At 41.1% G+C, this 57671-nt stretch carries 42 protein-coding genes, 1 other RNA gene and 1 pseudogene (2 of these 44 cut by a window edge); 27 read left to right on the top strand and 17 right to left on the bottom strand.

Translation table 11 applies throughout. The annotated features are described in order from the left end of the window. A pseudogene (locus BV214_RS04665) lies at positions 1–629 on the bottom strand (IS1634 family transposase) (it extends 876 nt beyond the left edge of the window). 176 nt (positions 630–805) lie between these two features. Here BV214_RS04665 and BV214_RS04660 point away from each other — a divergent pair. The 3 genes from BV214_RS04660 to BV214_RS04650 all read left to right on the top strand — a co-directional run bounded on the left by BV214_RS04660 (position 806) and on the right by BV214_RS04650 (position 3550). Beyond that, positions 806–1084, top strand: coding sequence for a hypothetical protein (locus tag BV214_RS04660; protein ID WP_086476317.1), 279 nt, complete (start codon positions 806–808; stop codon positions 1082–1084). Between the two features lie 310 nt (positions 1085–1394). After that, complete coding sequence (locus tag BV214_RS04655) at positions 1395–2498, top strand: endonuclease/exonuclease/phosphatase family protein (protein WP_217868587.1); 1104 nt, start codon at positions 1395–1397, stop codon at positions 2496–2498. A 380-nt stretch (positions 2499–2878) separates the two neighbouring features. Continuing rightward, positions 2879–3550, top strand: coding sequence for a C40 family peptidase (locus BV214_RS04650; RefSeq protein ID WP_086476316.1), 672 nt, complete (start codon positions 2879–2881; stop codon positions 3548–3550). Positions 3551–3916: 366 nt separating this feature from the next. On the opposite strand, the gene ssrA is transcribed toward BV214_RS04650, so the two are convergent. Further along, positions 3917–4313: a transfer-messenger RNA gene (gene ssrA, locus BV214_RS04645) on the bottom strand. 361 nt (positions 4314–4674) lie between these two features. Here ssrA and BV214_RS04635 point away from each other — a divergent pair. Next, complete coding sequence (locus BV214_RS04635; protein ID WP_086476314.1) at positions 4675–5889, top strand: NAD(P)-dependent oxidoreductase; 1215 nt, start codon at positions 4675–4677, stop codon at positions 5887–5889. A gap of 424 nt (positions 5890–6313) precedes the next feature. On the opposite strand, the gene BV214_RS04630 is transcribed toward BV214_RS04635, so the two are convergent. The 3 genes from BV214_RS04630 to kdsA form a co-directional block, all read right to left on the bottom strand. Then, positions 6314–7888 (bottom strand): FAD-binding oxidoreductase, encoded by a 1575-nt coding sequence (locus BV214_RS04630; protein ID WP_086476313.1) that lies wholly within the window; start codon positions 7886–7888, stop codon positions 6314–6316. Between the two features lie 11 nt (positions 7889–7899). After that, positions 7900–8259, bottom strand: a complete 360-nt coding sequence (locus BV214_RS04625) for a hypothetical protein (protein ID WP_086476312.1) — start codon at positions 8257–8259, stop codon at positions 7900–7902. A 253-nt stretch (positions 8260–8512) separates the two neighbouring features. Next, positions 8513–9334: a 3-deoxy-8-phosphooctulonate synthase gene (gene kdsA, locus BV214_RS04620; protein ID WP_086476311.1), complete on the bottom strand. Its 822-nt coding sequence runs from the start codon at positions 9332–9334 to the stop codon at positions 8513–8515. 175 nt (positions 9335–9509) lie between these two features. Here kdsA and BV214_RS04615 point away from each other — a divergent pair, with 175 nt between their 5' ends. Beyond that, on the top strand, positions 9510–9998 hold the full coding sequence (locus tag BV214_RS04615) for a DinB family protein (protein WP_176328452.1): 489 nt from the start codon (positions 9510–9512) through the stop codon (positions 9996–9998). 222 nt (positions 9999–10220) lie between these two features. Beyond that, positions 10221–12020, top strand: a complete 1800-nt coding sequence (gene typA / locus BV214_RS04610; RefSeq protein ID WP_086476309.1) for a translational GTPase TypA — start codon at positions 10221–10223, stop codon at positions 12018–12020. 91 nt (positions 12021–12111) lie between these two features. On the opposite strand, the gene ppgK is transcribed toward typA, so the two are convergent. Together ppgK and BV214_RS04600 are read right to left on the bottom strand one after the other, a co-directional pair. Next, on the bottom strand, positions 12112–12864 hold the full coding sequence (ppgK, locus tag BV214_RS04605; protein WP_086476308.1) for a polyphosphate--glucose phosphotransferase: 753 nt from the start codon (positions 12862–12864) through the stop codon (positions 12112–12114). A gap of 67 nt (positions 12865–12931) precedes the next feature. Beyond that, positions 12932–13747, bottom strand: coding sequence for an NUDIX hydrolase (locus BV214_RS04600; protein ID WP_086476307.1), 816 nt, complete (start codon positions 13745–13747; stop codon positions 12932–12934). A gap of 374 nt (positions 13748–14121) precedes the next feature. Between BV214_RS04600 and BV214_RS04595 the strand changes: the two genes are divergently transcribed. Further along, a complete protein-coding gene (locus BV214_RS04595; RefSeq protein WP_086476306.1) occupies positions 14122–17160 on the top strand; it encodes a ThuA domain-containing protein in 3039 nt (1012 codons plus the stop codon). Between the two features lie 201 nt (positions 17161–17361). Here BV214_RS04595 and BV214_RS04590 read toward each other — a convergent pair whose 3' ends face one another. From BV214_RS04590 to BV214_RS04575, 4 genes are all read right to left on the bottom strand, one after another. Then, a complete protein-coding gene (locus BV214_RS04590; protein ID WP_086476305.1) occupies positions 17362–18123 on the bottom strand; it encodes a LytR/AlgR family response regulator transcription factor in 762 nt (253 codons plus the stop codon). Further along, on the bottom strand, positions 18120–19157 hold the full coding sequence (locus BV214_RS04585; protein WP_086476304.1) for a sensor histidine kinase: 1038 nt from the start codon (positions 19155–19157) through the stop codon (positions 18120–18122). Before BV214_RS04585 ends, BV214_RS04590 begins: the two co-directional genes overlap by 4 nt. Before the next feature lie 211 nt (positions 19158–19368). After that, the gene (locus tag BV214_RS04580; RefSeq protein ID WP_140157718.1) at positions 19369–20082 is read right to left on the bottom strand and encodes a hypothetical protein; all 714 of its coding nucleotides are present in this window, start codon (positions 20080–20082) and stop codon (positions 19369–19371) included. A gap of 545 nt (positions 20083–20627) precedes the next feature. After that, positions 20628–21311, bottom strand: coding sequence for a cell division ATP-binding protein FtsE (locus BV214_RS04575; RefSeq protein ID WP_086476368.1), 684 nt, complete (start codon positions 21309–21311; stop codon positions 20628–20630). 146 nt (positions 21312–21457) lie between these two features. Between BV214_RS04575 and BV214_RS04570 the strand changes: the two genes are divergently transcribed. The 5 genes from BV214_RS04570 (at position 21458) to BV214_RS04550 (ending at position 28473) form a co-directional block, all read left to right on the top strand. Continuing rightward, positions 21458–24478, top strand: a complete 3021-nt coding sequence (locus BV214_RS04570; protein ID WP_086476302.1) for a tetratricopeptide repeat protein — start codon at positions 21458–21460, stop codon at positions 24476–24478. A gap of 25 nt (positions 24479–24503) precedes the next feature. After that, complete coding sequence (locus tag BV214_RS04565) at positions 24504–26258, top strand: TonB-dependent receptor (RefSeq protein ID WP_086476301.1); 1755 nt, start codon at positions 24504–24506, stop codon at positions 26256–26258. Between the two features lie 305 nt (positions 26259–26563). Continuing rightward, on the top strand, positions 26564–26926 hold the full coding sequence (locus tag BV214_RS04560) for a hypothetical protein (protein ID WP_140157717.1): 363 nt from the start codon (positions 26564–26566) through the stop codon (positions 26924–26926). Positions 26927–27238: 312 nt separating this feature from the next. Beyond that, the gene (locus BV214_RS04555; RefSeq protein WP_086476299.1) at positions 27239–27430 is read left to right on the top strand and encodes a cold-shock protein; all 192 of its coding nucleotides are present in this window, start codon (positions 27239–27241) and stop codon (positions 27428–27430) included. Positions 27431–27864: 434 nt separating this feature from the next. Next, complete coding sequence (locus BV214_RS04550; protein WP_086476298.1) at positions 27865–28473, top strand: YkgJ family cysteine cluster protein; 609 nt, start codon at positions 27865–27867, stop codon at positions 28471–28473. Positions 28474–28575: 102 nt separating this feature from the next. On the opposite strand, the gene BV214_RS04545 is transcribed toward BV214_RS04550, so the two are convergent. Next, a complete protein-coding gene (locus tag BV214_RS04545; protein ID WP_086476297.1) occupies positions 28576–30213 on the bottom strand; it encodes an ABC-F family ATP-binding cassette domain-containing protein in 1638 nt (545 codons plus the stop codon). Between the two features lie 275 nt (positions 30214–30488). On the opposite strand from BV214_RS04545, the gene BV214_RS04540 reads away from it, so the two are divergent. The 5 genes from BV214_RS04540 to BV214_RS04520 all read left to right on the top strand — a co-directional run bounded on the left by BV214_RS04540 (position 30489) and on the right by BV214_RS04520 (position 34295). Next, positions 30489–31358 (top strand): BKACE family enzyme, encoded by an 870-nt coding sequence (locus tag BV214_RS04540; RefSeq protein ID WP_086476296.1) that lies wholly within the window; start codon positions 30489–30491, stop codon positions 31356–31358. A gap of 11 nt (positions 31359–31369) precedes the next feature. Next, entirely contained in the window at positions 31370–32020 is a 651-nt protein-coding gene (locus BV214_RS04535) for a hypothetical protein (RefSeq protein WP_086476295.1), read from the top strand. Positions 32021–32529: 509 nt separating this feature from the next. After that, complete coding sequence (locus tag BV214_RS04530) at positions 32530–32958, top strand: SRPBCC family protein (protein ID WP_086476367.1); 429 nt, start codon at positions 32530–32532, stop codon at positions 32956–32958. Positions 32959–33068: 110 nt separating this feature from the next. Then, positions 33069–33569: a hypothetical protein gene (locus tag BV214_RS04525; RefSeq protein WP_140157716.1), complete on the top strand. Its 501-nt coding sequence runs from the start codon at positions 33069–33071 to the stop codon at positions 33567–33569. A 192-nt stretch (positions 33570–33761) separates the two neighbouring features. Continuing rightward, a complete protein-coding gene (locus BV214_RS04520) occupies positions 33762–34295 on the top strand; it encodes a GNAT family N-acetyltransferase (RefSeq protein WP_086476293.1) in 534 nt (177 codons plus the stop codon). An 11-nt stretch (positions 34296–34306) separates the two neighbouring features. Here BV214_RS04520 and BV214_RS04515 read toward each other — a convergent pair whose 3' ends face one another. Continuing rightward, positions 34307–35005, bottom strand: a complete 699-nt coding sequence (locus tag BV214_RS04515) for a hypothetical protein (RefSeq protein ID WP_086476292.1) — start codon at positions 35003–35005, stop codon at positions 34307–34309. Between the two features lie 208 nt (positions 35006–35213). On the opposite strand from BV214_RS04515, the gene BV214_RS04510 reads away from it, so the two are divergent. Beyond that, positions 35214–36833 (top strand): amidohydrolase, encoded by a 1620-nt coding sequence (locus BV214_RS04510; RefSeq protein WP_086476291.1) that lies wholly within the window; start codon positions 35214–35216, stop codon positions 36831–36833. A 25-nt stretch (positions 36834–36858) separates the two neighbouring features. On the opposite strand, the gene BV214_RS04505 is transcribed toward BV214_RS04510, so the two are convergent. Together BV214_RS04505 and BV214_RS04500 are read right to left on the bottom strand one after the other, a co-directional pair. Beyond that, positions 36859–39108, bottom strand: a complete 2250-nt coding sequence (locus tag BV214_RS04505; protein WP_086476290.1) for an FUSC family protein — start codon at positions 39106–39108, stop codon at positions 36859–36861. A 163-nt stretch (positions 39109–39271) separates the two neighbouring features. After that, positions 39272–39811, bottom strand: coding sequence for a DUF2911 domain-containing protein (locus BV214_RS04500; protein WP_086476289.1), 540 nt, complete (start codon positions 39809–39811; stop codon positions 39272–39274). A 240-nt stretch (positions 39812–40051) separates the two neighbouring features. On the opposite strand from BV214_RS04500, the gene asnB reads away from it, so the two are divergent. The 7 genes from asnB to BV214_RS04465 all read left to right on the top strand — a co-directional run bounded on the left by asnB (position 40052) and on the right by BV214_RS04465 (position 52250). Continuing rightward, complete coding sequence (asnB, locus tag BV214_RS04495; RefSeq protein WP_086476288.1) at positions 40052–41722, top strand: asparagine synthase B; 1671 nt, start codon at positions 40052–40054, stop codon at positions 41720–41722. A 554-nt stretch (positions 41723–42276) separates the two neighbouring features. Then, entirely contained in the window at positions 42277–44232 is a 1956-nt protein-coding gene (gene gyrB, locus BV214_RS04490) for a DNA topoisomerase (ATP-hydrolyzing) subunit B (RefSeq protein WP_086476287.1), read from the top strand. A gap of 73 nt (positions 44233–44305) precedes the next feature. Further along, positions 44306–45313: a DUF6588 family protein gene (locus tag BV214_RS04485; RefSeq protein ID WP_086476366.1), complete on the top strand. Its 1008-nt coding sequence runs from the start codon at positions 44306–44308 to the stop codon at positions 45311–45313. A 1407-nt stretch (positions 45314–46720) separates the two neighbouring features. Further along, on the top strand, positions 46721–47509 hold the full coding sequence (locus BV214_RS04480; RefSeq protein WP_140157715.1) for a hypothetical protein: 789 nt from the start codon (positions 46721–46723) through the stop codon (positions 47507–47509). Positions 47510–47884: 375 nt separating this feature from the next. Continuing rightward, entirely contained in the window at positions 47885–48268 is a 384-nt protein-coding gene (locus BV214_RS04475) for a (deoxy)nucleoside triphosphate pyrophosphohydrolase (RefSeq protein WP_086476285.1), read from the top strand. Further along, a complete protein-coding gene (locus BV214_RS04470; RefSeq protein WP_086476284.1) occupies positions 48268–51408 on the top strand; it encodes a DUF3427 domain-containing protein in 3141 nt (1046 codons plus the stop codon). Before BV214_RS04475 ends, BV214_RS04470 begins: the two co-directional genes overlap by 1 nt. Before the next feature lie 227 nt (positions 51409–51635). Next, positions 51636–52250 (top strand): HPP family protein, encoded by a 615-nt coding sequence (locus BV214_RS04465; protein ID WP_245806743.1) that lies wholly within the window; start codon positions 51636–51638, stop codon positions 52248–52250. Positions 52251–52511: 261 nt separating this feature from the next. On the opposite strand, the gene BV214_RS04460 is transcribed toward BV214_RS04465, so the two are convergent. Continuing rightward, positions 52512–52883, bottom strand: coding sequence for a hypothetical protein (locus tag BV214_RS04460; RefSeq protein WP_191089077.1), 372 nt, complete (start codon positions 52881–52883; stop codon positions 52512–52514). Between the two features lie 306 nt (positions 52884–53189). On the opposite strand from BV214_RS04460, the gene BV214_RS04455 reads away from it, so the two are divergent. Continuing rightward, on the top strand, positions 53190–54116 hold the full coding sequence (locus tag BV214_RS04455; RefSeq protein WP_086476283.1) for a malate dehydrogenase: 927 nt from the start codon (positions 53190–53192) through the stop codon (positions 54114–54116). Between the two features lie 173 nt (positions 54117–54289). Continuing rightward, a complete protein-coding gene (gene secDF, locus BV214_RS04450) occupies positions 54290–57247 on the top strand; it encodes a protein translocase subunit SecDF (RefSeq protein WP_086476282.1) in 2958 nt (985 codons plus the stop codon). A gap of 62 nt (positions 57248–57309) precedes the next feature. Here secDF and BV214_RS04445 read toward each other — a convergent pair whose 3' ends face one another. Then, positions 57310–57671 carry the end of an ATP-binding cassette domain-containing protein gene (locus BV214_RS04445; protein WP_086476281.1) on the bottom strand. Its footprint extends 871 nt past the window's final position, so 362 of the gene's 1233 nt are visible here — the last part of the coding sequence; the start codon falls outside the window, past its right edge — the gene reads right to left on this strand; the stop codon is at positions 57310–57312.

Here is a 57671-nt window from a genome sequence, read left to right as displayed (position 1 = left end):
AATACAATCTGTGGGTGCTGATGTTTACCATCTTTACAAAATCCAGCTTTTCTCAAATCATCTTCCTGGGAAGCTTCAAAGTATAATGTGGTTACATCATAAAAAACAACCGATAGTTTTCCGCCTAATAATTGCAGGGTATGATCAAGGCTAATGGTCTTAATTTGCTCCATTTGCTTGTCATGTAGTTTGTCTAAGTATCGGTAGATACTATATACACTCGTCTGGATGCCTTTGTACTTGAACAAGTAATCCGTAGTCTTGAGTTTGCTTACTGGATATACGATGCGGGTAATAACCAAGTCTCTAAAAAATTCATCCTCGATAGCATTAAATCCTATTTGGTCAAGGATCTTTCCCAGTAATAACTCAGGTCCAACCAAAGACATGCTTTCTAAGCTCGCTACAAAGGTATCGACAAACTGCAGCTCTTCTTCATGATAAAAAGGAAGAAGGGCCTGTGAACCCATGGTTTTTATCTTATGTTGCGCTTTATGGTAAAGAAATTCAATCTCATCAGCATCTTTGGAACTCCCCACGGTTTCATATAAAACATACTTGCCAGAGGATTTATCTACGATCTGAATACTCACTGATCCACTTGCATTACGCTTTCGTCGTACAAACATGACACTAAAGGTAGAAAAAGCACATGAAATAGGCGTGGGACACCCAAAACAAAAATAAAATTCAATGTTTACAGGGGTTCCCAAGCCTTACCTAGCAGAGGCGCACAAAACAGGAGGATGCAGAGGGCGATACGGCTGTGCAAATAAAGTTGCATAGTGATCATCCCAAAGTGATAATGGGGCTTGGAAATGAGAGTAAAAACAATTCCCTACAATTGACGGTGGTGAATGAAAATGCTTTCTGTTTGGCAAGTTTATGGAAGGGGTCTATTGTTTGTGGGGATAGTATCTATCCAAGCTATAGCCCTTCTAGTTGTTCTGGGGAAATAGTCGGGGAAGATTGTCAAAAATTAAGAATTGAGTTTGACTTTTGGGCAGATGCCAACCTACCTACGGTTTTGGACCTAGAATTATGTGCTGTGAATACCGGTACAAATACCGGTACGGTAACCTAACTGGAAGATTATAATGTAGAAGGAAGTGGTTATAACATTACTTTTTACAAAGGCGATGCAGGGACCTATGATGTGGAATCTGGGGAACTGAATCTTGTTCTTGGCTTTTCAGGATATGATATCGGAGGAGATGGGAAATACAGATTTACCATTAAAAAATAAGAAAACTGTACTGGGATGCGCCAAAAGCTGCATTTTGGCGCCTCTTAATGGATTTAATAGTAACAAATCCAAAAAATTATAGGTTGGTTAATTTTGGAAGGTAGGGGGAGTAGCTCCTCGTGCCTTTTTTATGGACAATATTTGTAAAATGATGAAACGAAATTTATTTAACTATATCCTAATTGCCTCACTTGTCTTCCTAGGATGTAACCCCAATACCAAGAACAATGAAGAAACGATGGTGAATTCTAAGATGGATTCCGTCTCCGAGGCTTCTTTTAATGGCGAGTTAAGGGTGCTTCAATTTAATATTTGGCAGGAGGGTAATGAAGTGCCAGGCGGGTTTGATGCAATTGTAGACGAAATCTTGAATACCAAAGCGGATTTAGTTGCCTTAAGTGAAGTGAGAAATTATAACGATCGGAGTCTTGCCAAGCGGTTGGTAGATGCCTTGGCAGAAAAAGGACAGGTGTATTACTCCCAACACAGCGAGGATTCGGGTATTATCTCTAGGTTTCCCATCCTTTTCCAAGAAGCGCTATATCCGCTAAAGGATGATAGAGGAACCATTACCAAGGCCTTGATTGATGTGGCCGGTACTTCCGTAGCATTTTATAGTGCTCATTTGGATTATACCCATTATGCATGTTACCTCCCAAGAGGATATGATGGCATTAACTGGGGCAAGTTGTCCGAACCCGTGTTGAACGTAGAAAAAATATTGGAACAGAACCTTGCCTCCCAACGGGATGAGGCCGTTGCCCTCTTTGTGGAAGATGCCATGAAGGAAAAAGAAAAAGGCAATTTGGTGATTTTGGGGGGCGATTTTAACGAGCCGTCCCATTTGGATTGGGGAGACGATACTAAGGATTTGTTCGATCACAATGGGGTGGTAGTTCCTTGGCAAAATAGTATCACTTTTTATAACAATGGATTGGTAGACGCTTATCGTGTAAAATATCCAAATCCCGTGACACACCCAGGGATTACCTGGCCTGCCAACAACACTCTGGTTGAAGTGGATAAATTGGCATGGACTCCCGAGGCCGATGATAGGGACCGAATAGATTATATATACTACTACCCCGATCAGGGGTTGGATCTTAAGGAGGTGTCTTTGCTAGGGCCGGTAGGCAGTATTGCTTATGGGAAAAGAGTCCCTACCAATCCTGGGGAAGATGTAATTAAGGAACCAAAAGGAATTTGGCCTTCGGATCATAAAGGGGTTTTGGCTGTATTCCAAGTTAAATGAGCAAGGAGAAGTGCTACTATGGAATGCTTTATTCGGCCTAAGTTGGGCTAAAAGAATCCAGGAGCAAAACTTCGTAAAGCGTATTTTTTTTCTTAAATTTAGGGATCCCTCCCTTTTTTATTAATCCAAACTTTAAGGTATATGCCCGCATGTACCAATAGGTTGCTGGGGTATTCCAAATAAAAAGTTGGATTTCTTGCTGCCAGCCTAATTGTTAGCGGTATGGTATTTCGGTATTTTACTTTTTAAGAACACCAAGGTACCTATAAGTACTGCGCTACCTTTTTGGGATATGCCTCCCAAAAATTCTGACAATAGGATTGGATGGATTCAAAACGGAACATACAATCCTTCTATACCCCATCTATAATTAAAACGATATGAAAAACTTAATCGAAATATTGTCTCAGGAAATAGGTGTCAAGGAAATTAAGGGAGCAAAGGCTAATACTCAAATTCTGAAGTATGCCAAGGACTGTGGATTTAAGGAGTACACTTCAGACGAAACGGCCTGGTGTAGTTTGTTCGCGAATTGGGTAGCCCTCCAAGCCGGATTGGAACGGTCCAAGAGGTTGGATGCCCGTTCCTGGTTAAATGTAGGCACCCCCATTGACAATCCGGAACCAGGGGATGTTGTGGTCTTTTGGAGGGAGTCTAGGAATTCATGGAAAGGGCATGTAGGATTTTATACGGGCTTTTCGCACGATAAGCAGCGAGTTTATTGCTTGGGGGGTAACCAAGGAAACCAGGTGTCTTTGAGTGCCTACCCCGCAGAGAGAATCCTTCAATTTAGACGGTTGCGCAGTGTTTCGGTTCCCAATTTCAGTAGTAGGAACATCAAAATAGGTGACAGCGGGGAGGATGTGGCAAAGCTGCAGGACGCTTTAAAACAGTTGGGGTATAATTGTGGTACTTCAGACGGTATTTTTGGTCCAATGACGGAGCGCTGCCTTAAGGATTTTCAGTCCAGCAACAAGGAACTTCAAAGGAATGGAGTGTTGGATAAGGCAACCAGGGAATATTTAGTTGAAATTATAAAAAATAGAAACTAGTAGTTTAATTTCTAGCCGCTATACCTAGCAAAAAGATACCGAAGATTTTCCTTTATTGTATTCCTCCCATTCAGGACAGGCTCTGTCGCGAGCTGATGCGTTGGCCTTCGAATCCCGAGGGGGAAACGAAACCGCCGTTAGTAGGTTCACGAATACCGATAAAAAAACAACATAAAAAGTAATGAGTAAAAAACCACCCGTAGGTGGTTTTTTGAAGTGGAGCCGGAGGATTGCATATCCCCAGTAGCTTCTGATCTGCAAGTACAACTGCCTGACTTAGAAAGTCAGGTGTCTAAAAACATAAAAACCCAATCAAGTAAACTTGTTGGGTTTTTATGTTTTGATCCACAACGCAGTTGTGGGTGATTGTGGAGCCGGAGGGATTCGAACCCTCGTCCAAACAAGCAATTAAAATGCTTTCTACATGCGTAGTTCCTACTTAATTTTCGATGTGCACCTGACTAGGAACCGCCTAATACACACTTAGCTTCTTAAGTTTTGGTGATAGTGCCGAAGCCTCACTACCCTTGTGTTGACTTTGCTGGTGCTTCTGAAAGGGACGCCGTCAACAAGGGCTTCCCAGAAACATCTCGCTTCCCTACCTTGTAGGGACGAGGCTAATCCTACTATGATTCAGATTAAGCGGCAAGAGCGTAATTATTTTCGCCAATTAAAAGTGTGGAAAATGAGATTTACGAGCTGTAGCCCAGCGCTCGGCATGCTTACATTCCAATTGGTCTCGCTGTCAAAACCAGTCGGCCCCTTCAATGAGATTCGTACGCCTTGGCGTACCTTTTTATCGGAACCCTGCACCAAATTAATGCATGGGTCGTTCCAATTCTCATGATTTTTATCAAAGAACAAATGACCGGTACCATTCCAATGGCCATTTGGGCGTTTCCCTTCGCTAGAATATACACAATCTTTAGCGACTTTGCAATCTATGCTCCGGGTCGGGCTTTCGGCAGTACAAGCCTGCTTTCGGCAGGCAGGGTACTCGCCTCTATCCCTAACGCGGCTGCAAATATAGTGCAAAAACTATTCCTAAAAAAATTTTGACCTCAGCACCTTAAATGTTATATTTACAACGAATCTCCTTTCAGGAGTTATAAAACTATGATTTGATGAAGTTTGGAATTATTAAAGAGCGAAAAAGTCCTCCCGATAGAAGGGCGGTTTTTTCTCCTGAAACCTGTAAAAAATTATTGGCCAAATATGAAGAGGCCCAACTTGTTGTAGAGCCATCGCCCCTTAGAGCGTTTACAGACGCAGAATATAAGGATGCCGGAATAGAGGTAGCCGATGCAATGGAAGAGTGCGACGTACTTTTAGGGGTAAAAGAAGTGCCCATCCAAAGTTTAATCCCCAATAAAAAATACATTTTCTTTTCCCATACCATTAAAAAACAACCCTATAATAGGGCCTTGTTACAAGCCATTCTGGCAAAGAACATTGAGCTGTACGATCACGAGGTGTTTACCGGTGATAAGGGACAGCGGTTGGTAGCCTTTGGGAAATATGCAGGCATTGTTGGTGCCTATAATGGCATTAGGGCGTATGGACTTAAATTTGACCTGTACCAGCTGCCAAAAGCAGAAACCCTAAAAGACCAAAAAGAGCTGATTGAAGCCTTGAATAGCATTGATCTTCCCAATATTAAAATCCTACTGACCGGTAGGGGAAGAGTTGGTAATGGAGCGGAAGAAATGCTGAAAGCCATGCAGCTTAAAAAGGTAAATGCCACGGATTTTCTCAGTAAGGAGTTTAATCAACCCGTCTATTGCCAAATAGATGCTTCAAAATATAACAAAAGAACGGATGGCAAGCTGGGGAGTAGGCTCGACTTCTTTGAGAATCCGACCGAGTATAAGTCCAATTTCTTTCGCTTTGCCAGGGTAACCGATTTGTATATAGCCGGACATTTTTATGATGAAGATGCCCCCTATCTCTATACCCGTGATGATGTGGCGAAAGACGACTTTAATATAAAAGTAGTAGCCGATATCAGCTGTGATATTGATGGCCCCATAGCTACTACCATACGGGCGAGTACCATTGAAGATCCTATTTATGGATACGATCCCAAAACCGGGGCCGAAGTCGATTTTAAGGATCCAAATGCCATCGCGGTGATGGCGGTAGATAACCTGCCATGCGAATTACCTAGGGATGCCACCGAGGGCTTTGGGAAGGCATTTCTCAAAAATATTATTCCCGCCTTTTTTAATGGGGACCAAGAAGGAATCCTAGAAAGGGCACGGATGACCAAAGATGGAAAACTCACCCAAAGGTATGCCTATCTCCAAGATTATGTGGAACCTGTGATCAGTAGTCAGTAATCGGTGAGCAGTGAGCAGTTTTTTTCAGTGATCAATTACTTCAGTAATCAGTAGTCAGGTGTCAGTAGTAGGTAAATAGGATTGGAATTTAGATACACTTTTTACCTATCACACACTGCAAGGAATTAGCAAAAGCTCCTCCCTTTAGACAATGGGAGGTGGTTTGCCTGAAGGAGCAAAGCGGAGGGATTTTTGATAGTATTTAATACAAAGTATGGAATAATGAGAGGGGCTCAGTTGCTAGTTGGCAGTATGTTGCGTCCCTGATAGAAATTGAACTTCTTATTAATCACTTTACCCTATAACTTCATAACCTCTTAACCAAATACCCATCTTGGTAGAATTGAATGGCCCTGCGATTTATCGCGGGGATTTGGGGGTTTATATAGGCAAGGGCTTTAGCCAAAGCTATAAAACTTTAAAGCTATACAATGGCACCATGGACTTTATCCAAGCCGCATTGTTGTAAGAATCCACTGTTAAAAACCTGCATGGTGGCAGGATCCAATAAACTGTTGCGGGCATCTATCCAAGCATCTACTTGTGAGCTGCCGTACATTTGTTTTAGTCGCGTCTCGTTTAAATTAAAATTGATCTTTCCCCAATGCAAGGTATAGGGAATCTGTTCCTGTTCCAATTTCTTCCATACCGCCTGGTAGTAGTCCCGTGCGGATTGACCGTCTACGCCGTCCATTTCCAAAACGCAGGTTTTTGGGAACTTGGTAAAGCCCAGTGTAGCCTTAGTACCGTTCACATAGCGTAGGGAAAGTCCGCCAGGAAAGGGCTTTTGCTTATTTACCTCCACCAACAGTTCTACTGCCCGTGGGGCATCGGCAATGTCTATGGCCATAGCTGCACTGGCCACCTTACCTCTAAATTTTGTGTAATTAAAAATTTCCCTAACGGTCCCAATACGGGGTGGCTCTGGTTTAAATGCCAATCCAAACATCAAATTCACCATCGCGGGAATGGCCAATCCAGACCCGGGTAGCTTATCCAATACCGTTGAAATAATCCCTAACAGGTCGTCCCCATAGGTGAAATCGTTTCCCCTTTGCAAGGGAGTGTGGGGGAGTTGAAAAGGTTTTTTAAACATATATTTTATAAAGGCCCCCTTGTCCGGATTGTTGGTTTCAAAATTGTGAATATTGAACAATACCTCAAAATGATACATTTCCCCATGCTGTCCCACACCCGGTAGGTTCAGCCCTGAGAAGTTTAAGGTGCTCATGGCTGTCTTAAGGGCGCTGTTATAGGGTAAATTCCCTATTCTATGTTCTGTAAGCAGAAACTGTGGTTCGGTCTCTATTAGTACCCCGTGGATAAATCCAAAACTGCCAAAGCTCACCAATGCCGCGTTAAACAGGGCGTCGTCCTGAACCAATTCCGCATCCAGCCAATTTACAAATTGTGGGGAGGCCACGGGATAGGAGGCTCGTTCTAACCAAATATGTTTGTTAGCCCCCGTAATTATATGAAGTCCTACTACAAAATCGGGCACCGCTCCCACATTAAAGGCAGCCCCATGGGTGCAGGTAGACAGGGCACCGGCTATGGTCTGTCCGTTGCTTGCCCCGGATGCCTTTATAGAGCGCTGTGGAACCTTTGAGGATAGGCGGGTGTTAATCTCGTGAATAATGGCGCCGCACTGTAAAAAGTAAAGGTCTTCAGGCTTTTTAGCATAGCTTGGGTTCACATAATTGGTAGAAATAGGGAAGGAAAAGTTTAGGCCGGCGGTATCTATCAATCCGCCTTCTGTAACTCCTACTTTTGTAAAGGACCAGCCGCTGCCCATGGCCCTAATTTTGTGATTTTTTGTAATCGCATTTTGAATCAACCATTGAAAATTCCTGGTCGTGGCCAAGTAGCGATCTCTATAGGTAGCGGCAGGGGGATTCCAAAGCTTAAAGGAGGTATTTGGTACTAGGTTATGGGTGAAATTCTGGTGCTTGTTGGACCATTGTTGTATGGGAAGTGGATCTATTCCTGTAGGAGTCATTTTGTGGGTGTTTAGTTATCCATATTACCATCACCATCGGTGGGTCTTGCGCATCCATAAGTGACGGTACGGTGATTTACGATGCCCAGTGTGATGGAGCTTAGTAGGAAGTCCGTAAAAGATGTCTTGACTACCACCCAGGAAAGGGCCCCTTCTCGGCAGGGGCAAGGGTTGCCAGCTACCTCGGGATTGGCATCGACCCTTTTTTGCTTTAAACCCCAGTAGTAGCTCCAGCTCGATTCTTTTCTGCATTCCAAGTTTTCCACGCTATCCTGGTAGGGACTTGCCTCTACCCGGGTGCTAACACAGGACGTGCTAATCACCATACTTAGAACCATAAAAATAATACAAGGGATATGGATAGTCTTCATAAGCTTCCGTTGTTAAAGTCGCATGCACCTTTTATTGGGGATTGCAATAGTCAGCTAGGCACCATGGTCTCTTTAAGTTAAGGAATTTAGATTATTCTGGAGTGCTGGTTGTATGGATGGATGGGGAAACCGTATAAATGGTAGAAATGTAGGGGGAGAGGGGTGAAAATTAATAGCCCTATTGCCATTATTATAGGCAATAGGGCTATGAGATAAGTCCTAGGCTTGTAGTCTAATAATAAGCCAAGGAAATTTATTTCAATTCGTTCACTGTTTTCCGAAGGGCCACTAGGTTGGTCAGCAACTTTTCCAAATGATCCAAGTGCAACATATTAGCACCATCACTCTTGGCAGAAGCGGGATCAAAATGGGTTTCCATAAAAATTCCGTCTACCCCAGTAGCAATTCCAGCTCTAGAAATGGTTTCTATCATATCTGGTCTTCCCCCAGTTACCCCTGAAGCCTGATTGGGCTGTTGTAGGGAGTGGGTTACATCCAATACCACGGGTGCAAATTGTTTCATGGTGGGTATGCCGCGGAAGTCTACAATCATGTCCTGATACCCAAACATGGTACCCCTATCGGTCACCATAACCTGACTATTGTTACTGTCCAGTACCTTTTGTGCGGCATGCTTCATGCTTTCCGGACTCATAAACTGTCCCTTTTTAAGGTTGATGGTCTTTCCAGTCTCAGCGGCGGCAACCACCAAATCTGTCTGTCGTACCAAAAAAGCGGGAATCTGAAGAATGTCTACATATTCTGCTGCCATATGGGCATCGGATACTTCATGGATATCCGTAATGGTGGGCACTTTAAAGGTTTCGGAAACTTTTCTAAGAATCTTTAATGCCTTCTCATCGCCTATGCCCGTAAAAGAATCTACCCTACTACGGTTAGCTTTCTTAAAACTCCCCTTAAAAACATAGGGTATTTTTAGTTTATCGGTAATGCTCACCACCTGCTCTGCAATTCGCATGGCCATATCTTCCCCTTCAATGGCACAGGGGCCGCAGAGAAGGAAAAAATTATTGCTTTGGTGGTGTTTTATTTGTGGTATTAACGCTAAATCCATCAGTTATTATTTTGTTGCAAAGATAGGGATTTGATTGCGTTATTTATTCCAAATTCGCCCGGATCGCATTGGAGTGAGAAATGCAGTGGTCTCCTAGGTCTTTTTTAATCCCCATAGGGGCTTTAATCTCACCTAAAAATCGTAAATTAATAGGATAACCTTAAATTATATAATCATGGAAATACATAAATTATTGGTTCCGGAATTAAAACACGAAGTCGCTTTAACAGAAAAGTTCCTAAAGCGTATCCCAAAGGATAAGTTGGACTGGCGACCACACGAAAAATCCATGACGCTTAAACAATTGGGGAGCCATTTGGCGGAAATTCCGAGTTGGGTTATTGGTACCATGGACCAGGATGAAATGTCAATGGATAACTATGTGCCGCCTATTAACGATTCTGTGGACGATATGGTCAATACGCTTAGGGCCACTACCGAAAAGGCCATAGACTCCCTCCGAGTGCCTAATGAAGAATATGATAAGAATTGGAAAATGCTTCAAGGCGGACAAACGGTGATGGAAATGCCCAAGTATCAGGTGTTGAGGGGGATGGTGCTCAACCAAATTCCACACCACAGAGCGCAATTGGGGGTGTACCTCAGATTATTGGGGCAATCCGTTCCTGCAACCTATGGGCCTTCCGCAGATGAACAAGATTAAAAAAGAGTGGTTGTTTTTAAATATTTGGCACACAGTGATTTGTGTTGATTTTTGCGCGAAAAATCTTAATCTAACGCCTCGCTTGAAAATAACAGGAGAAAGCCGCTTAAACATATTCAGTATCAATCAGATAAGAAAAATAAACCTTTTCTAGTCAGCGGAAAAAAAATGCGTATCTTTGCGCCCGCATTTAATAGAATTAAGTGCAAATAAAAATCATTTATGTCAGCAACAAAAAACATAGCTATTATTGCCCACGTAGACCACGGTAAAACCACCTTGGTAGACAAGATTATGCACCATTGCCAATTGTTCAGGGAAAACCAGATCACTGGCGATCTAATACTAGATAACAACGATCTGGAACGTGAAAGAGGGATAACCATTACCTCTAAAAACGTTGCAGTAAACTACAAAGGGACCAAGATCAATATCATTGATACCCCTGGTCACGCCGATTTTGGTGGTGAAGTAGAGCGTGTATTGAATATGGCCGATGGGGTGCTCCTATTAGTGGATGCCTTTGAAGGCCCAATGCCACAGACAAGATTTGTGCTTCAAAAAGCGATAGACTTAGGGCTTAAGCCTTGTGTAGTAGTAAATAAAGTGGATAAGGAGAACTGTACTCCTGATGAAGTTCATGAAAAAGTATTCGACCTAATGTTCGAACTAGGTGCCGAGGAATGGCAGTTAGATTTTCCAACGGTATATGGTTCTGCAAAGAACAATTGGATGAGTACGGATTGGCAGAAGCCAACTGAAAATTTAGAGCCCTTATTGGATATGGTTATAGAGCATATTCCAACTTTTAAGGCCGAAGAAGGAAATACCCAAATGTTGATCACTTCATTGGATTACTCTTCCTTTACCGGGAGGGTTGCCATCGGTAGGCTGCAAAGAGGTGGTTTAAAAGAAGGTCAGCAAGTATCCTTGGTAAAAAGGGACGGAACCATAGTGAAGTCTAAAATAAAGGAGTTATTTACCTTTGAAGGTGTTGGTAGATTAAGAGTGAAGGAAGTAGCTGTTGGGGATATCTGTGCTATCGTAGGCCTAGAAGGTTTCGATATTGGAGATACCGTTGCCGATATAGAAAATCCGGAGAAATTAACTACTATTTCCATTGATGAACCTACTATGAGTATGTTGTTCACCATTAATGATAGTCCCTTCTTTGGAAAAGATGGAAAATATGTTACTTCTAGGCATATCAATGATCGTTTACAACGTGAATTGGAGAAGAACTTAGCACTACGGGTAAATGCAACCGACAGTGCAGATAAGTTCTTGGTTTTTGGTAGAGGGGTATTGCACCTTTCAGTTCTTATAGAAACTATGAGAAGAGAAGGTTATGAGCTTCAAATTGGCCAGCCACAGGTAATTATCAAGGAAATAGATGGAGTTAAATGTGAGCCTATTGAGCAGCTTACGATAGATCTTCCAGAAGGGGTTTCCGGGAAAGCAGTAGAAATGGTATCTATCCGAAAAGGGGAGATGACCAGTATGGAAGCAAGAGGCGACCGTATGCTCTGTGAGTTTATCATTCCATCCCGTGGTATTATTGGCTTAAGAAACCAATTGCTTACCGCTACCGCTGGAGAGGCTATTGTAACGCACCGTTTCTTGGAATATCAACCAATGAAGGGCGAAATTCCACAGAGACAGAATGGATCATTGGTTTCCATGGAGACCGGTAAAGCCATTCCTTACTCTATTGATAAATTACAGGAAAGAGGTAAATTCTTTGTAGATCCAGGTGAAGATATTTACGAAGGTCAGGTGATTGGGGAAAACTCCAGACAAGATGATATGACGGTTAATATCACCAAATCTAAAAAGCACTCTAACGTTCGTTCCGCAGGAGCAGACGATAAGGCAAAGATTGTACCTGCTATTAAGTTTTCTTTGGAAGAGGCTTTAGAATATATCCAGAAGGACGAATATGTAGAGGTTACTCCTAACCATTTGCGTATTAGGAAAATATACTTAACCGAGAATGAGCGTAAGCGTAATAAGATCGACTAAGTAGATAATACTATTCAAAAGTAAAAATCCCCAAAACCATGGTTTTGGGGATTTTTTTATCTCAATGGGATTGGATGCTAAAGCACCACTCCTAAAGTTTAAACTGTTCTTTCTCATAGGCTGCGGCTGCAGCTCCTATAATTCCTGCGTGGTTTCGTAAAAGGGAGGGAACTACAGGGGTGCTTATGGTGATGTACTCCTTAAATTGATCCCAATCTTTGGAGGTGCCTCCGCCCAAAATAATTAGGTCTGGGGAGATAATTAAATCCACGTATTCTAGAAAGGTATTAAAGCGCTTGCCCCATTTTTTATAGCTGAGGTTTTCGCGTTCCTTGGCCGAGGCTGCTGCCCACAATTCTATTTTTTCATATTTCTTATAAGGTATCTGGCCCAATTCGAAGTTGGGGATTAGCTTTCCATTTAAAAAAGCCCCACTCCCTAGTCCAGTGCCTATAGTGATCATTACCACCAAACCTTCTTTTCCTTTGCCTACTCCGTAATTAAGGGCGGCGTAACCAGCAGCGTCCGCATCGTTTACCACGGTTACTGGTAAGCCCGTAGCCTCGCTAAAGAGTTCGTCTACTTTTGTTCCCTGCCATTTTGGGTGCAGGTTTCCGGGGGTTTTGCACACCCCTTTTTTTATTACCGTTGGAAAACCACAACCTATGGGACCTTCATAATTGAAGTGGGAAACAATTTTTGCAACCACCTTTGCCATTGCCTTGGGTTTGCGCGATTTTGGGGTGGGGATCCTAAACCGTTCCGAAACCATTTCACCCGTTTCCATATTCACCAAAGCTCCTTTTATGCCTGAGCCACCGACATCTATTCCGAGGATTTCCATGTATTTGTCTATTGTGTTTTGGGCAAAATAACAAAAAAAATGAATTATAACACTATCGAGCTTCTTCTCAGTGTATGGATTCGCTTTCTTTTAAATGATCCAAAATGAGTTTGTCAACTTCACTCAGCTTATTCCTATCTTCATAGGTGAACCAAAACACTTCCCAATTTGCGGGATTGGGAGCAATAATTCCAGTGTAGTCAGTGGTATAACAGTTCTTTCGTTCCAAGATTATTGGCTTGGGAAAGGATGTCTGTGCTTCAAAAACACCTAAATAGGTAAGACTGGGAATAATCAACTCTATACCCAAAAGTTCTCGCATATGGCTTTGCAATACCTTGGCATCCGAGGTTCTTTTAACTTTGTAGCCTCCTGGAATACTAAAGGCATCAGTTTTTTTATTGTAGAGCACCAATACCCTAAAATCTACAATGCATAGCCAACTAACTAGATCCAAGATCTCCGGTGTGGGTTCTATGTAATAATCTATGGAGTTTAAGGAGTGGTCCCTGTCTATTAGATTTAAAAAATTATCGATAAACCTCCCTAGCCCGGTCAACGTATCTAGCTTATTGTTTCTTCCCAAGGCACTGGAAATGGTCTCGTCCCTATTGCCAAATTTATAACCACCTTTTTTTACCCAGGCCAGGTTTAAGAGGTGTTGCATGGCCACATTCCCCAATTGGTCTATGGAGACTGCCATTTTCAATAGGTACTCCCCAATGCCCACCAATCCTTTATTAAACAGGGAGTGCAAAAGACCGTAAACAAAGCCAAAGGGAACCGTAATAATGAACAGCAAAATGGAAATTAAAAATAAAAGAATCCCTATGAGGGGGTTAACGCTTTTATCTGGGGAATGGTGTTGTTTTTTGATGATCATCGGTTGCTGGTTTTTTGGTTTGTTGATGTCTTTTAAGAGAGGTGCCTTAGATTTATTCAATTTTTCTTACCAAGCTGTCTATAGTGGCTTTAGTCTAATTATTATTCATAATAATAGTGGGACCCATGGTAGATGTGTTGCCTAGGGAGATTTTTGTCTTCCCAGTAGGTATGCCCAGATGCGATTTTTAAAATAAGAAAGTCTAAGCTTCAAAGAATTGAAATTAATATTATATTTGGTGGGTTTCATAAAAAACACAGTCTTTGCTGTAGTTACAGAAGGGTTTTCCCTAAAATTTCAGTTAAGATACCAAATCTGTTTTAGAACTACAGAAATATCACAATCACCTAAATATTCAACTAAATACCATTTAAATGAAAAACTATTTTGCCTTATTTCTTTCTATTACCGTGCTGCTATTTATGGGGTGCGACAGTAAAAAACGCGAGGGAGCACCCAAAGTCTTGGTGTTTTCCAAAACCATGGGATTTAAGCATTCCTCCATTCCAGCTGGAATCGCGGCCATTCAAAAATTGGGCGAAGAAAACCAGTTTGAGGTGGATACCACAAAAAACGCAGCAATATTTACCGATGAGGGGCTAAAGAAATATTCGGCCATTATTTTTTTAAGTACTACCGGTAATATTTTAGATGCCAAACAGGAAGCGGCATTTGAAAGGTATATACAGGCGGGTGGCGGATTTGTAGGTGTGCATGCTGCCACTGATACCGAGTACGATTGGAACTGGTACGGGAAATTAGTAGGGGCCTATTTCCATAGTCATCCTCCGGGAGCGCCAGAGGCCGATTTTATTATAAAAGACCCCCAGTTTATGGCAACCAATATGTTTACAGATACCGTTTGGCGCCGATCGGATGAGCTATATAACTTTAAGAAGATCAATCCGGATATCCAGGTGGTGATGACGGTAGATGAGGGTAGTTACGAAGGGGGGCAAAATGGGGATTTCCACCCTATGAGCTGGTACCATGAATACGATGGAGGGAGAGCTTTTTATACTGCACTAGGGCATACAGAAGAGAGCTTTTCTGAAGATCTTTTTCTTAAACATCTTTTGGGTGGTATTAACTATGCCATAGGGAAAAATGAAAAGCTCAATTACGACAAGGTTACTTCCCAGTACCCCCCAGATGCTGATCGTTTTAGGAAGGTGCCTTTACATGTAGGCGAATTTTTTGAGCCTACGGAAATGGCCATTCTTCCCAATATGGATGTATTGGTATCCCAGAGAAGGGGAGAGGTAATGTTGTACAAACATGCCACTGGAGAATTAAGTCAGGTAGGTTTTTTGGATGTGTATCATAAAACATTGGAAACCCCAGGAGTAAATGCCGAAGAAGGGTTGATGGGCCTGCAAAAGGATCCCGATTTTGCCAATAACCGTTGGATTTATCTTTTTTATAGTCCTGCCGGGGATCACTGGGTAAATAGGCTATCGCGATTTAAATTTGAAAACGATGTACTTCAGATGGATACCGAGCAGATTATCTTGGAAGTGGAGAGTCAACGAGAAATTTGCTGTCATACCGGAGGGTCCATCGCCTTTGGTCCCGATAATTTATTATACCTGTCCACAGGAGATAATAGTACTCCCTTTAATGAAAAAGGCGTAAAATATATAAATAGCGGATTTGCTCCCTTGAACGATCTTCCGGGAAAAGAGCAGTACGACGCTCAGCGTTCCTCTGGGAATACCAATGACCTGCGCGGTAAGATATTGCGAATAAAAGTGAATGAAGATGGGAGCTATAGTATCCCAGAAGGAAACCTGTTTCCTGAGGGAACTCCTAAAACTCGTCCAGAGATTTATACCATGGGGCATAGAAATCCCTATAGAATCTCTGTAGATCCCAAGAAGGGGTATGTGTATTGGGGCGATGTGGGTCCAGATGCGCAAAAGGACAGTTTGCAGACTAGGGGACCTAGAGGTTATGACGAGATGAATCAGGCTAGGGAAGCAGGGAACTTTGGATGGCCTTTTTTTATAGCCGATAATCAGCCGTATCGCAGTTACGACTATGCGACTGGGGAAAATGGGGAGTTTTTCGACCCCGAAAAGCCCATCAATAATTCTAGGAACAATACCGGACTTAAAGAGCTTCCCAAGGCCATGCCCGCCTTTGCTTATTATCCCTATGTAGTCTCCCAAGAGTTTCCACAAATGGGAACCGGAGGAAGAAACGCCATGGCCGGACCGGTGTATTACTCGGATATTTACAACGGGGAAAATGCCTTGCCCGAATACTATGATGGAAAGGTGTTTGTGTACGATTGGATTCGAGGCTGGATGAAAGCCGTTAGCCTGTTCCCCAACGGAGAGTTCAATAAAATGGAGCCCTTTGCAGATCAGATTAAATTAAACAACCTTATAGATATGGAGGTGGCACCGGATGGGAGAATTTACCTGTTGGAATACGGAAGCGGCTGGTTCTCTAAGAACGACAATTCTGCCCTGAGTTATATTGAATACAACGGAGGGAACAGACCGCCCTTGGTAGAAAATATGGAGGTAGACAAGACCTCTGGAGCACTTCCCTTAAAAATTGTTGCCAAAGTAGAAGCTATGGACCGCGAGCAGGATGAAATGACCTACTTATGGAATTTAGGTAATGGGGAAACCAAGGAGACTAGCGAACCCCAAATCACTTATGAGTATACGGAAGCAGGAGACTACTTTGTTTCCGTAGAAGTGAGGGATAGTAAGGGAGCTGCTGCCAAAAGTAATGCCGTCTCCGTAGTGGCAGGTAACTCTAGGCCTGTGGTCGCTATAGCATTAACAAATGGGGATCCTTCCTTCTTTACGCCAGGTGTTCCGGTAAACTATACCGTTTCTGTAAGCGATCCGGATGGATCGGAGATATTGGAAGACAATATATTTGTCTCCGTAGATTATTTGGAGAGTATGGATGAAGTGTCGCTATCCTTGGGCCACCAAGAAGTGTCTGCCGCGGTAACCGGAAAAGCACTAACCCAATCTATGGATTGTAGAACCTGTCATAAGGAACTAGGGAAATCTATTGGTCCCGCCTATACCGACATTGCTGCCAAATATAAGTCGGATAAAAATGCGGCTTCCTACCTCCAAGGAGTTATAATTTCTGGTGGTGGCGGAGTTTGGGGAGAGGTGACCATGCCGGCACATCCCAATATGTCCCAAGACGAAGCGCGACAAATTACCGCCTATATTCAGTCGTTGGCTGATACTGGCCAAAAGCAAAAATCGCTACCTACTTCTGGAACCATTAGACCTTCTAATGAAGATAAGGGAAAGGTGATGGTGATTTCGGCCTCGTATACGGATCAGGGGAATAATAACGTTAAACCGCTTACAGGCACTAATTCGGTAATGTTGAAAAGTAATTCTGATTCTGCCGATGCAGCGCAAGATTAATTCTATTAAGTAAAAGGCTGGCTAAAATTAGTTTTATCCTTAAGTCAATTACCAATACTGGACAACTCAATGGCAACATTGCCGAACAAAGTGGTGGTTGAATTAATAAGTTAATCAGCATTTATTCTTTAAACAGTTCCGGCCCAATAATACTTAAAAATCTATTGGGCCGGTTGTGTTTTGTGGATGCTCTTTGGAGAATTACTGGTTCATCCAGTTTTTAAACTCGGGTGCTTTGGCTCTACTAACAACTATCCTTTCTTCGGAAGGAGGGGTAACGCTTAGGATGAGCTTACCATTAAAGTATTGCTTAATGCCTGTTATGGCGTCCTTTTTTACAATAAACTGCCTGTTAGCCCTATAGAAAATAGAGGGGTCTAGATCGTTTTCCATATCCTCCAAATTTTGCTCCATGGTATAGGTCTGATTCTCATCTGTCACGGCTTTAACAATGCCGGTTTCTATATATAAATAGGCAATGTTTTCGGTTTTTACGGGAACCAGTTGGTCCCTGTAATGGACCAGATACATAGATTTATAGGTGGTCTTGTTGGTGCTTATCAAGTTTAATAAACCTTCCACTTGCTCGGCATAAAGTCCCTTTTCCTTAAATTGGCCTTTGTATTGTGCCAGGCTATCTGCCAGCTCATCCTCGTCTATAGGTTTTAATAGATAGTCTATGCTGTTTAGTTTAAAAGCCTGTAGTGCATATTGATCATAGGCAGTAGTGAAAATAATGGGAGTATCTATTTTTACGGAGTCGAAGATCTCAAAAGAAAGACCATCGGCTAAATGGATATCCATAAATATAAGTTCCGCCTCCTTATTTTTGGAGAAATACGCTACGGATTCCTTCACAGAATCCAAAACGGCCAAAATCTCTATGGAGTCTTCTATGTTTTTTAGAATATAAGCAAGGTGTTCGCTTGCTGCAACCTCGTCTTCTACAATTACAACCTTCATGTCATTTTATTCAATGGGAGTTTAACACGGAAAAATTCATTGTTCCTATCAATCACTATTTGCTGCTTTCTTATCATATAATAGCGTTTGTACAAGTTAAGGAGTCCGCTTCCCGTTCCTTCGGCCAGCGAAGACCTTGCTCTCACCTTGTTTTCTACAAACAGCGAATCATTGTCCGAATATATATGCACCTTTAACGGATTGGAGGTAGAGATCTCATTGTGTTTTACCGCATTTTCTACCAGTAATTGAAGGGCTAAAGGAGGAATTCTTCGCTCCAAGTAGGTCTCATCAATATTGATCTCTATGAGAAAACGGTTGCGATACCGTGTTTTAATTAAATAGGTATAGCTCTCTAAAAATTTAAGCTCCTCTTTTAATAATACCAGATTCCGATCTCCGCTCTGTAAAATATATCGGTACATAAAGGATAGCTTCTTTACAAAAAGGGAAGCCTCCTTGTTATCTCGAATAAGATAATTGAGCGAATTTAAGGAATTAAATAGAAAATGTGGGTTGATCTGATTCTTTAGCGCGGTGAGTTCATTCTCTAGGTTCTGTTGTTTTAAATGTTCGTTTTCCAAGATACTTTGCCGCTGAATAATTTGAAGGCGGAGGATGCGGGAAATAAAGAGGATAATGATATGGACTACAATAAAGATAGAAGTCACAAAGCCCGGTTCCCTTTCGGAAATGGTCTTGTCTACAAAATAGGGATTTATTTTGTTGAACAAGGCGGTGGTAACTAGTAGAATGGCCAAATTCCCTATGAAGCGAAGCCCTAGATCAATAAATCTGCTTTCTTTTGGAATTCTATAGATCCAATTGGTATTGTACTGAAGGGCCACCCATGAAAACAGGAAGAAAAAAATCAGTTTTAAAATAAAATCCTTGAACAGGTCTTGGGTATATAGCTCCTCCGTAAACCAAACCGATTTAAATAGGCTTAAGGTTAAGGGGAGTGTTACCAATATAGCGATTAGTGTCGCTATCTTTAATATCTCCTGTAATTTTACCTGTTTTACACCCTGCATTTTATTATAGTATTAATAACTCCTTTTAACTTCAAAGGTCAGAAATTGGTTTGGTCTATGCTATTTTTAGGAGGAAATTAGAGGGGCTTTTGTGGAAACGGTTATGTTCTTGTCTAAGAATAGGCCGTATCAGCTCATCTAAAAAAATGATAGGCCCCTAGCAAAAATGCCAAAGGCCTACCCCAACCAACTAACCAAAAAACTACCTTAATTACTTAGCGTACGGATTAAATCCTTTGGGTAGGTAATCCATTACTTCTTTGCTAAGTTCAATTTCTTCTTCCTCTTTTTCGATGACTAAATCGTTGAGGTCTAACTCCATTCCTGCATAAGCGTTAAAGCCAATAGGAAGGTATTTCGCGGTGTTAAACCCTAGTTCAATGTCTTCTTCTACTTCCACTACCTCAAGATCTGTCAAATTTAGCTCCTTACCAGCATGGGCGTTAAAGCCAATGGGTAGGTATTCTGCAGTGTTAAAATCTAGTTCAATTTCTTCTTGCACTTCTACTACCTCAAGATCGGCCAAGTTTAATTCTTTACTCGCATAAGCGTTAAAGCCAATGGGTAGGTATTCTGCAGTGTTGAAATCTAGTTCAATTTCTTCTTCCACTTCTACTACCTTAAGTTCGGCTAGGTCCAAATCATTACTAGCGTAAGCGTTAAAGCCAATGGGTAGGTATTCTGCGGTATTAAAATCGAGCTCAATTTTCTCCTGAGCTTCTACTACCTTAATCTCTTCTGGACGTAGGTTTGCTGCTCTATTATCGTCTAATAACACGTCCTCAAAAAGACAGGAAGCCTCATTTATATTGAGGAATTGGCCACTGTAATCAGTGGATAATATACATTCACTGGTATCGTTAAAGGAGAGTAGCAATACAGATATCATTCCTACTCCTAATACTGTACTTAATCTTTTCTTCAAACTCATATGCTGTTTAATACTCTTTTTTGTTTTGTTATGCACTCTTTTCTGTATGAATCTTTAATTTTTACAAGTACAAAGATAGCAACCAAATAGACTGTTTTAGGGAGGTTTTGGGTGAAGCGTACAAATTGGCAAGTGAACCGTACTAGACCGAAGGTGAATTGTATAGATGGTTGCCGGTCAAGGGGTTGTGAATGTTTTGTTAAGTGTTTTTTATGGGGAAAAGTAAGGGGTTTATACTGAATTAGAGCAGATATGGGAGGGCGTATCTTATGGGATTTAAGGGGTGTTTATTACGGGGGAAAGTAATGAAAGAACATAGTTTAAGTGGATTTGCCCCAAGAAACAGTGCATAAAACCTATTCAATGCATAGCTTATAGTGGTTAAAAGCACTTCATTCCTTGTATTTAGCGTCCTTTATATATAGTACCCAGCCTAGCCCTGATCTGTTTTTTGGGGAGGCAATGGCTATAATAGCAGCAGCAATCCACTTATAAATAATAGGATTTTCTAGGGATTTGGCAGGGAAGGGGGGGATCTGTTAAACCGCCCGTTGGATTACCTCAAACACCTTGTTGCCATCACATTTAAGCGTTTTGGAGGGGTATTTTAAGATCAAAGCATAGTCATGGGTGGCCATTAAAATGGTTCTTCCGGTCTTGTTTATTTCCTGCAAAACCTTCATCACCTCTACGCTGGTCTGTGGGTCCAAATTACCGGTAGGCTCATCGGCTAAAATAAGTTCGGGGTCGTTTAATAGGGCCCGGGCAATGGCAATACGTTGTTGCTCTCCCCCAGATAGCTCATGAGGAAATTTAAAACCTTTGGTCTTCATGCCCACCTTGTCTAGAACCTCTTCTACCTTGGCGTCCATTTCGCTTTGGTCTTTCCACCCGGTAGCCTTCAGCACAAACAATAGGTTGTTGTTAACCGTACGGTCTGGTAAAAGTTTAAAATCTTGGAATACTACGCCCAGTTTTCGCCTTAGGTATGGAATATCTCGCTCCCTTAGGGTGGTTAAGTCAAAATCTACAATAGTCCCGCTCCCTTGCTTTAGCGGGAGGTCTCCGTAAAGCGTTTTCATAAAACTACTTTTACCGCTTCCGGTCTTCCCAATTAGATATACAAATTCACCTTTGTTAATTTCTAGGCTAATGTCGTTCAATACTAAGTTTTCTCCCTGAAAAACGGCTACGTCCTTCAGTTTCAATATACTCTCACCCATAGTCATAAATGTTGATATAAAAGTAATAAGTTCCTTTGGAATAAGGCCTAAACAACTTGAAAATTGTTTTTCTTTATCATATACTTGAGGATATATTTAATCGTTATCTATGCAAGGACGGTAACTCTTAACGATCAGAGAACATTATGCTAAGAAAAAAAACCGCTGTACTACTTTGCTTTGCCGGCTCCCTATTTTACGGGTACTCCCAAGAGTCGCAAATTTATACCCATGACCAAAGAACCTATCAGGAGGCTTTGGCGCTGTATCATAACAAGCAATATCAGGCAGCACAGACAATTTTTGAATCGGTAAAACGCACTACCAGAGACGAAGAAATAGAGGCCAATAGTGCGTATTATGCGGCCAATGCAGCCATTCGGCTAAATCAGTTGGGGGCGGAAAAGTTGATGGAAGATTTTGTGGAAAATCATCCAACCTCTACCAAACGCAATGCTGCCTTTATGGAGGTGGCCGATTATTTTTTTGAGACAGGAAAATACCCCCATGCCATTACATGGTATGCCAAGGTAGACCAGGAGGGGCTTTCCCGTAGGGAAAAAGAACGTTTCAACTTTAATTATGGCTATGCCCTATACTCTTCAAAAAAGCCAAAAGAGGCCGAAAAGTATTTGGATAGGGTAACCACCTCCCGAACCTATGGCTCCCAAGCCAAATATTATTTGGGATATATCGCCTATCAGCAAGACGATTATGAGGGCGCCAACCTGCGTTTCGATCAAATTACGGATCAAAATCTCATAGATGAGAAGCTGTCCTACTATCAGGCAGATATGAACTTTAAACTGGGTAGGTTTGAAGAGGCAATCGCTTTGGCCAAAAAACAATTGTCCAAATCGGACCGAACCGAAGTTTCGGAACTCAATAAAATTATAGGAGAGAGTTATTTCAACCTCAATCAGTACGAAAACGCCATTCCCTACCTAGCCCAATACAAGGGAAAGCAGGGAAAGTGGAGCAATACGGACTACTATTTGCTAGGGTATTCTTATTATAAGCAGGGCGATTATGCCAATGCCATACAGCAATTCAATAGGATTGTAAGCGGTAAAAATGAGGTTGCCCAGAATGCGTATTACCATTTGGCAGAGTGTTATTTAAACTTAGGAAAGAAGCAAGAGGCCTTAAATGCCTTTAGAAACGCTTCTCAGATGGACTATAATGCCCAAATACAAAAGGATGCTTACCTCAATTATGCGCGCTTAAGTTACGAGGTGGGGAATGCCTATGAACCGGTACCAAAAGTGCTTACCACTTATTTGCAGAAATACCCAAATGATGCCCATAAGGATGAAATTCAAGATCTCTTGGTAGATTCCTATATCACGTCAAAGAACTTTGAAGGGGCGCTGGTGCTTTTAGAGAGTAATCGAAACTATGCAAGCAAGGAAACCTATCAGAAGGTGGCTTTTTATAGAGGGGTAGAGTTGTTTTTGGAAGCCAACTACGAAGGGGCTTCGGAGGCCTTTAGAAAGTCTTTGAATAATGCGGAGAACCAGGTGTTTAGAGCTAAGGCTAGCTACTGGAAGGCCGAGGCCGATTACGCCATGAACCAATTTAACGATGCGGTGGCTGGCTATTTGGCATTTAAACAGAATGCTGCGTCTAGGACTACTCCAGAATATGCGGAGGTAGACTACAACCTGGCCTATGCCTATTTTAAACTACGGAATTTTGAAGGGGCTATTTCGGCCTTCAATACCTATGTAGAGGCTAATGGCGCCGATGTGGAAAAATTGAACGACGCCTATTTGCGTTTGGGGGATAGCTATTTTGTGAGTAGAAAGTACTGGCCCGCCATAGAGACCTATAACAAAGCGATTGCTAGGAATATTCCAGAGCGGGATTATGCTGCATATCAAAAAGCAATGAGTTACGGATTTGTAGATAGGAGGGAAACCAAAATAGAGGAACTAAACAATTTTGTTTCCAATTACCCCAATTCTACTTTAAGGGATGATGCGCTGTTTGAGCTGGCAAATTCTTATGTAAGTGCCAATGACACCAATAAAGGACTGCAGTTGTACGATAGGTTGATAAGGGAATACAAGGGAAGTTCCCTAGTGCCGCAGGCCTTAATGAGACAGGGATTGGTGCATTATAACGCCAGTAGGGGCGAGCAGGCTTTGGAGAAGTTTAAGTTGGTAGTGCGCGATTTTCCAAATTCCCAGGAAGCGTTACAAGCAGTAACCACTGCTAAATTGATCTATGTAGATCTGGGTAGGGTGAACGAATACGCCCAGTGGGTAGATAATCTCGATTTTGTAGAGGTAACCGATGCCGAATTGGATAATGCTACCTTCGAATCTGCCGACAAACAACAATTGGAAGGTAAGCTGGATGCCGCCATTAAAGGGTACGAGGGATACTTAAATCAATTTCCCAATGGCTTAAATGCCTTAAGGGCCAATTTTAACCTGGCACAGCTGTACTTTGGGAAGGGACTAAAAGACAAGGCCCTGGCTCATTTTAAGAAAGTTGCAGAAGGCAAGAACGAATATGCAGAGCAGGCCCTTACTCGGGTTTGTGAGATATATGTGGGCAAAAACAACTATGTGGCTGCCATTCCATATTTGGAAAAATTAGAAGCTACTGCACAGATTCAACAGAACCTTACCTTTGCTCGTTCCAACCTTATGAAGGGATATTTTGAGCAGTCTAACTACAATAAAACCATGGAATATGCTGGGAAGGTGTTGGCTACTTCAAAAATAGACGACCGTATTAAGAGCGATGCCCATATCATGATTGCCAGATCGGCCATTAAGACCAACAATGAAAGTAGGGCAAAGACCGCCTATGCCGAGGTACGGAAAATAGCCAGGGGCGGTTTGGCTGCGGAAGCGCTCTATTACGACGCTTATTTTAAAAATAAGGAAGGTAACTATGAGGCTTCAAACGCGGCAGCTCAAAATTTGGCCAAGGATTATCCTGGGTACAAGGAATGGAGTGCCAAGGGGTTAATTGTCATGGCCAAGAACTTCTACGCCTTGGAAGACGCTTTCCAGGCTACCTATATTCTGGAAAGTGTAATCGCAAACTTTGGAGACTATCCTGCCTTGGTAGAAGAAGCTAAAACGGAATTGGCCCTTATAAAAGCAAAGGAAGCTGAAAGTAATTCCTCAATTAAGTCCGAAGGGAACTAGAAGATTTCCATAAAAAGAACACAACATGCATACATCTATAAAAATAAGTCTGCTGGTATTGGTTGGTTTTTACCAAGCAGTACAAGCACAGGAAGAAGGTAAAAAGGATATAGGGACAGAGACGGTAACGGTGGTAAAGGCTTATGCCCCCACCATTTCCGACGCCTTTAAGATTAAATCGGTCCCCGTATTGAACGACTCGTTGGTTTTACAAAAAAAGCCAATCTCCTATAGCATCTTTTCGGTGCCGGTTGCCTCTACGTTTACCCCTGCCAAGGGAAAGGCTACGGGGATAGAGAAAACGGCTCCGGCCAAATTATTTAATTCATCGGCTTCCATTGGTCTGGGGAATTATAACAATGCATTGGTAGATTTCTATACCAGTAGGGCGTTGAGTAGGGACCAAAGGTTCGATGTTTCATTAAATCACCGTTCGTCTAGGGGAGATATTCCCAGTTCTGCCTTGGATAATGAGTACTACAATACTAAATTGAATGGTAAATATTCCAAGTACGATCGTTACCTAAGCTGGGGCGCCCATCTAGGCTTGCAGCATCAAATGTATAATTGGTACGGGATACCCAACGGCTATTATACGGAGGAGTTGGTAAGCGGTATAGATGAGAAACAACACTATTTTGACGTGCACGCGGGTGCCCATATAGAGGTAGAGGATTCCTTCTTTAAAGGGGCAAACCTGATGGTGAGACGCTTCTGGGACGCAACTAATTCTGGGGAGAACAGAGCTGTTCTAAAACCTATTTTGGAAGCGCCCTTGGGGGAGGAAATGCTTACCATTAAAACCCAAGTAGACTATTTAGGGGGGACTTTTAAAAATGCTCCGGTGAGTAATGAAACCAATACTCCTGAAACAAAATACGCCTTTTTACAAATGGGGGTAAATCCAAATCTGAAGATTGAATCGGAAGAATTGACCCTTAACCTAGGGGCTACTTTTGTCTATGGGATGGATTTGGAGAATAATGGTAATAATTTTTACATATACCCCAAATTTACCGGTTCCTATAAGATGATGGACGACCTGGCCATTATCTATGGTGGAATTGAGGGAGGGCTCAATCAAAATTCCTTTTACGGTTTTGTAGAGGAGAATCCCTATGTTTCCCCAACACTGGAAATACAGCCTACAGACCAACAATACGATGGCTATATTGGGGTGAAGGGACAATTATTGCCCAACCTAAGTTATAACCTAAAAGGTTCCTATATGGCCGAGAATAGAAAGCCATTGTTTCTACTGAATCCAGAAAACACGAGTAGGAACGATAAGAAAGGATATTATTATGGAAATAGTTTTCAGGTATTTTACGACGATGTTAGAACCTTGGGAATATTTGGGGAGCTAAATGTGGAAGTAGATCGCAATTTCATAATTGGTATTAATGCAGAGGTGTTTGATTATGATACCGAAACAGGGAATCCTGCATGGAACCTACCTAACTTAACCAGTTCTTTATTTTTAGACTACCAACTAGGGGAGCAGTGGTTTATGGGAGCCAATTTGTTTTTTGTAGGGGAGCGAGACGATTTATATACCGTGGCAACACCGGGTACTTTGCCAGAGAATTTTACAATGACGCCCATTACCTTAAAAAGTTATTTTGATGCCAATGCCCATGTGGGATACCGGATTAATCAGCAGTTCTCCGTATTTGCCAAAGCGCATAATATTGCCAATCAGAACTATATGAGATGGAACAATTATAAGGTACAAGGCTTTCAGTTTTTGGCAGGAGCCACTTATAAATTCGATCTTTAGCTTACTATATTTAATATAGGTTAAGGAAGCAATTTCTTTAATTACCAATTAATAAGGGGGTATCTGGGAAAACCATATATCCCCTATTTTTTTATTGGGTTCTGATAAAGGATAAAATTGCTATGCCCCATTCACCACAGAGAGGGGGCCTTTAGTCCCAAAAACGGGAAAAGCCCCGTATGGTTCGGAGGAAACCTTTTATTTTGACATAAATTCAAGTGTAATTTTAATAATTAAAAAAAATGAAGAATTGTAACCATTTATTTTATGTCGGTTTGTTTCTTTTGATGACCAATACATCGCTTATGGCATCAAACCTTAAGACTTCTGCAAATAGCCTATTTCAGGCCGAATTGGTAGCTGTAGTTCCTAATTCCTTTATAGGTCAATGGGATTATACCGCAGCGGATGCCCCCTATGAATATAGGAGTGGTGTGTTGTTTATTACCAAAGAAAAAGAGGGGTATGGGGTAAAGGTGAAGCTTGGGTACAATACCCTAAGAGCCACCGAAGTAGTATTGGAAAAGAATACCATGAAATTTTCTATTTGGGTGGAAGGCGAAAAGATTGAAGTTTCTTTAGAGATGAAGGGCGATGAATTGATTGGGGAAGCCATCTCTTCCCAGGGGCCCTTGGCATTGAAAGGCACAAGAAGGTCTGCAAAATAGTGGATCCCAATCCCAAAGGGAAGTAGCGGGGTAGGGAGTATAATAAGTCTCTTTTTGAGGTGTTTATAATGGATACGAGTACTTCGGTAGCAGCTGTTGAGGCTGTTTCTGTGAGAGGTGTATTCCTGGAAAATTCATGAGAGTTAGAAGTTTAGAGCCATGCAGCAGTAGAAATATGTGGCTAAGTTAGGTATACTGCGGTGTAAACTGTTCATTTTAGGAGGGTTAAAAAATGTTGAATACAATTGTTTGTGTTTCAAACTTTTGGAGCTATATTTGATTAACATTTTTTTAACCAATTAAATTTTAGTAATGAATAGAGGAACAGTAAAATTTTTCAATGATGCCAAAGGATTCGGGTTTATCACCGAAGAAGGCTCTGAAAAAGAACATTTTGTACACGTCTCCGGTTTAATCGACGAGATTCGCGAAGGCGATGTTGTTGAATTTGAACTTAAGGAAGGAAAAAAAGGATTAAACGCAGTAAATGTTAGAGTCATTTAATATATACTTTTTAATTTCTTGCAAGCTAGAGCCTATTCTATTTCGAATAGGCTTTTTACGTTTAAAAAAGTATTGTAAAACCTGAGGCTATGGATTGTAACTGCCCTATAGGGGTTGTAGGTCCATGTGAAGCAAAGTTTTTTATCTGTAGGGGGTGTGATGGTAATGCAACCTTTGGCATTGGGAGCGAGCATGATATTTTGAAAAATATAGGATTGGATGCGTTCCAGTTGTACTAAAAATACTCCCTTTAGATCTGAAAATTTTGGAGGCTATTAAATTACTGAATCAGTACTTTATCAGTGCCTATTTTATCCGAGGATATTTTGGTAGTTGTTCTGTATTAGGAGCGTAGGAGGTTAAAAAAAAATAGCCAACCAATATTTTTATGTTATACGCTTTTATTTATGATGTAATTTTATAAAAAAAAATGAATGACCATAGAATATAGAGTTAGGGCAGTAGAAGAGTTGTTTGCTGGATTGGATAAGGAAATAGCAGCTTTTCAAAGCGAAACAGGATTGGGGTGCAGAGCAGGATGTGGCAAATGCTGTACCCATCCAGAGGTGGAGGCATCCCCACTAGAGTTTCTTCCTTGGGCTTTTCACGTATTCCTAAATGGAAAGGCAGAAGCTACTTTGGAAGAATTAAAATTGAACAAAAGTGCTGTTTGTTTCCTATACCGCCCCCTGACTGTTTTGGATCAACACAATGGAAGGTGTGGAGATTATGTTTACCGTGGGTTAATATGTAGGCTTTTTGGGTATGGGGCCAGTAAGGACAAATTTGGAGAACTGCGACTAGCAACTTGTAAGATAATAAAGGAAGGGCAGGCAGAAAACTATAATAATGCGGTGGAGGCCTTAAAAAAGGGATTGTATGTACCTGTCTTCTCGGATTACTATATGAGGCTCAATCAAATAGATTTTAAGCTGGGGAATTCTATTCTTCCTATTAATAAAGCGATGAAGGTTGCCCTTGAGGAGGTGCTACAATATTTCGCATATCGGCCATTTCCTAATGGATATACGGATATTGCTTAGAACTTAGCATTATAGGTCTTCTACCGCTATTAAGGGGTAAACCACCTTCTTTATCCACAGATTAAGGGGGTTGGAGCTTTTTTTCTTACCAAAAAATGGATTTTAGGCCTTTAAATCGATTTCCTTTAAGTTTTCAATCCTATTCCGTATTAGAAAGGCATCAATGGTCTCAAAATGTTCTATCACCCTGTTCTCTTTAAACTCAAATACCTTTTGTGATAATCCTTGCAGGAAATCACGGTCGTGAGAAACCAATATTAAGGTGCCGTCAAAAGCTAAAAGCGCTTCTTTTAATACCTCTTTGGATTTAAGATCTAAATGGTTGGTGGGTTCATCCAGGATTAGCAGGTTAACGGGTTCTAACAGTAGTTTTACCATTGCTAACCTGGTTTTTTCTCCCCCAGAGAGAACGCTTACTTTTTTCTCCAGATCATCCCCGCTGAACATAAATCGCCCTAAAATATTTTTAATCTGCGTGCGTATTTCCCCTTCGGCTACCTCGTCTACCGTTTGGAAGATGGTAAGTTCCGGATCTAGTAAAGAGGCCTGGTTCTGGGCAAAATAGCCCACTTTTACATTGTGGCCCAATGTACATTGTCCCTCTACCTCAATCTCTCCCAAAATAGCTTTTATCATAGTAGATTTACCTTCCCCGTTTCGGCCTACAAAAGAAACTTTCTCTCCCCTGCTTATGGAGAAACTGGCATTTTTAAAGACCACCTTATCGCCATAGCTTTTGGAAAGATCCTCTACACGTACAGGGTAGTCCCCAGACCGGACAGAGGGGGGGAATCGCAGTTTTAAGGAAGAAGTGTCTATCTCATCGATTTCTATAAGCTGCAGTTTTTCTAACATGCGTTCCCTAGAGTTCACTTGGTTGGTTTTAGAGTAGGTTCCTTTAAAACGCTCTATAAACGCTTGGTTATCTGCAATGAACTTTTGCTGCTCTTGATAAGCCTTTATTTGGTGACTTCTTCTTTCTTCCCGCAATTGCAGGTAGTGGGAGTAATTGGCCTTATAATCATAGATCCTTCCCATGGTAACCTCAATAGTTCTATTGGTAATATTATCTATAAAGGTTTTATCGTGGGAGATGACCACTACGGCTTTGGCTTTGTTCAATAAGAAATCTTCCAGCCAGATTACGGATTCTATGTCTACGTGGTTGGTTGGCTCGTCTAAAAGGATGAGGTCTGGTTTTTTCAATAAGATTTTTGCCAGTTCTATCCGCATTCTCCACCCACCACTAAATTCGCTGGTAAGTCGGTGAAAATCGGTCCTCTTAAAACCGAGTCCGCGCAAAGCCTTTTCTACTTCCGCCTCATAGTTGATATCCTCTAAGGCATAGAATTTCTCTCCTAGGTCCGACACTTGCTCTATGATTTTCATATAGGAATCCGACTCGTAATCGGTGCGGGTTTCCAACTCCTTGTTTAAGCGCGCCATTTCATCACGCATTTCAAAGATTTCCTTGAAAGCCTTGGAGGCTTCCTCAAAAACAGTACAGCTATCGTCGGTCAGTAAATGCTGTGGTAAATAAGCGATAACGGCATCTTTGGGAAAGCGTATATTTCCCCTGGTGGGTTTTTGCTCCCCTGCGATAATCTTCATCATGGTAGATTTTCCCGCTCCATTCTTACCCATCAAGGCAATTTTATCGTTCTCATTAATTACAAAGGAGACATCACTGAACAAGGTGTCACCACTAAACTCAACCGCTATTGCGTCTACAGAAATCATAATCGGATTTTAAGTGTGCAAAACTAGATAAAATTGGAATACCGTGGCTATTAAATTATGCTATGTGAGTAGGGGCGAAGGAAATAATCCGTTGTTAATTTAATGGCAATAACTCGCTAGATTGACGTTGGGGTGGGAAATAGATAATAAATCCTATAAGCTTTCGGCAATGCATAATTTGAACGGAATTAAAAGGAGGAATGTCGAATAAAAATATCTTTTATAGCGAGTTATATTTCAATAGGTTATATTTAATTGTGCTTAATTATTGTAGGATGAATGATGAATTAGTGATCAATTTTACCCCCACCGGAATGATACCTACCAAAAGTATGACCCAACATGTTCCGGTAAGTGTTGCGGAAATAGTTGAAGATGTACTTAGGGCTAATGAGATGGGAATTACCATGGTGCATTTACATGCAAGGGATGAGGTTTCTGGGGTGCCCACCTACAAAAAAGAGGTGTATGGAGAAATAATCGAAGGAATTCGAAAATTTGCGCCATATCTGGTTATTTGTGTTTCTTTAAGTGGACGGAATTTTAGCGAATTGGATTTAAGGGCCGACCCTCTGTCTTTGGAGGGGTTTTTAAAACCAGATTATGGGAGTCTGACACTAAGTTCCCTGAATTTTAATACTACTGCCAGTGTAAATTCCCCATCAACGGTTCAAGGCTTGGCAGCCATTATGAAGGAAAAGGGAATTGTGCCAGAATTGGAAGTATTCGATATCGGAATGATTAATTATTCGAAATATCTGGAAAGAAAAGGACTTATTAAGCCTCCATATTATTTTAATCTACTGTTAGGGAATATTGCCTGTGCCCAAGCAGACTTGTTGCATTTAGGAATAATGGTTAACGATCTTCCTAAGGACTCATTATTTAGTTTGGCAGGAATTGGAAATAATCAATTTAAGATGAATTCCTTGGGGATTGCCATTGGTGCCGGAGTAAGGGTTGGATTGGAAGATAATATATGGTTCGATTCCTCGAGAACCACACTGGCAACCAATTTGGATTTATTAGAAAGAATACATGCAATAGCCAGGGTTAATGATAGGGAAATAATGACGCCACAAGAATTTAGATCAAAAATGAAACTAGAACCGGGAAATGGGAAATACGGTAGAATATATGATTAAGAATATATAATATGCCAATAAAGGAAAGTAGAAAAACATCGCAAGTCAAAAGAATTTCCAGTGTGATTAAAAATGGAATGTTTCTCTATGGATTGAAAAATCGTTTGGCGCTGATTGGAATTGAAATAATGCCCTATTATTGGGTGCAGGAAGAGTTTGAGCCTTGCGCTGAACCAAAAATTAAAGGAGATGTTTCGGAATTTAAGCTAAGAGAACTTAGTCTGGACGAATTGATGTTCGTTAGCAAGGGAATCCAGAATTTGCAAATTGACTTGCTAAAAAAAGAATATGAAGAGTGTTGGATGTGTTTGGGTTTGGAACATAATAATGAAATAGCAGCTTATAATTTGATTACAAATAAGGAAATAAATTTTTTCGATAAAGTGTTTCCTATCAAGAATAATGAAGCCTATCTATCTAGCATGTGGACATTTCATGATTTTAGGGGGAGAAATCTTGCCCCTTATTTAAGATATAAGAGTTATCAATTATTAAAAGAGCACGGAAGAGATACGAAATACAGTATTAGCGAGTATTTTAATAAATCTACCATCAAATTTAAAAACAAGCTTAATTCAAAACATTTAAAACTTTATATTTATATCGGTCTGTTCGGGAAATTTAAAGGAAATTACTTGTTGAAATCCTATACAGGGAAATAATATACCTCACCTGATTTTTGATTGCTACTATTATTTTGGCTCCCCCGTATTTTAGTTTATGAGCCCTTTTACAACAACCAATTCACACAACATTTTTATAAACCACCTTTCCACCTAAGTCCAATCCAAAGGAGTGGGAAGGGCTATCTAATTTTAAAAATACATCAATAATCCCGTTTAGATTAAGGAATAACTTCGCCTGATTAATCGCAGTTTTTGTTGGAGTTTATTAAAATATACTTCTTAGTTTCTTATGTGTTAGCGCTTCTTCAATTTTAAATTGGTTTTGTATTAGCCTGTGGTTCAGCGAGTCAGTCCATAGTATTAAGTTGGGTTGCTGTGCTCCTTTATCAGGTTAATATCTTTTGATTACATCCACTTGCCCCTTATAATTTCAATAAGTCATGGTAATTAATTGATCGGCAATGTTTTACGGGAGCTTTAAATTTCTTAACTTAGGGAGTTCCTCCTTAAAACTACCAAGTATTCCGCAATTTTTAACGATTCGTATGTCCGCAGTTGTACAAATACGGGAACTCTATACCGCTAGTCCGGAACAGGTTTGGCGGGCGATAACGGAACGGGAAAAGATGAAAGTATGGTATTTCGATATTCCCGACTTTAAGTTGGAGGTGGGGGCGGAGTTTAATTTTTTTGAACCAGGATTTAGGAGAGAGTTTCATCATCGTGCAACCATCACGGAGATTGTTCCTAAAAAGAAATTACAGTATACCTGGACCTATCCTAGTCATAGTATAGGCAAGTCCCTTCTAACATGGGAGATAGTTCCAGAAAATACTGGTACCTCCGTGCTGCTTACCCATGATGGAGTAGATAATTTCTCCGATGGGGGAAAAGACTTTAATCGGGAAAATTATCTCGCAGGTTGGACCGATATTTTAAGCAAATCCTTAAAGCAGTTTTTGGATAGTGAATAATCAGGTTGAATGATACCTAGGGGTAAAACGCCATTAAAAGGTGAGCCCCTTTCAGGTTATTAAAGGGGAGGATCTAGCTTGGGGTGGTACTACGCGTAAAAAAATATACTATGGTCAAATTCATTTCATTTTTATGCCTTCTCACAACACTTCAAAGTGTAGGGCAGCAAATTACCGTGGCTGAAAAGGATAAAAGTCAGGAATTCAATTTTTGGGTGGGACACTGGGAGGTGTATCAATACGGCACAGACAAACTCGCTGGGGAGAGTCATATAGAACCTATTATAGATAGCCTAGGGCTGTTGGAGCATTACAAAGCACATCATAGCGGATTTAAAGGGAAGAGCCTCAATACGTATAATAGTGCAAAGGGTCGTTGGGAGCAGTATTGGATAGATAATACTGGTTTATCGCTGTTTTTAGTAGGCGGGATGAAAGATGGCAGAATGGAGATGGACGATTTGGAAAGCGGGAATGCCAAAACGGGATACAATAGAATTAGTTGGGAGGAGCAGGAAGATGGAACAGTGAGACAAACGTGGAGCATTAGTAAGGACTCGGGAACAACCTGGACAATAATTTTTGATGGAATCTATAGGCCCAAAAAATAGGCCGCCCCAATTGTAGCTATGGCCGTTTACAAAGGTTCTACATTGGTTTTGTGATTAAATCAAGTGTCAATTCAAATTTAAAATACTGCTTTTTTAATAGTAATAACACCTCCTTATAGCTCGTGGGCGTTGGGAATGAAGTTGAATTGGCAAGGGAAATCTATTGTATCTTTGCCGACTAAACTTATTCCGATGGAGTATATCTTACTATCTACCGTAAACGATCCTTATTTTAAAGAGGCATGGCAATTGTATGAGGCTTCCTTTCCTCAGGAGGAAAGACGTACGCTTAATGTTCAAGAGAAAATAATGGCGAATGATTCCTATAACTTCCAAGTGATGCTATTAGAGAGCCAGGTGGTGGGCTTTCTTCTTTGGTGGGAATTTGAGGAGGTGGTTTTTGTAGAGCATTTTGTCACTAGCCCCAACCTAAGGGGAAAGGGATACGGAAAAACCATTTTACAGGAGTTTTTGGATAGGGAAGAAAAGCCAGTTGTTTTGGAAGTAGAATTGCCAGAACCTGGAATAAAGCTGAGGAGAATAGAATTTTATAAAAGATTGGGTTTTGCACTTAATACTCATCCTTATGTGCAACCGCCCATGCAAAAAGGCTGTGGATCCCTACCATTGTATCTTATGTCTTACCCAAGGGAGTTCTCCCAGGAGTCCGTCACTCATTTCATGGAAGCTTACCATCCTCTTATCTACGATCAAGGGTTATTATAGATTATCCAATTTTATGTGGTTCGGGTTCTTCGCTTTAGCTTGGAAATGCGGTCTGCATAATAGGCTTTTAACTCTATTAAAAAGTCCATGGGCTTGGCATATTCTACCAGCACTTTATAGGTCTGTTTGTTCTTGGCCAGGTGCAATTCTTTATGGAGCTGGTCCAGTTCCAAGGAGAGGAATTCGTATTCGGACTTCGTAATTTTTTCGGGTTGTGGGATAAGTGGTAATGGCGTGTTTCCGCTAAATATTTGGGCATGGTAGGCCTCCAGGCTTGCTAAGTCACCTTCCTTATAAATTTCAATTAATTGGGTGGTAAGCTCCGTGGCCAATTCCAATTGGTCTCGCTGCAGGGAAAACTTGTCGGGATGTATGTGGAGCATCGCCTCGCGGTACAAACGCTTTTTCTGCTGTTCCTCCTCCTGGATTTTTGCAGTTGGGGGCTTGCTTGTAGCCATCGGAACGGAATTGGCGGGGTCGTAATTTTTTCCTCGTCGTTTTTGCTCCCTCCGTTTTTCCTTCTTGGCTAGTTTCTGCTCTTTGTAAAGGAGCGCTAGCTCCTGCTCCAAAACAATGAGATCCCCTAATTTGGATACTAGTAGCCTTTCAAAATCCAAGGTGCGTTCCCTAACCTCCTGTAGTTCCAGTTTTAAGGCCTTTATTTTCTTTTGTAATGCAGAGAGTTCGGCATGGGGGATAATTGGTTTCATAGAAATTGTATGAGCTGCAAAACTAGTCATTTCCTCGGCGTCTCTTAGGGTATAGGTTTTTAATTTTTATCGTTGGCAGGGGTAGTGGCTAACAGAATTAGTGCAGAAGCAAGGTGGCTATGATGGCTCTTATGGGGCTAAATGATAATTTTGAATTACATTAGCTATCATTTGAAATTGTAGATCCATCAGATAAATCCAATACATTATGAGAAAATCGTTGATTTTAGGATTAGTATTATTAGGCTTGGCGTGTGATGCACCCAAAAAGCAGGCCGACTTACTAGTTGTAAATGCCAATATCTATACCGTGGACAATTCCTTTTCCAAGGCATCGGCATTTGCGGTGAAGGATGGGAGGTTTATTGGTGTGGGCAGTACGGAAACCATAAAGCGGCAATACACTGCCAATGAAATAGTGGATGCCGAGGGGAAGACCATCGTGCCTGGATTAATTGATGCTCACTGTCATTTTTATGGGTTAGGCCTTAACCAACAGGTAGTAGATCTTTCGGGGACTAGTAGTTTTCAGGAAATGATAGATAGGGTAACGGAGTTTCAAGACCGCCATCAGAAAGATTTTATTCTGGGTAGGGGATGGGACCAAAACAATTGGGAGGTAAAGGAGTTTCCAACCAAAGAGGTGTTAGATCAGCTGTTTCCAGATACCCCAGTTTCCTTAAGAAGAATAGATGGCCATGCCTTATTGGCTAACCAGAAAGCCTTGGATTTGGCCGGAATTACCAAGGCTACCAAGGTAGAAGGGGGTGAAGTAATATTAAAGAACGGGGAACTAACAGGCGTGTTGGTAGATGGTCCTATGCAGCTGGTAGATGCCATTGTTCCCGCGCCCGATAAGGAGTCTCAAATTATGGCCTTAAAAAAAGCAGAGGAAATATGTTTTGCCAATGGGTTAACCACGGTGAACGATGCAGGACTCAGTAGGGCTACTATAAATCTAATTGATAGTCTGCAACGGGCAGGCGATCTCTCTATTAGGGTATATGCTATGATTAGTGCCACCCAAGAAAATTTGGATTATTACTTACCCAAGGGTACCTATAAGACCGATAAATTAAATGTAGGTTCTTTTAAGGTGTATGGAGACGGGGCCTTAGGATCTAGAGGAGCAGCGTTAAGGGAGCCGTATACCGATCAACCCGGCCATTACGGGGCTATGGTTACCTCGGTAGCTGCCATTAACGATATGGCCAAGCGGATATCCGAGTCAGATTTTCAGATGAATACCCATGCTATAGGCGATTCTGCTAATATTGCAGTGTTTAGGGCCTATAAGAAGGTATTGCAAGACAAGCCAGATCGCCGATGGAAAATAGAACATGCCCAGATTATTTCTCCACAAGATTTTGATTATTTCTCTGGGGGAATTATTCCGTCCGTACAGCCTACCCATGCCACCAGTGATATGTACTGGGCCGGAGATAGACTAGGGGAGGAGCGACTAAAAGGAGCTTATGCCTACAAATCCATGTTGAATAAGGCGGGAACCATTGCCTTGGGAACAGACTTCCCCGTAGAGCAGGTAAACCCCTTTTTAACCTTCTATGCAGCGGTTGGGAGAAAGGATGTAAATAATTACCCAAAAGATGGGTTTCAAATAGAGGAGGCACTTAGTAGGGAGGAAGCGCTAAAAGGGATGACTATCTGGGCGGCTTATTCCAATTTTGAGGAAATGGAAAAAGGGAGTATTGCAGTAGATAAGTTTGCAGACTTTACTATTCTAAGTGACGATATTATGACGGTACCCCTAGCGGAAATACCTCATATTAAAGCAGAAGCTACCTATTTGGATGGGAAAAAGAAATAATACCTGAATCTAGACCTTGGTGTGCCTAGGCGGCGCACCGATGTCTATATTTTTGAGCGGCGACCTCTAGCTTTTCGGTTAAAACCTTGAGCCATATGAGCTGGTTGTAGATTAAATGTGCCTCCTGTAGGTTGTTAAGCATTTCTTCTTCAAGGGCTATCTGTCCCCTTTGTAACTCTGCTTCCCGCTCTTTTATCAAACTTTCATAGGAGGATTTTAGATTTGCTTTGGCGGTGTCTATATTCTCGGGCAGGTTGCTGGGGTGAATGTCAATTTGGTCAATTTCCTTGGCAGAGTTTTCCAGGGTAGTTCCAATATGCTCTACAATTTTTTTAAAGTGTACCGATTCTTCCGTGGTTTTGTGATGCTGTATAAAGGCACCCAGGGACGCCAAGGTAGAGAGGATGGTGTTGTTGAGTGCTACAATTTCATAAATTAAATCTGAAGACTTTTGTTTGGATTTAGGGTCTTGGGACATTCGTTGGTAGGCGGCATTTAAATTGCTTACCGATAAAAAAGCCTCTTTTCTTGGTACTTTATACTGTACGTCTGCCGTCTCTTTGGTTCGGTATAAATGTCGGATAGCAAATAAGTAGTTGGCGTTGGCACGTATACTTTTGGTTAGAATTTTATCTAGGTTCATTACCTCCCAGTTGGGCCAGAAAAGGTAATTTGCAATGAGTGCCAACACTGCCCCCAAAAAGGTATCTAACACCCGGTATTGAATAATCTCAAAAGCGTTAGGGGTGAGTAGGGAATAAACAAATATAATATTGATGGTAATAAAAGCGGCTGCAGAACGATAGTTTTGCTGAATTAGGGAGAAGGCCACCAGTAAGGACAAGACCGCAAGAACCCCATAAACAATGGTGTTTTGGGTGAGTAGTATAATGAGGGTGGCTATAGCCGCGCCAATTAGGGTGCCAATGGTCCTGTTTATTGATCGTTCTTTGGTGAGTCCGTAATTGGGTCGCATTATCACAATAAGGGTCAGTAAGATCCAGTAGGTGTTTTTTATACCAAGGGCCGTCCCAAAAATATAAGCAATGATAATGGCGGTGGTAAGTCGCAGTGCATGCTTAAAAATGGGCGACTTATAACTTAGGTTTTCCAAGATGATATTAAAACCGTAGTCCTGATCCGTGATAAACTGGTGGGCGTGTTTGCTTTTTATGGAGAGTTGCGATTCTTTCCTAACATTGGTCAATGCCCGCCTAACTGTCCGTATTTTTTGTAATTGTAAGGTCTGGTAATCATAGAGGTTTTTTAAAATGATACCGCCCTCTTGGGCATGGGGCGTTCCCACCTGCTCTACAAAATCTCCAATGGCTTTACTTGCCGTAGTGAGCGCTCGGATCATGGGTTCTTTGGAAGGGATGCCTTGTTTGGTAATCATGCACTCCGCTACCTTTTTAAGGTGGCTGCTAAAGGCGAGGTTTACTTCCTTAAAGGCATCCAATCGTTTTTCATGACCTTTAAATAAGCTGTCTATTTTGGGGTAGTCCAAGCTATTGGCCAAGGCCAGCTCCAAGATGTCTACCATGGAGATAAAGATTAGCAGGTGCTTTTCATCAGAATGGGATTTTTTGCCCCGTTTCGCTTTGGTAAGCAAGAGTTCCCTTAATACCTCGTGTTTTTCGCTGATGTCTGACTGAAGGGTAAACAGCTTCCGTAATAGCTGATCCCTTTTTGTAGTTTCGGTTAGGAGCTTTGCCCGCACTTCCAGATAATCGCCGGTAAGGCTCAGGGTATCGGAAAGTAATTGGTCTTCGTCCTTTCTCGGTATTATTCTATGGGTCAGTAGGGAGACGGAGAGATAAAAAAGTCCGCCCACCCCAATCAATAAAATATGTAGCCATAGGGGAATGCTCGTGACTCCATGCGCTAGGCTCAGGATCATTGCCAAGAGTCCGGAAAAGGCAACCAGAGAACCCCTAAATCCGTAGACGGCCAAGAGGGAAATGGAAAATGTTAGGGCAGAAATTACAGCAAGCAGCAACCAATAGTGGGGATTAGAAAGGCTAACTATAAAGCTAACGCCCATGGTAAGGACGCTACTGATAAGAATGCCGTAGACCTTTCTTTTTAAACTTCCAGGGATGTCGCTAGGGGCGTTTAAGAATACCCCAATGGCTAATGGTATCCCAATTTCTGAGTAACCTAATAATCCAAGGGTGACCAAAGGAAATAATGCCGCCAAAGTAAATTTGAGGGCGCGGAAAAAGTAGGAGCTTCTAAAATACAGGGAAGATAATCGTATGAATTCCTTGACCATAATACAAAAATACGTGCAATAGTTAAGATTTAATAACTATAGGGCGGTTATGCAGGTTTTTCAATTGTGTCCTGTTAGTGGCGTAGTGTTTGGTTGTCGGATATAAAACAATAAAGACCGAAGCAGGTACTTCGGTCTTTATAATAATGACAAGTAGCTACCCCTAAAATTCTATAGGTAGCGATACCCGTGTATTTCCCCAACCTAGCACTAAGTGAGTCCCCTTTTTCATGTCCTGGTAGGCGATGGAAAAGGCTTCCAATGTTTCGGATCCCTTACTTACTTTTGCAGGTACGCGGAGTAAGTCTTCACTTTCTTGGTAGGAATAGGCACCCCATTGATTTAAGTTCTTGTTCAGGATTACGGTCCACTCCTTTTCACCTGGTATGGTAAACAGGGAGTAGGTACCAGCTGGAACGGCTTTCCCTGCTACGGTAGCATCTTGGTAGAAGGTTATTTCGGAAGCTTCATTGGCTCCAGTACGCCATACTTTCCCGGCAGGTGCCAATTCGGAGATAGCTCTTCCTTTCAGCTGGGGCCTACTATAGATAACTCTAACCAACTTGTTAGAGACTTTATAATCGGAAGGGTAGGAAGCAATGTCGGCCGGACTTTTGTCTAATCCGCTAAATTTTTGTGCCGTTGCCGCTGTACTAAAGCAAAGGGCAAGCACCATAATGGTAGTTGTAAAAATGTTTTTCATGATTAATGTTTTTGCGATTCTCAAATTTAGGCAGTATTCGATTAATATGAATACTAAAACCTACTTTTTTTAGACAACTTACAAAATGATCCCTTTGCAATGAGAAAGCATTGGTAGATGTTATTGATTTTAATTAAAGTTGGGATTTTAGTTTTAAACTGTAAGTCAAACCTCCATATATGTTTTATAATTTATAGTTATGGGGGATATTTGCTTTATTATTGAAATAAAAAATAAGTTATGTGTGGAATTGTTTGTGCTTTTGACGTAAAGGAAAGTACTGAGGCCTTAAGACCTCAGATTTTGGAAATGTCCAAGAAAATTAGACATAGAGGACCGGATTGGAGTGGCATTTATTCCAATGATAAGGCTATTTTGGCGCATGAGCGTTTGGCTATTGTAGATCCTGCATCGGGAAAGCAACCGTTGTTAAGTGAAGATGGGAAGTTGATCTTGGCCGCCAACGGTGAAATATATAACCATAGGGAGCTGCGCAAGCAGTTTGAGGGTACATATAACTTTCAGACCGAATCTGATTGTGAGGTTATTTTGGCCTTGTACAAAGAAAAGGGAACCGATTTCTTGGATGAAATGAACGGGATATTTGGATTTGCCATCTATGATTCGGAAAAGGACGAGTACTTTATTGCAAGGGACCATATGGGAATTATCCCTTTATATATAGGTTGGGATATCCATGGTACCTTTTATGTGGCTTCGGAACTAAAGGCATTAGAAGGGACTTGTAGTAAGATAGAATTGTTCCCTCCGGGGCATTATTTACACAGTAAGGATGGAGAACTAAAAAGATGGTATTCCAGGGATTGGATGGAATACGATGCGGTAAAGGAGAACCAAACCAGTATACAAGAAGTAAAAGAGGCCTTAGAAGCTGCAGTACACAGGCAATTAATGTCCGATGTGCCTTACGGGGTGCTATTGTCTGGCGGATTGGATTCGTCCATTACTTCGGCCATTGCTAAGAAATATGCCCAAAAGCGAGTGGAATCCGGAGATACTAAAGAGGCTTGGTGGCCTCAATTACATTCGTTTTCTGTGGGCTTGGAAGGGTCTCCGGATCTTGCGGCCGCCCAAAAAGTGGCAGATCACATAGGAACGGTACACCATGAGATAAAATTTACCATTCAGGAAGGCTTAGATGCTATTAAGGATGTGGTCTATAAGCTAGAAACCTATGATATTACAACTATTAGAGCTTCTACGCCCATGTATCTTATGGCCAGGGTGATAAAGAGTATGGGAATTAAAATGGTGCTTTCCGGGGAAGGTGCAGATGAACTTTTTGGTGGATACCTCTATTTCCACAAGGCACCATCGGCAAAGGACTTCCATGAAGAAACGGTGCGTAAATTGGAGAAGCTGCATATGTACGATTGTCTGAGGGCAAACAAATCTTTAGCTGCTTGGGGAATAGAGGGCAGGGTGCCCTTCCTGGATAAGGAGTTTATGGATGTAGCTATGAGGATTAACCCACAGGATAAAATGATTAACGGGGAGCGCATGGAAAAATGGGTGCTTCGCAAGGCTTTTGAGGATATGTTACCCGAAAGTGTGGTTTGGAGACAGAAGGAGCAGTTCTCGGACGGAGTGGGTTACAACTGGATAGATACCCTAAAAGAAATGGTGGAAAATGAGGTGACAGACGAACAATTGGCCAATGCCAAATACAGGTTCCCTATTCAGACGCCAACTTCCAAAGAGGAGTTTTACTACCGTTCCATTTTTGAGGAGCATTTCCCTTCGGATACCGCTGCATTGAGTGTACCGCAGGAAGCTTCGGTGGCGTGTAGTACTAAAATTGCTTTGGAATGGGATGAGGCATTTAAAAACATGAACGACCCATCGGGTAGGGCAGTGGCCAAAGTCCACGCCGATGCCTATGTTAAATAAGAAGCTAGGTGTAGGTTTGGGTTGCATCGGAAAGTGATCGTAACTACCTGCCTATCTTGAGGTAACATAATAATTCAATTCGGTTAAATTAGTTTTTATTTTAATTAATGCTGGGAAGCGCCCTCTTGTGCCAAATAAAATTGGTGAAGGGGCGCTTCATTCATTTGTAAAATCTCCCCATTTTTCTACAAGGTTTCCAGGATTCCCCTGCTACGCTTTCAAATCCCTGTGTATATCTGGAGCACCCCATGGCTCCTACTAAAACTAAATAAAGGCACCTTAGGGGCTATACGTTGCCTTAAATTAGAATATATGGGGATTTCTGCTTGTCTTAATTGTTTTTTTAGATCACGCTCTTCACTTTTCCAGAAAGCTCTTAGCGGAGCTAATAGCCCTTATTTTCGCCTTGGAGCCACTAAGCCGTGGAAATCGCATGGTTTTACACATTTTTTGTTGATAACTTGCTAACTAAAACCCAGATGGGCCTTATAGTTTAGGGGGTATTGCTTATATTTGTAGGATTGCTAAAATTATAATGAAATAAGTATAAATTTATGAGCGAAGAAGCAAAAAACGAGGAGCTAAAAAAGAATAATTATTCAGCAGATAGTATTCAGGCTCTAGAGGGAATGGAACACGTTAGGATGCGTCCCTCCATGTATATTGGGGATGTGGGTGTTAGAGGGTTGCATCATTTAGTATATGAGGTAGTGGACAACTCCATTGATGAGGCAATGGGAGGTTACTGCGATGAGATAGAGGTTTCTATAAACGAAGATAATTCTATAACTGCCAAGGATAACGGTAGAGGGATACCGGTAGATATTCACAAGAAGGAAGGCGTTTCTGCATTGGAGGTGGTAATGACCAAGATTGGTGCAGGAGGTAAGTTCGACAAGGATTCCTATAAGGTTTCCGGTGGTCTCCACGGGGTGGGGGTTTCCTGTGTGAATGCCTTGTCGAACCACCTTAAAGCCACCGTTCATAGGGACGGAGTTATTTGGGAGCAGGAATATAGTAAGGGAAAGCCACTATATCCCGTTAAAAGGATTGGGGAAACCGATTACCGGGGAACCATCGTTACCTTTACTCCTGATGATACTATTTTTACCCAGACGGTAGAATATAGCTACGAAACTTTGTCTAACAGAATGCGCGAATTGGCGTTCTTGAACAAAGGGTTGGCCATTACACTTACCGATAAAAGACAGGTAGATGAAAATGGAGAATTTGTTAGTGAGCGATTCTTTTCTGAAGAAGGTCTAAAGGAGTTTATAAAGTTTTTGGACGGCAATAGAGAGCCCATTATAGAGAATGTGATCGCCATGGAAAGCGAGAAAAACGATATTCCAGTTGAGGTGGCCATGATCTATAACACTTCTTATAATGAGAATTTGCATTCCTATGTGAACAACATTAACACCCATGAAGGGGGTACGCATTTATCTGGTTTTAGAAGAGGTTTAACCACCACGCTAAAGCGATATGCAGACCAGTCCGGGATGTTAGATAAATTAAAGTTTGAGGTACAGGGGGACGACTTTAGGGAGGGGTTAACCGCCATTGTCTCCGTTAAGGTTGCAGAGCCTCAGTTTGAGGGGCAGACCAAGACCAAGTTGGGGAACCGTGAAGTTTCTTCTGCTGTGAGTCAGGCTGTTTCGGAAATGCTGACCGATTATTTGGAAGAGCACCCAGACGATGCTAAAACCATTATTCAAAAGGTGATTCTAGCTGCGCAGGCAAGACATGCCGCTACCAAAGCCCGTGAAATGGTACAGCGTAAAACCGTGATGAGCATTGGAGGCCTTCCAGGAAAACTATCCGACTGCTCGGAGCAAGATCCTTCCTTGTGTGAAGTATTCCTTGTGGAGGGAGATTCGGCAGGGGGTACCGCCAAACAAGGTAGGGACAGAAACTTTCAGGCTATCTTACCGTTACGAGGTAAGATCTTGAACGTAGAGAAAGCCATGTCACATAGGGTATTCGAAAATGAGGAAATTAAGAATATTTACACCGCATTGGGGGTAACTATTGGAACTGAAGAAGATAGCAAAGCCCTTAACCTAGAAAAGCTACGTTACCATAAAGTAGTAATCATGTGTGATGCGGATGTGGATGGTAGCCACATTGAAACACTAATTCTTACCTTCTTCTTTAGGTATATGAGGGAGCTAATTGAAGGTGGCCACGTTTATATTGCCACTCCGCCATTATATATGGTTAAAAAAGGTAGTAGAAAACGTTATGCTTGGACCGATGAGGAGCGCGATGAAATTGCCGAGGAATTTGGAGGTGGCGTAGGTATACAACGATATAAAGGTCTGGGGGAGATGAACGCCGAGCAGTTGTGGGATACCACTATGAATCCGGAATTTAGGACCCTAAGACAGATTAATATTGATAATGCAACTGAGACGGATAGGGTATTCTCTATGTTGATGGGGGATGAAGTTCCACCAAGACGTGAATTTATTGAGAAGAATGCCGCTTATGCGAACATAGATGTATAAGATTACAGCATTTCACAACAAAAACTCGCACTATATGTGCGAGTTTTTTATTTTTGGGAAAAAAATAATGGATATGAAATATGTGATTGCGAGTGCATTCTTGTTTTTAGGTTTTGCTGGATTCTCCCAGTCAAACGTAAATGAAGTGTTGGCAGCGGGTGTAAAGGATGCCGAAAAATTTACCGATAACTACCTGGCACCCGTCTCAGAAGGCGCCTTGTACAGTTTGGCAAATGGGTGGTACAATACGGCCGAATCTAAGCCTTTAGGCGGATTTGAGATATCGATTATTGGAAATATGACCTCCTTTAAGGACAGTAAAAAGACTTTTGAGCTGAACACCGCCGATTATGAGAATTTAAAGTTCCAGGATGGAAGTACTTCCAAAATGGTTTCTACCGCTTTGGGAGATTTAGAAGGGATCGGTGTGTATGTAGAGGGTGAGTTCATGGGATTCACGACCAGGGAAGAGTTTGATCTTCCTACCGGACTCTCCTCGGAGGGGATCAATTTTATCCCAAGCGGATTTTTGCAGGTAGGGGTAGGCCTGGTAAAAGGTTTGGAAGTGAAAGCCCGATTCTTACCTAAGGTAAATACCGATGAGGTGCAGCTTGGGTTGTACGGAATAGGTCTACAACAAGAATTTACTAAGTGGTTGCCTGCAGACAAGGTATTGCCTGTGGCCATATCTGCAGTGATAGGATACACGCATATGGACGGCACCTATGATTTTACCAATACCAATGTAGTGGATGGGGAAAATCAACGCTTGGAGGTGGATATGAATGTGTGGAATTTTCAAGCGATTGCGGCCACTAAACTAAAGATCATTAATTTTTATGGAGGTATTGGGTATGTTTCCGGTACCTCTACCACGGATGTATTAGGAACCTATAGAGTGCAATCGGGGCCATTTCAATCAGAAACTTACGTAGATCCCTTTGCTTTTTCCAATAAAGTAAGCGGCATGGCGGCTACCTTGGGTACTAGACTGAAGCTAGGCTTTTTTAGACTGCATGCAGATTATACCTTTGCAGAGTTCAACAACCTAACCGTAGGGGTAAACTTCGGGTTTAGGTAAAACTCGATTTTACAAAAATATATTAAGACCAATCATGGGAAACTGTGGTTGGTTTTTTGTTAGTACTAAGTACTTAGTACTGAGTATGGAGAACGGTGAAGTCTTCAGTGTGCAGTTGCAGTAGTTATTGTAGTGAGCGGTAATCGGTGGACAGAAAGCAGACTTGTACGTCCCTGATATAAGTTGACCACTGCTAAGAAGAAAATTTCAAAAGCTCCTCCCTTTGGGTAAAGGGAGGTGGTTTGCCTGAAAGTGCAAACCGGAGGGATTGAAATAGTATTGATTACAAAGTATAAAGTACTTAGTATTGAGATCGGTGAAGTCTTTAGTGTGCAGTTGCAGTAGTTATTGTAGTGAGCGGTAATCGGTGGATAGATTAGGTTTGTCAGTTGTCGTGCCCGCCCGATAGAACCGTTCTGGCAGGCAGTTGAGGCTTCATTAAATAGAGAAAAGACACCTAAGATTTTCATCCCTTGAAAACCATCTAAGGTATTAACCTTATAGCACCCCGGCCTATCGAGTGTGATTTCTCAATCGCCCAGAAATAGGGCTCATTTCGAAATGACAGAAAGTATTTAAATTTCGGCTAATAGGGAGGATTAAATTTGGAATAGTCGTCAGCAGTAAGTAAGCAGGTTGTCGGTGGATAATTCCCAATTATTAAGATAAAAGCTCCATGAAAAAAAAAGAACAAAAGCTCCTCCCTTTTTGAAAGGGAGGTGGTTTGCCTGCAAGCGCAAAGCGGAGGGATCTTTTTTAGTATAAAGTACAAAGTGTTGAGTTTTGAGATTGGTGCACGCCCCTGATATAAGTTGCCCACTTCCTAGTGCGTAGCTTTGATAAAAGATTAATAAAATCCGGTGAAGTATAGACCTTAATAATAGGAATGATTAACTGCTTATTTAAGGATTTCGGTGTCTAAATAATATTTATACAAGCTAAGCTTATTATGAGTATATTGGATAGTGGAATTATGGCCTTCAACAAGTAAGATTTGTTGTATGCTAAGTACTTCAGGAAAATTAAGGGTGCTAACAGATAGACTGTTGGTATTTAAAATAATAATTAAAAAATCACATCATGGCTAAGGGGCAAGACGCAAAGAAGAATGTAAAAAAAAGAACCTGCTAAAACAGCTAAAGAGAAAAAGGCAGAAAAGCGGGAGAAAAAGGCTAAAAAGTGATAATTGGAACCAAAGCTCGTTCCGAGTTATAATGTCGCCGGCTTAGAATGTTAGAAAAGCTGAAAAATGCGCACTATCAAGTGTTCTTATAATAGGATATTTGGTAGAGCGCTTTTTTGTAATATTTTTCTGAACTGTGGTGGATTCCAAGAGGGCACTAATGAGCCTTTAATCATATAGCCTGAACCTTGGTCTATCCACATAAACCAACCAAAAAACTACCTATGAAAATCCTTAAGATTATCGCCTTCCTAGGTGTAATAACCTTATTCACCAGTTGTGAAATAGTTCTGGAAACTAATTTTAACTCCCAGGGCGGTGGCACCTATAGCCTTGGGTTTGATTTATCCGAAATGATGAAAATGGAGTTGAACTCGGAGGAGGAATCGGATAACCAACAAATAGATACCTTGTTGGTTTTCGCCGATTTTATTGAAATGAAGTGGGATAGTATTTCTAAGCTAAGCAAGGAGGAGCAGGAAAAAATAAAGGAATTGGAGCCATTTAGTCTCTATATGAAATCGGATACGGTGACCAGTACCTTGGAGATGAAACTCAACTATGCGTTTTCGGACCAGGCAGATCTACAAGCTTTTGGGGAAAAGTTGAAGGGCCAGAAATTTAAGGAGCTCGATATGTTTAGCGGAGCCTTACAAAAGGACTTAAAGTCCGCCCAAGGGGAGGAAGAAGCAGACGCGGGAGATAAGAGTCTGTTCCCAGATTTTAACGACTCCTTTATTACCACCTTTAGTAGGGAGGGCTTTACCTTAAGATTGAGTCCGGAAGCCTTGGAAAGACAAGAAAAGGAAAAGGACAGTACCCTTACCCCAGACAGTCCCATGGTAGATATGGTGCGCTTTAAAAACAGGTACACCTTTCCGTACAAAATAAAATCCATTAACAATAAAAATGCCCGGGTGCTTTCCGATTTTAAAGGCGTGGAAATCTCCGGCAACTTCTATGAAATCACTCACGATCCCAAATTTTTTGACATGGAGGTGGTGTTTGAGTAGGTATCTTTTTTATGAGTTACTATGTAAATTAAAACTGCTTAAATCGGTAATTTTTTTTATTAAGTAAGATTTCCAGTTAGATGGAAATGTAATGGATATACATAATTTGGGTATCTTGTTCAGTTGAAGTTTTGAATGTGTTATTAGCTGTAAAAAGCACTACGGCTTTAATGTATGCTGAAGATGCAAGTGGAATAAATTTGATTAAGGTCATGGATGGGAATATCGTCCAAATGACTTAAGAAGCTAGCAAATATTCAAGCGGTAAATATTCATTTACGAAAGCATATAAATTATTCATAGATTTCGAAAGGAATAGTGAGGCTTAATCACTTGGAATATTCTAAAACTAAATAAATACAAAGTATTATAATAATGGTTGAAGTAGTTTGTGCTGTAATATTAAAAGAAGATAAAATTCTAATCGCGCAACGAAGTGAAGAAATGAAACTGCCTTTGAAATGGGAATTTCCTGGAGGTAAGTTAAATAATGGAGAGGACGAGGAGCGGGCTATCGTACGAGAGATTAAAGAAGAATTAAATATTGAAATATTTCCGATAAAAAGAATTTCCTCTAACATTCACGACTATGGTACATTCAAAATAAAATTAACTGCTTATTTATGTGATTATATTTCAGGTGAAATTAAACTTTTAGAACATAAAGACTTCAAGTTTGTAGGATTTGAAAATTTAAAAAATTATGATTTAGCTGAAGCTGACATACCCTTCATTGAGAAGTTAAAAACATTTGTGTGATGGTTGAAGGTATTTATGAGCAGTTAATAACCAAGATAGTCGCCTCCAAGCTTGAAAGTCTCAGCACAAGTCAATATTATATAAAAGATACTGCAATTGACAAAGATGAAGCGGCGCAAGTTCTTTCTAAACACCTTAATAGTACAATTGGTTATGCGCTCTCATTAATTAAGGGTGAACATGCAATTGAAAACCAGATAAAGATTGCTAATAAAATTATTGGGGTTTTAAAAGAGGAAGTAGATATGGACCTTATTGAAGGTGACCTTATTGAAATTGAAGGGCGAATTCTAAAAGCGGTTTTCGAAAAAACAGATGCTCATTTTTCGGATTTAGAATTACATCTAAAAGAAATAACTCCATATACAAGGCTAACACACAGTGAGTTGTTTACTGGAGGCAACGTCGGATTGTCTTTAGAAAGTGAATTGAAAAAAGAGATTTTGTCTTCAAACCGAGTGGATTTACTCGTGTCTTTTATTAAATGGAAAGGAATAAGGATTCTTGAAAGGGAACTTAGAGATTTTACAGAAAGAGGTGGGCAGTTAAGGGTAATCACTACTACGTATATGGGCGCTTCAGATTATAAAGCAATCCAATTATTATCAAGCCTTCCAAATACTGAAGTTAAAATTTCATATAATACAGGTAACGAGAGATTACATGCAAAAGCATATTTCTTTTATCGGAATTCAGGCTTTCACACAGCTTATATTGGTTCTTCAAATTTTTCACGAACTGCGTTAACAGATGGTTTGGAGTGGAATCTTAAAATAACAACTAAGGAGGTTGGATACATCATTGATAAATTTCAAAAAACATTTGAGGCTTACTGGCAAAATGATGAATTCGAATTATTTAATGACAAGATTCATTCTGAAAAACTCATTAGCTCCTTAAAATCCGGGAAAATACCTCAAAAAGGTATTGGCAATTTAGCCTTTTTCGACTTAAAGCCTTATCCCTATCAAAAAGAGATATTGGAAACATTGGAAGTTGAGCGCACTGTTCACAACCGACATAAAAATCTTTTGGTTGCAGCAACTGGAACAGGGAAGACTGTTATTTCGGCTTTTGATTATAAAAAGTTTAAACAAGAAAATAAATCAGCAAAACTTCTATTTGTAGCACATCGAAAAGAAATTTTAACCCAGGCTGCTTCAACCTTTCGAGGGGTTTTAAAAGATAATAATTTTGGTGAATTTTGGGTGGATGGTATGCAACCAGATAAATTCGATTTTGTATTTGCATCCGTGCAAACTTTTAGAAATAGAATCGAAGCACTTTCTTTAAGTTCTACATTTTATGATTTTATCATTATTGATGAAGTGCATCATATCGCTGCTTCAAGTTATCGTCCTATCCTTGATCATTTTAAACCAAAAATTCTTTTAGGGTTGACTGCTACTCCTGAGAGAATGGATAATGAAAATATTTTAGACGATTTCTGTAATAGAATTGCTGCTGAAATTCGATTACCCGAAGCCTTAAACAGAAAGCTTCTATGTCCATTTCAATACTTCGGAATTTCTGATAGCGTAGACTTGTCTAAAGTTAGTTGGGAAAATGGAAGATATGTGCCAAGCGAATTAACAAAATTGTATTTAGCTAATGACAGACGTGTGGGAGAAGTGATTAGCAATGCAGATAAATATTTAAGAGATATTAATGATGTAAGAGCTCTCGGTTTCTGTGTGACTATTGAGCACGCAAAATACATGGCAGAAAAATTCACTTTAGCTAATTTAAAAGCTCATTATCTAACAAGTGAAAACTCAAGAGAAAGAGAAGATATTAGAAGAAAGTTGCGAAATAAAGAAATCAACTATTTATTCGTTGTTGACATTTTTAATGAAGGAGTTGATATTCCTGAAATAGACACCGTGCTTTTCTTAAGACCCACGGAAAGTTTAACAGTTTTTCTTCAGCAGCTAGGAAGAGGACTTAGATTATCTGAGGGCAAAGAATGTTTAACAGTGTTGGATTTTGTTGCTAATGCCAGACCCGAATATAATTTTGAAAATAAATTTAGGGCCTTAATCGGTAAAACGACATCTCCTGTTCTAAAAGAAATTGAGGACAACTTCCCGCACTTACCATTAGGATGCTCTATTGTTCTAGAAAAAAAGGCAAAGAATAGTATTCTGGAAAATATAATTGCTGCAACTAACGTAAATAAAAGGCAGCTAATTCAAAAGATTCGGAATTTTGAACATCAAACAACTTTGCCGCTTACTTTGGCTAATTTCATATCCTTCAACAATCTGAACCTGCAGACAATTTATAAAAGGGGGAGTTGGAGTAGGCTTCTTCATATGGCTGGAAAACACAAAGATTTTACTAGGCTCAACGAGAAAGAAATTGTATCTACAATTCTTAAAAAATGGCTGTCAACTAATTCCACTAGCTACTTTCGGTTCTTATTAAAGCTGGCAAAAGTGAACTTTAAGCCTGATTTCAGATTATTTAATGAAGAGGAAAAAGTAATGTTGTTGATGTTGCATTACGATGTTTGGAAAGGTTCTGAAGGTTTCGGATCACTAAATGAAAGTGTTGAAGCCATTGGAAAAAATAAAGTGTTGGTTCAGGAAATTATTGAAGTATTAGAGATTCTTCTTGATAAAATTAATTTCAAAGAAATAGATATTGAACTACCATATAAGCAACCTTTAAAATTACATTCAAGGTATACTAGAGACCAAATTTTGGCAGCTTTCGGGCTTAGTACATTTAATAAGAAATCTACTAATAGAGAAGGTGTGGCTGAGAATAAAACACTTAATACCGAAGTACTGTTTATAGACCTTATTAAATCTGAAGAAGACTTCTCGCCTACCACAATGTATAATGATTATGCAATTAGTGAGACGCTTTTCCATTGGCAAAGTCAAAATAAAACAAGAGCTGATAAAGGAAAAGGTTTAACATATATTCATCATCAGAAACTCAATAAAAAGATTTTACTTTTTGTTCGTGAAAAAGCAAAAGATGAGTTTGGAAATACTATGGGGTATGTGTTTGTAGGAGAGGGTAGCATTCAGGATTATTATGGTACTAAACCAATAAGTATAAATTGGCATTTAAGCGAGCCTCTTCCTCAATACCTATGGAAAACATCCGCTAAAATGGCTGTTGGTTAATTAACTGCCTCTCCAAACTACCCACCCCTGTCCCATATTTCACAGTCAGCAGCAAATGTGTTTCAAATCGTGGAACAAATGCCTTAGACACTACTACTTACTACCTTTGCAAATTGGTAGGGTAGGGGGAAGTCTGTTTGGAGCTTGTGTTTTATTTATTTGTGGAGACTTTAAATAATAACCAGCAACCCCCTTCCTAAGTAGCAAACATTAACGTTAGAGTATTAGTGAGTAAAGAAGTAGCGGAAAAAAGAATTGGACAAAAGTTAAAAAGAAACATACGCATCAGTAGGTACGTTATCTACAAGGAAACCTTAGTAGATTTTAGTGAGCAGTTCTGGTCCTTCATTGGAGCGTTTTTTGGCATTGGACTCATTGCTCTGTTGCAATCCTCTTCACTAAACAAGGTAGATCACATCTTTCTTATCGGCTCTTTTGGCGCTTCCAGTGTGCTTATTTTTGGCGCTATCCAAAGTCCCATGGCACAACCGCGGAACCTCCTAGGCGGACATATCATATCTGCCATAATTGGGGTGACCATCTTTAAGCTATTTCCGGATATTCTATGGATTACGGCTCCTCTTGCCGTAGCCACCTCCATTATTGTTATGCAGATGACCAAAACCCTCCATCCCCCTGGGGGAGCTACTGCGCTTATTGCCGTATCGGGATCGGCAGAATTAAAGGCCTTGGGTTATTTTTATGTGTTGTCCCCAGTGTTGTCTGGAACCTTGATCTTACTGATCGTCGCCCTCATTTTTAACAATATGACCAAGCAACGTTCCTATCCTACCAATCGTAATCTTACCCGAATTTTTAAGACCTGGAAGAGGGATGCTTAATTTGGGAATTTGCTACCTACTATTTCAAGTTATAAGGGCCAGGCACATCCATGTGCCAAGAAAGCTTCTTAGTATTCCCATACTCCCTGTTTCCTGAATCCCCGCGTTAGGGATAGTAGTGAAAAGCCCGCAGCGAGGAACGCGTGAGGACTTGTAGCGGATAGCCCGACCCGTAGGGGAACGCCCAACACCTCCTGTGAAAATATCGCAGTTCATTACTGGTGATTCACCCAGTGATGGGCTTTTTAAGCGCATGTCGTGCTATTCGCGGATGGCCAGTATATTGCCTTGGTGGTCTGTAAGTACGGTGCCGCGGTCCGTCTGGTCCATGGTGACCACGTCTTCCTTCCTATCCAATCCCGGGTAGGCAATGGTATAGGTCTTATCCTTAAACGACCATCTGAAATCGGTGACAATAGTGAGTTGGTGGTTGTTGTAGGTATGGAAACGCCCTAAATACGCATCGTTAAAAATCCACTCCTCTTTTACGGTCTGCTTCGCATTCTTACCAGTGCTTGCAGTACTGAAATAGGACCAGATCCCAATAACCGGATCGTTGTTTTCTGCAATTCGAGTGCAATTGGCAGAAAGTAGGATGGCGAAAAGCGCCAAAAGGGAATATACTTTTTTCATACCGTAGGTTTTTGGTTAGGGAGCCCGTTGTTTTAACGCAATACAGTGTAATTCTATTGTAAAAACTCGATGTACGGCGCTTTTTTTTAACATTTATTGACGGGTATCCTGTTTTCATACCAAGAGGTAGCCTGTTAAGGCCTAGGGGCAAGGGCTCGTAGCACTCCCAGAATGGTAGACCCAATTTTATGCGCTGGCCATTAATCTTCCAAAATTTACGCTGTTTATGCCTACCGGATAACAGAATTCTGTTTAAAATCTGTATTTTTGGGAGATTGAAAAATAATCTTAAAAAATATTCTCATAATGAAAGTTACCATAGTAGGGGCAGGTGCCGTTGGCGCAAGTTGCGCAGAGTACATTGCCATAAAGGATTTTGCATCGGAAGTAGTGGTGTTGGATATTAAGGAAGGCTTGGCCGAAGGGAAAGCCATGGATCTTATGCAAACGGCTTCCCTAAACGGATTTGATACCAAAATTACAGGGGTTACCAATGATTATAGTAAGACGGCCGATAGCCACATTGCGGTAATTACTTCAGGAATTCCTCGTAAGCCGGGAATGACCCGTGAAGAGCTGATTGGGATTAATGCTGGCATCGTTAAAACGGTAGCTACCAACCTAATTGAGCATTCGCCCAACGTAATTTTAATGGTAGTGAGTAATCCGATGGATACCATGACCTACTTAACGCATAAAATTACCGATCTTCCCAAAAACAGAATCATTGGTATGGGTGGGGCCTTGGATAGTGCGCGATTTAAATACCGATTGGCAGAAGCTTTGGAAGCCCCAATTTCCGATATAGACGGAATGGTAATCGGTGGACATAGCGATACCGGAATGGTACCCTTAACCGCACACGCTACCCGTAACAGTATTAAGGTATCCGAGTTCCTTTCTGAGGAGCGCTTAAACCAAGTGGCCGAAGATACCAAGGTGGGGGGAGCTACCTTAACCAAGTTGTTAGGAACCAGCGCATGGTATGCACCAGGAGCGGCAGTATCTGCTATGGTACAAGCAATTGCCTGTGATCAAAAGAAAATGTTTCCATGTTCTGCCTTATTGGAAGGGGAGTACGGATTGGAGGATATCTGTATAGGTGTACCGGTATTGTTAGGTAAAAACGGTATTGAAAAAATAGTAAATATAGAATTAACGGAGGCAGAGAAAGCAAAAATGCAAGAAAGTGCCGAAGGGGTCAGAAAGACCAATAACCTCCTAGAAGTATAAAAAATTAGAGCGCTGATAGAAATTCAGGGCATCCGTCCTATTGGAGCCAAATGGCAATCTGATAGGGATGGATGCCCTTATTTTATAATTTCTTCAAATATATTGTTAGTTCCTAGGGGAAATAATATATTTGCACGCTATTTAGGAATACCATATCATAAATTAAACAACCAATGCAGAATAAAGGACTTATAAAGCTTTTCGCTTTTTTGTTTGGGCTAGTTAGTATTTACCAACTATCCTACACTTTTATTACCAATAAAGTAGAAAAGGATGCAACTGTCTTTGCTACCAATCGCGTTTCGGAGTCCGAAGAGGATTATCTTGAGAAGAGGGAAGAGCTAGAGGCACAGTATTTGGACTCAATAGGGAATAATTCCATCCTGGGTTATACCAGCTATAATGATGCCAAGAAAAAAGAATTAAACAAAGGTCTGGATTTAAAGGGCGGGATTAACGTTACCCTTCAAATTTCCGTGAAGGATATTTTGAAAGGCCTTGCCAATAACTCCAAGAACCCTGTTTTTAACAAGGCTTTGGCCGATGCCGATGTGGCATCTAAAAGTAGTAATGCTCCTTACCTAGAGCTTTTCTTCAATGCTTTTGATAAAATAAAAGGGGATACCAAATTGGCTTCTCCAGATATTTTTGCCAATAAGACCTTGAGCGATGCTATTAACTTCCAGATGACCGATGATCAGGTAAAGCCAATCATCAGAACCAAAATAGACGAGTCTATCGTTTCTGCTTTTGAAGTATTGAGAGAGCGTATCGATGGTTTTGGAGTTACTCAGCCTAACATCCAAAGGGAAGGGAATTCTGGTCGTATTTTGGTAGAATTGCCAGGGGCTAGAGACATTGCAAGATCTCAGGATCTTTTGTCCAGTACCGCCCAATTGGAATTCTGGGAAACCTATAAGCCTAGCAATCCTAGTCTTGGTAACTTCCTACAGGCTGCCAATGAGCGTTTAAAATCTTTGGTAAACGTAGATCAGCCAGAAGCAACTGCTAAGCCAGAATCTGAACTAGATTCTTTGTTATCTGATATTAATCAAGATACCGAAGATTTTTCTCCTGCTGCAAATCCGCTATTCAGCTTATTGTTGCCTGCAAATCCTAATGGGAATGCATTTGTAAGCGCTGCTATTAAAGATACCGCCACTATTGGTGAGTACCTTAGAATGAAGGAAATCCGCAAGTTGATTCCTGCAGATATGCAATTTGTGAAGTTCCTATGGGAGCGTCCTAGTGAAGGAGCTGAAGTAGTTGGATTGTATGCTTTAAAATCTAACAGAGATAATACGCCAAGAATTAGCGGGGACGTAGTTACCGACGCTGCAGCAGTATTTGACCAATTTAATAAGCCTGCAGTATCCATGTCTATGAATACTAGAGGTGCTAAGGAATGGGAAAAATTAACCGGAGATGCCTTCAACAACCAAACAGGTATTGCCATTGTTCTAGATAACAAGGTGTACACTGCTCCTGGAGTTTCTTCAGGTCCTATTTCTGGAGGTCGTTCCGAAATTACCGGGAACTTTACCATTAACGAGACCCAAGATATTGCCAACGTACTTAGAGCGGGTAAATTACCTGCCTCCGCAGAGATTATTCAATCGGAAATCGTAGGTCCGTCATTGGGACAAGAGGCTATTAATAGTGGTTTCTCTTCCTTTATGATTGCGATGGCTATCGTATTGATATGGATGATATTCTACTACGGGAAAGCCGGTATCTTTGCCGATATTGCTTTGTTGTTCAACATCTTGTTGATCTTTGGGGTACTGGTTAGCTTAAATGCAGTACTGACACTTCCTGGAATTGCAGGTATTGTGCTTACCATAGGTATGTCCGTGGATGCTAACGTACTTATCTTTGAAAGAATTAAAGAAGAGCTTGCAAAAGGAAAAGGTCGTGGCCAGGCAATTGCAGATGGATTTGGAAACGCGCTTTCCTCTATCTTGGATGCAAACATTACCACCGGTCTTACGGCATTGATACTGTTTATTTTTGGTTCTGGACCTATTAAAGGTTTTGCAACTACCTTACTTATCGGTATTGTTACCTCTTTATTTACCGCCATCTTTATTACAAGGTTACTGATAGATTGGTACTCGGAAGGTAAAGGAAGGGATTTGGATTTCTCTACAGCAATTACCAAAAATCTTTTTAGGAACATCAATATCGATTTCCTATCCAAAAGAAAAATCTCTTATGTGTTCTCTGCAGTCTTAATTGCCATTGCTTTATTCTCCTTGTTTACTCAAGGGTTGCAGCAGGGAGTAGATTTTGTAGGGGGTAGATCGTATACGGTCCGATTTGAAAAGGCTGTGAATCCTTCTGAGATTTCTTCCGAATTGAATGATGTATTTGGTAGTGGAACCAATGTGAAGACCTTTGGAGAAGCGAATCAGATTAAGATTACTACCGCTTATAAGGTAGATGTAGAAGGAATTGAAGTAGATAACGAGATTCAGAATAAATTATATACCTCTCTTCAAAAGTATCTTCCAGACGGTACCGATTTTGATAGCTTCATTATTGGAAGTGGTGATAAGTCCTTGGGAATATTACAGTCTGTAAAAGTAGGTCCTACCATTGCAGATGATATTAAGAAGAATGCACTTTTGGCGATCCTAGGATCCTTGGCGGTAGTCTTCCTTTATATCCTGTTCAGGTTCCGCAAGTGGCAGTTCTCCCTTGGTGCAGTTGCTGCTGTAGCGCACGATGTGTTGGTGGTACTAGGTGTCTTCTCCATATTTGGAACGTTAATGCCATTTAACATGGAGATAGATCAGGCATTTATTGCGGCTATCCTTACGGTGATTGGTTATTCCTTGAACGATACCGTGGTGGTGTTTGACCGCGTGAGGGAAATTGTAGCTGAAAAGGGATGGAAAGCTGGAGAAAATACCAACCAGGCACTAAACAGTACGTTGAGTAGAACCATTAACACCTCTATGACCACCCTGGTGGTATTATTGGCCATTTTCATCTTCGGAGGGGAATCGTTAAGAGGGTTTATGTTTGCTATGATCGTTGGTATTTTAGTAGGTACTTACTCCTCCTTGTTCATTGCAACTCCTGTGATGTACGATTCTTTGACTAGAAAAGACAAGAAGGAAGAATAAGAATTTTGATTAATTATTGTTATTTAGTAAAAAGGCCGCTGATTCAGCGGCCTTTTTTGTTGCTATAGTTTTTCCCCAGTAGACCCATGGGGGCCCGGATAAAGTTGGTAGTCGTATTGAGGTTGTAGGCCGGGTTCGGTTCTATGGGATACAAATACGATCGCCGTATGGGTCTCCGCTGCAATCTTATTTACCAATGCTATAAAAAGGGAGGCGCTTTCATCATCCAATCCCGCAGTGGGCTCGTCCAAGATTAGTAAAGGAGGGTGTTTTATCATGGCTCTAGCCGTCATGATCATTCGTTGTTGGCCTCTTGTTAGGTCGGCAAAGAGTACGTCTCTTAGGTGCCACATATCCAGTAGTAATAACCATTCTTTTGCCAATGCTTTTTGGTTTTCGGTAGACCTAAGGTAAAGGCCAATAG

The organism is Arenibacter amylolyticus, assembly GCF_002150785.1.
GTDB classification, from domain to species: domain Bacteria; phylum Bacteroidota; class Bacteroidia; order Flavobacteriales; family Flavobacteriaceae; genus Arenibacter; species Arenibacter amylolyticus.
Note: the sequence above shows the minus strand (reverse complement) of the source record. Positions and strands in the feature narration are given on the sequence as shown.

Excerpts from the sequence above, each read along its gene's own strand:
- BV214_RS04600 (WP_086476307.1), bottom strand. The coding sequence starts at position 13,747 with ATGATCATCAAAAAACAACACCATTCCCCAGATAAAAGCGTTAACCCC.
- secDF (WP_086476282.1), top strand. The coding sequence starts at position 54,290 with ATGCAGAATAAAGGACTTATAAAGCTTTTCGCTTTTTTGTTTGGGCTA.
- BV214_RS04525 (WP_140157716.1), top strand. The coding sequence starts at position 33,069 with ATGGTCAAATTCATTTCATTTTTATGCCTTCTCACAACACTTCAAAGT.
- BV214_RS04530 (WP_086476367.1), top strand. The coding sequence starts at position 32,530 with ATGTCCGCAGTTGTACAAATACGGGAACTCTATACCGCTAGTCCGGAA.
- typA (WP_086476309.1), top strand. The coding sequence starts at position 10,221 with ATGTCAGCAACAAAAAACATAGCTATTATTGCCCACGTAGACCACGGT.
- BV214_RS04470 (WP_086476284.1), top strand. The coding sequence starts at position 48,268 with ATGGTTGAAGGTATTTATGAGCAGTTAATAACCAAGATAGTCGCCTCC.
- ppgK (WP_086476308.1), bottom strand. The coding sequence starts at position 12,864 with ATGGAAATCCTCGGAATAGATGTCGGTGGCTCAGGCATAAAAGGAGCT.
- BV214_RS04520 (WP_086476293.1), top strand. The coding sequence starts at position 33,762 with ATGGAGTATATCTTACTATCTACCGTAAACGATCCTTATTTTAAAGAG.
- BV214_RS04455 (WP_086476283.1), top strand. The coding sequence starts at position 53,190 with ATGAAAGTTACCATAGTAGGGGCAGGTGCCGTTGGCGCAAGTTGCGCA.
- BV214_RS04475 (WP_086476285.1), top strand. The coding sequence starts at position 47,885 with ATGGTTGAAGTAGTTTGTGCTGTAATATTAAAAGAAGATAAAATTCTA.
- BV214_RS04540 (WP_086476296.1), top strand. The coding sequence starts at position 30,489 with ATGAATGATGAATTAGTGATCAATTTTACCCCCACCGGAATGATACCT.
- BV214_RS04625 (WP_086476312.1), bottom strand. The coding sequence starts at position 8,259 with ATGAAGACTATCCATATCCCTTGTATTATTTTTATGGTTCTAAGTATG.
- BV214_RS04515 (WP_086476292.1), bottom strand. The coding sequence starts at position 35,005 with ATGAAACCAATTATCCCCCATGCCGAACTCTCTGCATTACAAAAGAAA.
- BV214_RS04535 (WP_086476295.1), top strand. The coding sequence starts at position 31,370 with ATGCCAATAAAGGAAAGTAGAAAAACATCGCAAGTCAAAAGAATTTCC.
- BV214_RS04550 (WP_086476298.1), top strand. The coding sequence starts at position 27,865 with ATGACCATAGAATATAGAGTTAGGGCAGTAGAAGAGTTGTTTGCTGGA.
- BV214_RS04660 (WP_086476317.1), top strand. The coding sequence starts at position 806 with ATGGGGCTTGGAAATGAGAGTAAAAACAATTCCCTACAATTGACGGTG.
- gyrB (WP_086476287.1), top strand. The coding sequence starts at position 42,277 with ATGAGCGAAGAAGCAAAAAACGAGGAGCTAAAAAAGAATAATTATTCA.
- BV214_RS04575 (WP_086476368.1), bottom strand. The coding sequence starts at position 21,311 with ATGGGTGAGAGTATATTGAAACTGAAGGACGTAGCCGTTTTTCAGGGA.
- BV214_RS04505 (WP_086476290.1), bottom strand. The coding sequence starts at position 39,108 with ATGGTCAAGGAATTCATACGATTATCTTCCCTGTATTTTAGAAGCTCC.
- BV214_RS04560 (WP_140157717.1), top strand. The coding sequence starts at position 26,564 with ATGGCATCAAACCTTAAGACTTCTGCAAATAGCCTATTTCAGGCCGAA.
- BV214_RS04510 (WP_086476291.1), top strand. The coding sequence starts at position 35,214 with ATGAGAAAATCGTTGATTTTAGGATTAGTATTATTAGGCTTGGCGTGT.
- BV214_RS04630 (WP_086476313.1), bottom strand. The coding sequence starts at position 7,888 with ATGACTCCTACAGGAATAGATCCACTTCCCATACAACAATGGTCCAAC.
- BV214_RS04590 (WP_086476305.1), bottom strand. The coding sequence starts at position 18,123 with ATGAAGGTTGTAATTGTAGAAGACGAGGTTGCAGCAAGCGAACACCTT.
- BV214_RS04635 (WP_086476314.1), top strand. The coding sequence starts at position 4,675 with ATGAAGTTTGGAATTATTAAAGAGCGAAAAAGTCCTCCCGATAGAAGG.
- BV214_RS04480 (WP_140157715.1), top strand. The coding sequence starts at position 46,721 with ATGAAAATCCTTAAGATTATCGCCTTCCTAGGTGTAATAACCTTATTC.
- asnB (WP_086476288.1), top strand. The coding sequence starts at position 40,052 with ATGTGTGGAATTGTTTGTGCTTTTGACGTAAAGGAAAGTACTGAGGCC.
- BV214_RS04500 (WP_086476289.1), bottom strand. The coding sequence starts at position 39,811 with ATGAAAAACATTTTTACAACTACCATTATGGTGCTTGCCCTTTGCTTT.
- BV214_RS04595 (WP_086476306.1), top strand. The coding sequence starts at position 14,122 with ATGAAAAACTATTTTGCCTTATTTCTTTCTATTACCGTGCTGCTATTT.
- BV214_RS04485 (WP_086476366.1), top strand. The coding sequence starts at position 44,306 with ATGAAATATGTGATTGCGAGTGCATTCTTGTTTTTAGGTTTTGCTGGA.
- BV214_RS04615 (WP_176328452.1), top strand. The coding sequence starts at position 9,510 with ATGGAAATACATAAATTATTGGTTCCGGAATTAAAACACGAAGTCGCT.
- BV214_RS04570 (WP_086476302.1), top strand. The coding sequence starts at position 21,458 with ATGCTAAGAAAAAAAACCGCTGTACTACTTTGCTTTGCCGGCTCCCTA.
- BV214_RS04460 (WP_191089077.1), bottom strand. The coding sequence starts at position 52,883 with ATGAAAAAAGTATATTCCCTTTTGGCGCTTTTCGCCATCCTACTTTCT.
- BV214_RS04545 (WP_086476297.1), bottom strand. The coding sequence starts at position 30,213 with ATGATTTCTGTAGACGCAATAGCGGTTGAGTTTAGTGGTGACACCTTG.
- kdsA (WP_086476311.1), bottom strand. The coding sequence starts at position 9,334 with ATGGATTTAGCGTTAATACCACAAATAAAACACCACCAAAGCAATAAT.
- BV214_RS04585 (WP_086476304.1), bottom strand. The coding sequence starts at position 19,157 with ATGCAGGGTGTAAAACAGGTAAAATTACAGGAGATATTAAAGATAGCG.
- BV214_RS04565 (WP_086476301.1), top strand. The coding sequence starts at position 24,504 with ATGCATACATCTATAAAAATAAGTCTGCTGGTATTGGTTGGTTTTTAC.
- BV214_RS04555 (WP_086476299.1), top strand. The coding sequence starts at position 27,239 with ATGAATAGAGGAACAGTAAAATTTTTCAATGATGCCAAAGGATTCGGG.
- BV214_RS04655 (WP_217868587.1), top strand. The coding sequence starts at position 1,395 with ATGATGAAACGAAATTTATTTAACTATATCCTAATTGCCTCACTTGTC.
- BV214_RS04650 (WP_086476316.1), top strand. The coding sequence starts at position 2,879 with ATGAAAAACTTAATCGAAATATTGTCTCAGGAAATAGGTGTCAAGGAA.